Here is a 57,061-nt window from a genome sequence, read left to right as displayed (position 1 = left end):
GGGGGCAGGCGCTGCTGCCGGGGAGCCGGGTGCGGCGGCGGGGGCCGCGGCACCGGTCGAGTTGGCGGAGGCCTGTCGAGCCACGGGACCCGCGTCGGACCGGATCGGGGCGCCGGTCGGGTCCAGCCGGACGGGGGATTCCCCGGTCGTCGGGCTCACGACGCCGTCGACGACCGGAAGGACGGTTCCGTTCGGTGCGACCGTGGTGGTGACGCTGTGGCCGCTGGTCGTGGCACCCCGGCTGGTGTCCGCGTTGGACGGCGTCAGCGCGCCGGTGCCGAGCGAGAGCCCGCCCGCGGCCAGCAGGGCGATCGCGGCGGCCGCGGCCGCGACGATGGCGGCCTTCTTGGGGGTCGAGAGCGATGCGCCCCGCGAGGCGGGCCGGATGCCGGGACGGGGACCCGTGGGCCCGGGCAGCACCGGTGCGACCTCCATGACGGTGGTCGCGGCGGCCGCGGCGGCAGGGACGACCGCAAGCGGCGCGGTGTTGGCGCCCTCCGCGGCGGCGATGATCGCGGCGCCTTGTGCGGCGGTTCGCTCGGGATGGGCGTCGGCGATGACGGGCAGCCGCAGCTCGGCGGAGAGCAGCTCGGCAACCAGCGGCATCGCCGAGCTACCACCGATCAGCAGCACCTGACTGACGTCCGACAGGTCGACGCCTGCGTTGCGCAGCGTCTCCCTGACCAGTTCGAGGGAGTCCGCCAGCGGCTCCCGGATCAGGTCCTCCAGCTCGGCCCGTACCAGCCGGACGTCGCTGTGCATGCCGGGCAGATCGATCCCGATCACCGTTTCGGTATCCGAGGACAGCGCCTCCTTGGCGGCGCCGCAGCGTGACCTCAGCTGCGCGAGTGCGTTCATCGTGTCGGGATCGAAGGGGTCGAGAGCGCCTGCCTCGCCGGCGACACCGTCGAGCACGTAGCGCAGCGTCAGGTGATCGAACTCGGATCCGCCGAAGTCCTCGGACCGCATCGGCTTCCCGATGATCCGGGGAGTCTCGCCCGCGCTGACCAGCGTCACGTCGAGGCTGGTGCCGCCCAGGTCGTAGACGAGCACCAGGTCGTCGGAGGTGCCTGTGACGTTGCGGGACCCGTTGCGCTGCAACCATGCGACCGCGGCCTCCGGCTCGGGGACGAGCGTGACCGCGGCGAGGCCGGCGCGGTCGAGCGCGGAGCGCAGCGCGTCGACCGTGTGGCTCGGCCAGACGGCCGGATACGCCGCCGCAACGGCAGGCGACTCGTCGAGTCCGGCCGAGGACGCCTCGATCAGGCACTGCATCGCGGTTACGACGAGGTCCTCGCCGGTGTGGGTCGAGCCGTCGTCCGCGACGAGTGCGACGGGATCGCCTACGCGGGTGGCGAAACCGGAGATGACGGTTCCACGTGGAACGTCCCCCTCGTACCGGTTGGGCACGCCGAGAACCGCGGGGGTGTCCCCGCCGAGCGCCAGGGTCGAACTCGCCGTGATCGACGGTCCCTGCGCGTCGGCGGTGTGCTCGAGGGCGGCGACCGCCACCGAGTTCACGGCACCGACGGTGAGTCCGAGTCCAACAGTCATCGAAGTGTTCTCCCGTGCTCGCCCCGGGGCTTCCGCCGCCGGGGTGGCTGACAATTCTCCCCGTGGCCTGTGCCAGGGGCGGGTGGCGATTTCCCGGGTTCTTGGTCCGGGGGTGGGGGCCGAACCTGGCCCCCGCTGTTGCCCACTGTGTCGGGTCACGCGCGTGTTCCGTTACCGATTCGGCGACAAACGCGCAGATGGGGGAGGTATCCCCTAACGGGGGGTGATCCCCTATCGGCCCCACCCCCCACGCGGCCTGCGAGGCAGGGGAGTTCACCCCGTTGGGGCGGGCTGTCCGCGTACCTAGCGTTGAGGGCAATCGTTTCGCGTCGTCTATCGCGATCCGTTCGACCAGACCTCAGGAGATCGACATGACCACCAACGCTCTTCTCGACTTCATCCTCAGCCTCCTGCGTGATGACGAGGCGAGGGCGCTGTACTGCCAGAACCCGGATGCGGCGTTGGCCGCCGCCGGGCTGGGCAGCGTGTGCGCCGCGGACATCTCCGCGGTGGCCCCGCTGGTCGCCGAGTCGGGTCTGTTCGCGGGCGCGGCGGGTGAGCTGACGAGCATCGTGAACGCCGGGCTCGGCACCGCCGCCGGCGGCGCACTGGGCGGCGCACTGGGCGGTGGTCTCGGCGGTGGCCTCGGACTGGGGGGTGGCCTCGGTCTGGGCGGCGGCCTCGGTCTAGGCGCAGGCGCGGGCCTCGGGCTCGGTGGTGGCCTCGGTCTCGGCGGCGGCATCGACCTCGGAGCGGATCTGGGCGCGGCTCTGAGCGCAGCGCTGGGGGCTGCCCTGCAGATCGGTGGTCAGATCGGTGCCGATCTCGGTGCGGCCATCGGTGCGGCCCTCGAGGCCTCGCTCGGTCTGGGTGGCGTCGTGGACGTGAACGCCGCCCTGGGGCTGGGTGGGGCGCTCAGCGGTGCGCTCGGCGGTGCGCTCGGAGTCAGCGGTGACCTGGTGGCCGAGCTCGGTGGCGCGCTGAACGCCGCGCTGAGCGGGGTGACCGACCTGGACCTGGGTGGGGCGCTCGACCTCGGTGCGGTGCTGGGCAGCGCCCTCGAGGTCGGCGGCGACATCGGCGCCGACCTGGGTGTCGCGCTCGGAGGGGTGCTCGGCGCCGCGTTCGGTGCGGGCGGCGACCTCGGTGGCGCGTTGTCCGCCGCGTTGGAGGGTGGCCTCGATCTCGGCACCGCGCTTGGCGGCACTCTCGGCGGCGCGCTCGGCCTCGGCGGCGAGCTGACCTCCGGTCTGACCGGTGCGCTCGACGCGGCGCTGGGTCTGGGTGGTGGCCTCGACCTCGACGGTGTGCTCGGCCTCGGTGGCGGCCTGACCTCGGGCCTGACGGGCGCCCTCGATGCGGTGCTCGGCTTGGGCGGTGGCCTCGGCGGCGGACTGGACCTGGGCGGTGACCTCGGTGCGGCGCTGAGCGCGGCACTGGGCGGCGCGCTCGGTGCGGGTGGCGATGTCGCCGCCGATCTCGGTGGCGCGCTCGGCGGCACGCTCGGCGCCCTGGTCGATGCGGGCGCTGGCCTGGATCTGGGCGGGGACCTCGGTGCCACTCTCGCGGGTGCGCTGGGCGGTGCGCTCGGGGTGGACGGCGGCCTCACGGCCGGGCTCGGTGCCGCGCTGGACGCGGCGCTTGGTGCCGCGGGCGGACTCGACCTGGGCGCGGAGGGTGGTCTCGGCGGATCGCTGAGCACCGCGCTCGAGGGCGTGCTCGGCGCGGGCGGGGAGATCGGCACGGATCTGGGGGCTTCGCTCGGAGGGGTGCTCGGGGCGGCGCTCGGTGCCGGCGGCGGCCTCGGTGGCGCGTTGTCCACCGCACTGGAGGGAGGCCTCGATCTCGGCACCGCGCTTGGCGGCACTCTCGGCGGCGCGCTCGGTCTGGGCGGCGAGCTGGGCGGCACTCTCGGCGGTGCGCTCGACGCGGCGCTCGGTGCGGGCGGTGGCTTGGACCTCGACGGTCTGCTCGGCCTCGGTGGCGGCCTGACCTCCGGCCTGACGGGTGCGGTGGATGCGGCGCTGGGTCTGGGCGGTGGCCTCGGCGGCGGACTGGACCTTGGTGGTGACCTCGGCGCCACGCTGAGCGCGGCACTGGGTGGCGCGCTCGGTGCGGGTGGCGATGTCGCCGCCGAACTCGGTGGCGCGCTCGGCGGCGCGCTCGGCGCCCTGGTCGATGCGGGCGCGGGCCTGGATCTGGGCGGTGTGCTCGGCGCGGGCGGCGAGATCGGTGGTGACCTCGGCGCAACGCTGGCGGGTGCGCTCGGTGGCGCGCTCGGGGTGGACGGCGGTCTCACGGCCGGGCTCGGTGCCGCGCTGGACGCGGCGCTTGGTGCCGCGGGCGGACTCGACCTGGGCGCGGAGGGTGGTCTCGGCGGATCGCTGAGCACCGCGCTCGAGGGCGTGCTCGGCGCGGGCGGGGAGATCGGCACGGATCTGGGCGCCTCGCTCGGCGGGGTGCTCGGTGCGGCGCTCGGTGCGGGTGGCGACCTCGGTGGGGAACTGGAAGCGGCGCTGGGCGGCGCGGCGGGCGGCACCGGCGAGATCGACCTCGGCGGCGCGCTCGGCACGGTCCTCGGCGGCGCTCTCGATCTCGACGGCGGCCTCGCGGGCGGGCTGGGCACGGCCCTCGAGGGCGCGCTCGGTGCGGGCGGCGCGCTCGACCTCGGCGGAGACCTCGACCTCGGCGGGGCCCTCGGTGGCGGCCTGGACCTGGGCGGCGCGGTCGACGGTCTGCTCGGCGCGGGCGGCGGCTTGGACCTGGGCGGCACGCTCGGCGGCCTCCTCGGTGCGGGTGGTGGGCTCGGCGTCGGTGGCGGCGCCGGCCTCGACGCGGATATCGACGCAGGCCTCGACGCGGCGGCGGGCCTCGGCGGTGGCCTGGACGCGGTCGCGGGCCTCGGTGGGGGCCTGACCAGCGGCCTGGCAGGCGGTCTCGGTGGCTTGTTCGACGCGGGCGCTGGCCTCGGCGGCGGCCTGACCGGTGCGCTGGGCGGAGCCGCGAACGCGGGTGCGGACCTGGGTGGCGCGCTGTCGGGTGTGGCGAACGCGGGTGCGGAGCTCGGTGGTGGCCTGACCGGTGCGCTGGACGGCGCGGCGAGTGCGGGCGCGGAGCTGGGTGGCGGTCTGACCGGTGCGCTGGACGGCGCGCTGGGCGGCGCGGCGAATGCGGGTGCGGAGCTCGGCGGCGGTCTGACCGGTGCGCTGGACGGCGCGGCCGACGCGGGTGCGGACCTGGGCGGCTCCCTGTCGGGTGTGGCGAACGCCGGTGCGGACCTGGGCGGCTCCCTGTCGGGCGTCGCGAACGCCGGTGCGGAGCTCGGCGGCGCCCTCTCGGGTGCCGCGGACGCGGCCACGGACCTGACGACCGGCCTCGACGCCGTCGCGGGCCTCGGCGGCGCGGTCAGCGGTGCGGTCGATGCGGGCATCGGGGCGGGCGCGAGCGGCGCGGCCTCGGCGGGCGGCGAGCTCGGCGGCGCCTCCGACCTGGTCGGCGGGATCAGCTCCGGCCTCGGCGGTGCCACCGCGGCCACCGGGAACGCGTGGTCGTCGCTGGACGCCTCGAACGCCTTCGGAAGCGAGGTCAGCACCACCAACGAGGCGGACGCCGGGTTGTTCGGCGAGGGGCTCGGCGGCATCGGCGGCGGCCTCTTCGGAGACGCCGACGCGAGCGGCGCCGCCGAGATCGGCGGCGAGGCGGCTTCGCACGCGGATCCGCTGCTGCCCTGATCGACCTGTAACGGAGCCGGCCCCGTACGCGTTATTGCGTGTGGGGCCGGCTCCGTGCTGGATACCGTGAAAATCGCTCGCCGCGAGCGTCCGTTCGGGCGCCCGCGGCGCAGAGGGGATTGTGGGTCGGGTTCATGGACAACGCAGCTGCTTCGGCAGTCGAACGCACCGCCGCGGCACAGGCGACGGCCGCGGAGATGGTGGCGCTCCTCGAGCGGACCGGGGGCATCGCCCGGACCGCCGGGCGAGCCGATCTGGTGGACCGCCTGGAGCTGGCCAAGAGTCGCGTGCTGGACCCGCGGATGCGGATCGTCGTGGTCGGCCCGCTCAAACAGGGCAAGAGCCAGTTGGTGAACTCGCTGCTCGGCCTGACCGTGTGCACGGTCGGTGACGACGAGACCACCGCGGTGCCGACGGTCGTGCAGAACGCGCAGACCGCGAGCGCGGAACTGGTCCTCGCCGAGCCGGGAGCCGACGCCGTCCGGGTGGCGCTGCCGCTGGAGGAACTGAGCGCCGTCACGCCGTCGACCCCGCTGGCCGGGGGACGTGAGGTGTTGCGGGTCGAGGTGAACGTGCCGAGCCCGCTCCTCGCCGACGGTCTGGTGCTGGTGGACACCCCCGGCGTCGGTGGGCACGGAAACCCTCATGCGGCAAGCACTCTCGGCCTCCTGCCCGCCGCCGACGCGGTCCTGGTGCTCTCGGATGCCAGTCAGGAGTTCACCGAGCCGGAGGTCGCGTTCCTTAGGCAGGTGCTGGGCCTGTGCCCGGCGGTGGCCTGCCTGATCAGCAAGACCGACCTGTACCCGCACTGGCGGGAGATCGTCGAGGCGGACCGCGGCCACCTCGGCCGCGCCGGGCTCAGCGTGCCGTTGATCCCGGTGTCGTCGGCGCTGCGCTCGCACGCGGTGCGGCTGCAGGACGAGGAGCTGAACGTCGAGTCGGGGTTCGCCGACCTCTACGCGTTCCTGCGCGAGCAGGTGGTGGCCAGGGGGGACGTGACCACCCGACGGGCGGTGGCGCTGGACGTGCACTCGGTCACCGAGCACCTGACCCTCGCGCTCGGCAGCGAGCTCGCCGCGCTGCGCGACCCGGCCAAGGGTGCGGCGGCCGTCGCGGAGCTGCAGAAGGCCAAGGTCGCGGCGGAGGAACTGCACAAGCGCACCTCGCTGTGGCAACAGACGCTCTCCGACGGCGTCACCGACCTGGCCGCCGACATCGACCACGACCTGCGGGACCGGCTGCGCCGCGTCACCCGTCAGGCCGAGGAGTCCGTTGACGAGGGCGATCCGGGCAAGGACTGGGCTGAGCTCGGCGAGTGGCTCGAGCAGCAGGTCGCGACCTCGATCGGCGACAACTTCGTCTGGGCGCACGATCGCGCGATCTGGCTGGCCGAGGTGGTGGCCGGGCACTTCGCGGAGTCCGGGTCGGTGGACCTGCCGCACCTCGACGTCGCGGACCTGGGCGGGGTACTCGAGCCGGTCAGCTCGCTCGCCGACCTCGAGTCGGGGAGCATCGGCATCACCCAGAAGATGCTCGTCGGCATGCGCGGCTCGTACGGCGGCGTGCTGATGTTCGGGCTGATCACCACGCTGATGGGGATGGCCCTGGTGAACCCGATCTCGGTGGGGGCCGGGCTGGTGCTGGGCACCAAGGCCTATCGGGACGACCGGGAACAGCGAATCCTCAAGCGCCGCAGCGAGGCGAAGGCCGCGATCCGGCGGTTCGTCGACGACGTCAGCTTCCAGGTGAACAAGGAGTCGAAGGACCGGCTGCGGCTGATCCAGCGACTGTTGCGCGACCACTTCACCGCCATCGCCGAGCAGACCCTGCGCTCACTCAACGACTCGCTGCGCGCCGCGCAGGAGGCCGCGAACCTGGCCACCACCGAACGGACCCAGCGGGCCGCCCAGATCGAGCAGGACATACGCGCGCTGAACGAGCTCAAGGAGCTTGCGGCACAGATCCTCCCGGTGGAGATCGGTCGGTGAGCGGGGGCGCGCTGGCACAGGCGCGGGCGCTGATCGGTGCGGCACGCGAGGCGTATGTGGGCGATCCCGCGGTGCGCGGGCAATTAGACGAGTGCGCCGAGCGGATCGATCAGCCGCTCCGGGTCGCGCTCGCCGGCTCGTTGAAGGCCGGCAAGTCGACGCTGCTCAATGCGCTTGTGGGGCAGGACATCGCGCCGACCGATGCCACCGAGTGCACCCGCGTCGTCACCTGGTACCGGCAGGGCCCGACGCCGACGGTCACGGCGTGGTACCACGGCGACCGGTCCTTCAACGTGCCCGTCCAGCGGCGCGAGGGCAGCAGCCTCACCTTCGACCTCGGCGCGATGACGGCCGCGGAGGTGGACCGGCTGGACGTGGAGTGGCCCGCGCGGGCGCTCACCAACACCACGATCATCGACACGCCAGGCACGTCCTCGCTCTCGCGCGACGTCTCGGCCCGCACGCTGGAGATGCTCACCCCGGAGGACTCGGCCTCGGGCGCGGATGCCGTGGTGTACCTGCTGCGCACCCTCGCCGCCACCGACGTCGCCTTCCTCGGCCAGATCGGCTCGCACGTCGGCGGCGAGTCCGGCCCCCTCGGGGTGGTCGGGGTGGTCTCGCGCGCGGACGAGGTGGGGGCGGGCCGTCTCGACGCGATGATGTCGGCCAAGGAGGTCGCGTCCCGCTTCGCCACCGAGTTGGAGCTGACGGGGCTGTGTCAGGCGGTGGTCCCGGTGGCCGGGCTGCTGGCCCTTGGCGCGCGGACGCTGCGGCAGCGCGAGTACGAGGCCTTCCGTGCGCTGGCCGAGGTGCCGCCCGAGGACCTGCAGCTGGCGATGCTGTCCGCGGACCGGTTCGCCCGCCCGGACAGCCCGCTGCCGGTGGACGCGCACACCCGCGCCCAGTTGGCGCACCGTTTCGGTCTCTTCGGAATCCGGTTGGCGGTCACGCTGATCAAGCTCGGCACGCCCGATTCGCCCAGTCTCGCGACGCAGCTCGTCGAGCGCAGCGGCCTCCACGAGCTGCGACAGGTGATCGACGTGCAGTTCGGTCAACGGGCCGATCAGCTCAAGACGCACTCGGCCCTGCTCGCGCTCACGCGTGTGCTCTCGGCCAACCCCCGCGCCGAGTCCGCGCCGATCCGCGCGGCGGCGCAGCGTCTGCTCGCCGATGTGCACGGCTTCCAGGAGTTGCGGCTGCTGGGCCGGTTGCGCTCGACCCGGCCGAACCTGTCCGACGAGGACGTCGCGCAGCTGCAGCGGCTGGTCGGGGGGTTCGGCATCGGGCGCAGCGAACGGCTCGGGCTACACCCCGATGACGGTGTCGCCGCGGAGCGGGCCGCGGCCCTCGCGGCGGTGCGCAAGTGGCGGACGTGGGCCGAGCATCCGCTGCTGGACCAGTTCACCGCGCGCGCCTGCGGGATCGCCGCGCGCAGCGCAGAGGGTGTGCTGGCCGAGCTGGCCGGGTAGTGCCGCGTCCCGGTGTCGTGCGCACACACCTCGTGACGCCATCACACAGGGTTTGGGCGCTCAGGCGCTGTGCGATCCCGGCAAAACCTGTGTGAACGTGGGGGATTCGCGGTGGCCTCGGCGGTCAGTGCCGGAGCCAGCGGCTCACTCCGGGGGCGAAAAGCGCCGCGACGCCGACGGCCACCAGTCCGGCGTAGACGAGCGGGGCCCACTCCAGCACGCCACCGGAGGCCTCGCCCGCCTCGACCATGAGCGACCAGAACACGATCGCGGCGGCGACGGAGACGACGCCGACCACCGCGAGGGCGAGCCGGGCCGCGTTGCGTCGCCCGCCGAGCAGGTGCAGACAGATCAGTCCGGCGACCAGCAGCAGCGCGGCGGCCGATGCGCAGCCCAGCAGGGTGACCGAGACGGTGTCGGCGATGTCGCGGTTGGAGGTGCCCGGCCGTTCGGCGGACAACGCGGACTCGAGCGCGTCGCGGACCGCGGTGAGCTTGAGCGCGGTCGCGGCGCCGATGCCGATCAGGACGGCGAACGAGCCGATCCAGGCGGACCGGGCGACGGTGATCGCGCGCGGCGTGGTGTCGGTCGGCGCCGGGCGCAGCGGGGTTGCGGAGAACTCCGGGCGCGGCGGCTGCGGGCGGTGCGGCGGCTGCGGGGGTGCGGCCTGGGGCGGGACTCCGAACTCCTGCTCGCCTGCGTTGTCCATGCTTGGGATCGTAGGCCGAGCCTCGCTAGGCGCCGTACTCCCACACGTTTTCGCCCGGGGTGCACGTGATCACCCTGCCGTCTCGCGTCTGTGACCTGTCTTCGACCGAGGAGTCGCAGGGCGACCCGAAGTCGTGGACGCCGTTGATAGCTCCGTTGGTGCCGGTCCAGACGCCCCCGTCGGGGCTGTGGACACAGGCGAGCTGGTTGCCGGTGTCCCCGTCGACGCCGACCCGATTCTCCGAACACGGTCCGCCCTCGGACCCGACGATCGGATCGACGGCGGGCGGGTGCACGCCACCGGGATGCGCGACGGCGGCGCCGGCGAACCCGAGCGCGGGCAGGCCGATCAGGGCGGTGACGGCAGCGGCGCGGACGGCCGCGGTGATTCGGTTGGTGGACATGACGACAGACCATTTCGTGTGTGGTGGTGCGGCCGAGGGTCGCCGGACACTTCCAACGCTATGGCGGTCGTCGGCCGCACACCATCACCAGAAGGGGTGGAAGCGCTCATCCCGCTTCCGTGACCGATTGTGGCGGGCGACACACCCGTGTCCCGGGAACAAAACCCGAACCGTCCCCGTTGACCATTTCGACAACCTTGAGTGAACCAGACTCAAGTTCGAGCTTGACTCCCACGCTGATGGGTTGCAAACTTGAGCGTGTAGCACTCACTTAGGGTGAGATGGCCAAGAAATGCCAGCACAACCAGCCCCGGCGCCTTCGTCGCCGGGGGTGCTGCGACAAGTAGGAGGAACACTATGGCTCGTGCGGTCGGAATCGACCTCGGGACCACCAACTCGGTCGTGTCTGTACTCGAAGGCGGCGAGCCCGTAGTGGTCGCCAACTCCGAGGGCTCGCGCACGACCCCGTCGATCGTCGCCTTCGCCAAGAACGGTGAGGTGCTGGTCGGCCAGCCCGCGAAGAACCAGGCGGTCACGAACGTCGACCGCACCATCCGCTCGGTCAAGCGCCACGTCGGTACCGACTGGAATGTCGAGATCGACGGCAAGAAGTACACGTCGCAGGAGATCAGCGCGCGCACGCTCATGAAGCTCAAGCGTGACGCGGAGGCGTACCTCGGTGAGGAGATCACCGACGCCGTCATCACCGTGCCCGCGTACTTCGAGGACGCGCAGCGTCAGGCCACCAAGGAAGCCGGCCAGATCGCCGGCCTCAACGTGCTCCGCATCGTCAACGAGCCCACCGCGGCCGCGCTCGCGTACGGCCTGGACAAGGGCGAGAAGGAACAGACCATCCTGGTCTTCGACCTCGGCGGCGGCACCTTCGACGTGTCCCTGCTCGAGATCGGCGACGGCGTCGTCGAGGTCCGCGCGACCTCCGGCGACAACCACCTCGGTGGCGACGACTGGGACGAGCGCATCGTCTCCTGGCTCGTCGACAAGTTCAAGGCCACCTCGGGCATCGACCTGACCAAGGACAAGATGGCCCTGCAGCGTCTGCGCGAGGCTGCCGAGAAGGCGAAGATCGAGCTGTCCTCCTCGCAGAGCACCTCGATCAACCTGCCCTACATCACCGTTGACGCGGACAAGAACCCGCTGTTCCTCGACGAGCAGCTGACCCGCGCCGAGTTCCAGAAGATCACCTCCGACCTGCTCGACCGCACCCGTGCGCCGTTCCAGGCCGTGATCAAGGACAGCGGTATCTCGGTCAAGGACATCGACAACGTCGTGCTCGTCGGTGGCTCCACCCGCATGCCCGCCGTCTCGGACCTGGTCCGCGAGCTGACCGGCGGCCGTGAGCCCAACAAGGGCGTGAACCCGGACGAGGTCGTCGCCATCGGCGCCGCCCTGCAGGCCGGCGTCCTCAAGGGCGAGGTCAAGGACGTGCTGCTCCTCGACGTCACCCCGCTCTCCCTCGGCATCGAGACCAAGGGTGGCGTGATGACCAAGCTCATCGAGCGCAACACCACCATCCCGACCAAGCGCTCGGAGACCTTCACCACGGCGGACGACAACCAGCCGTCGGTGCAGATCCAGGTGTTCCAGGGTGAGCGCGAGATCGCCTCGCACAACAAGCTCCTGGGATCCTTCGAGCTCGCGGGCATCCCGCCGGCCCCGCGCGGCGTGCCGCAGATCGAGGTCACCTTCGACATCGATGCCAACGGCATCGTGCACGTGACCGCGAAGGACAAGGGCACCGGCAAGGAGAACACGATCAAGATCCAGGACGGCTCCGGCCTGTCCAAGGAGGAGATCGAGCGGATGGTCAAGGACGCCGAGGCGCACGCCGAGGAGGACAAGGCCCGCCGCGAGGAGGCCGAGGTCCGCAACCAGGCCGAGTCGCTGGTGCACCAGACCGAGAAGTTCATCAAGGACAACGAGGACAAGGTGCCCGCGGACGTCAAGGAGAAGGTCGAGGCCGCTATCACGGAGGCCAACACCGCCCTTGCCGGCAGCGACATCTCCGCGGTGAAGTCCGCGGTGGAGAAGCTCGCCACCGAGTCCCAGGCCCTTGGCGAGGCGATCTACAAGGCACAGGCCGACGAGGCCGCGGCAGGCACCGATGGCGCAGGCCCGAGCCAGGGCGACGACGTCGTCGACGCCGAGGTCGTGGACGAGCCGTCCGATCAGGACAAGAAGTGACCGAACGCGACGCCGACCGCGAACCAGTAGTCGACACCGAGACCCCGGCCGCCGCTGATGCGGCGGCCGGGGCCGCGGCTGACACCGAGGACACCGTGGACGAGCTGCTCACGCTGTCCTCGGAGCTAGAGAAGGCCAGCACCGAACTGGGCTACGCGAAGGCGGAGATCGCCAACATTCGCCGTAACGCGCTCGTCCGGATCGACCAGGCCGTCGCGGCCGAGCGGGCCTCCGTGGTCGGCAAGTTCCTCGACGTGGTGGACGACCTGGACCGGGCGCGTGCGCACGGTGACCTGGAGTCGGGCCCGCTGAAGGCACTGTCCGACAAGCTCGCCGGGGTGCTCGACGGTCTCGGCCTCGCGGCCTTCGGCGAGGAGGGTGACACCTTCTCCCCGGAGCTGCACGAGGCCGTGCAGGTCGAGGGCGACGGCGACAATCCGGTGCTCGGGACGGTCCTCCGCAAGGGCTACCGCCTCGGCGAGCGGATCCTGCGGACGGCGATGGTGACGGTCACGGACGGCGCGCCTGCGCCGAACGAGGCCGCGGAGTAGTTACACAGGAAGCAACGAGAGGAGGAGACGCCCGGTGAGTGAGCGGGAGTGGATCGAGAAGGACTTCTACAAGGAGCTGGGCGTCTCCTCTGATGCTTCGGCGGACGAGATCAAGAAGTCCTACCGGAAGCTGGCACGGGACCTGCATCCCGACGCCAACCCCGGTGACACGGCGGCCGAGGAGCGGTTCAAGGCCGTGAGCGAGGCGTACGCCGTGCTCTCCGATACGGCCAAGCGCAAGGAGTACGACGAGGCCCGCAGGCTGTTCGCCAGCGGCGGCTTCGGCCGCGGCGGTTACCGCCCCGGCGCCGAGTACACCACGGCGGGCGGCGGTTTCGGCGGCAGCGAGTTCAACATCGGCGACCTGTTCGGCGGTGGCACCAGCTACACCGCGGGCGACGGCGGCATCGGCGACATCTTCGGCGGCCTGTTCGGCGGTCGCGGTGGCGCGGGCACTCGGACCGGAGCAGGCACCCGCCCGCAGCGGGGCAGCGACGTCGAGGCCGAGACCACCCTGCCCTTCCGCGAGGCCGCGACGGGCGTGACGGTGCCGTTGCGCCTGACCAGCCCGGCCTCATGCACCACCTGCCACGGCAGTGGGGCGAAGCCCGGCACCAGCCCGCGGGTCTGCCCGCGCTGCAACGGTTCCGGAATCGTCAGCAGGAACCAGGGCGCGTTCGGGTTCAGTGAGCCGTGCGACGACTGCCGCGGCACCGGCTCGATCATCGACGACCCGTGCACCGACTGCCACGGCACCGGTGTGCAGAACCGCACCCGCAGCCTCACCGTCCGGATTCCGCAGGGCGTGAGCGACGGGCAGCGGATCAGGCTGGCAGGACAGGGCGAGGCGGGCCTGCGCGGCGCGCCGTCGGGCGACCTGTACGTCACCGTGCACGTCAAGCCGGACAAGGTGTTCGGCCGCAACGGCGACGACCTCACCGTCACCGTGCCGGTCAGTTACGGCGAACTGGTGCTCGGCACCACGGTCTCCGTCCCCACCCTCGAAGGCCGGGTCGGCGTCAAGATCCCTGCGGGGACCGTCGACGGCCGGATCCTCCGGGTGCGCGGACGCGGGGTGCCCAAGCGCAGCGGCGGTGCGGGCGATCTGCTCGTGACCGTCAAGGTCGCGGTGCCGCAGGATCTCGACGAGACCGCCACCGAGGCGCTGCAGACCTATCTGTCGGCCGAGAAGGCCAGCGGATTCGATCCGCGTGCGGGCTGGGCGGGTGCGTGATGACCGCGCCCCGGGGGCCTGAGGTGCCCGCGGACCCGGACGCCCAGGTCTTCGTGATCTCGGTGGCCGCGGAACTGGCGGGCATGCACGCCCAGACGCTGCGAAACTACGACCGGCTCGGCCTGGTGACCCCGCACCGCACCACCGGTGGGGGACGCCGCTACTCGCCGAGGGACGTGGCCCTGCTGCGCGAGGTGCAGCGGCTGTCCCAGGACGAGGGTGTCAACCTGGCGGGCATCAAGCGGATCATCGAGCTGACCAACCAGGTGGAGGCGCTGCAACGGCGGGTCACCGAGATGGCGACCGAGATCGCCCAGGTGCACGCCAGCTACCGGCGCGACCTGGTGCCGATTCCGCGCAACAACGCGCTGGTCGTCTGGAAGCCCCGGCACGAGCGCTGAACAGCGACTCTGCGAGAGTTGTTACGTATCTTCAGATGGTGTCGATCAGCACCACGAACGACCTGTCCGCCGTCAACGTAGCAGTGCCTCGGTTTGACGGAGATTCACGTGCAGAATCAGTGATGCTCCCATTCTTTCGATTCCAGCGGGGAATCCGTTTGGGCATCGGATGTCACGAACACGAAACGCTTCATGGCCCACCAGCGGAATGCTGTGGCTATCAATGTCCCCAAGATTGCCCCGCTGATGAAATCGGCGATGTTCTCCGCGAGGAAGGAGACATCTGGAGTTCTGTAATCGAGTGCGTAGCGTGAAATCCACAAAGGTATCTGATTGAGGACTATCCCCACCCCCGCGACTCCGAAGAACAAGGCCGCTTCGTGATGCTTGGGTCGGCCTCCCCGTTCGGCAAAAGACCATTCGCTGTTCAGAATGTACGACAGGATCGTTGATACCAGGACTGCGACGATATTCGCCGTGACTGGATTGGCCGGAAGGACCGTCCATTTGAGTCCGAAGAAGATCGCCACCGTGGTAACGAAGGTGATCGCCCCCACGATCAGAAATTTTAGTAGCTCTGAGTGCTTCAAAAGGCGTCCAAGCCATCGATCCGGCACGCAACGCACGACATGTTCGTTGATTCTCAATTCGATACCCCCTGGTTGTGGCCGGAACGCCCCCGCGGCCGTGTAAGCAGACTCCAATCTGCGCACATCTGCACTGTAGGACGGCCACCCGGCATCAGGTTCTCGTTCGCCCGACTAATTAGCAGTGGCTTGTAGTCAATTCATCTCCAGATCCGGTGAATGCTCAAATCGCCTGGTCGCGGAGGAGGACCCGTGAGACAGTTGGCCATGACCGTTCTCGGGTCGTGGTGAGCGATGGTCGAGAAGGTGCGCGTCGTGGTGGCCGACGATCATCCGCTCTTTCGGGACGGCGTCGTCCGGGCGCTCGTCGGGAGCGGCGATGTCGAGGTGGTGGGGGAAGCCGAGGACGGGGCCGCGGCGCTGGCGCTGATCAGGGAACACCGACCGCACGTCGCGCTGCTCGATTACCGGATGCCTCGGCTCGACGGGAGCCAGGTCGCGGCCGCCGTGCGCCGCGACGAGCTGGGCACCCGGGTGCTGCTGCTCTCCGCGCACGACGAGTCCGCGATCGTGTACCACGCCGTGCAGGAGGGCGCTGCCGGGTTCCTGCCCAAGGAGTCGACGCGGGCGGAGATCGTGGCCGCGGTCCTCGACTGCGCGAAGGGGCGCGACGTGCTCCCCGCCGGCCTGGCCGCGGGCCTGCTCGGCGAGGTCAGGCGGCACGCCGAGCCCACCGGCCCGGCGCTCAGCGCCCGCGAGCGGGAGGTGCTGGCGGCGATCGCCCGCGGGCTGACGATCCCGGCCATCGCGGGCGAGCTGTTCCTGGCGCCGTCCACCGTCAAGACCCACGTGCAGCGGCTGTACGAGAAGCTGGGGGTGAGCGACCGCGCGGCGGCGGTGGCCGAGGCCATGCGCCGGGGATTGCTGGAGTGACGTGGCGGGCCGCGACCGGGACCGCGTCGTCGAGCGGTACGCGACGGAGGCCGTGCGGGTCACCGCCTTCCTGCGGCTCCCGCTGATCGCGCTGATCGCGCTGCTCGGCCCCGTCGTCCGCATCGAGCACTGGATGCCGACCGTGTTCCGGCTGGTCCTGCTCGGATACGCCGTCGCGGCCGCGGTGTGGCTCGTGGTGGTGCTGCGCAGGCAGGTGCGGCCGTGGGCGGGCTGGGCGTCCACCGGCGTCGACATCGCGGCGCTGCTCGCGCTCTGCCTGGCGTCCGGCGGCGCGACCTCCTCGCTGCTGCCGGTGTTCTTCCTGCTGCCGGTGGCGGTGGCGTTCCAGTACCGGCCCGCGCTGACGGCGTGCCTCGGCACCTGCACGGCCGTCGGCTACCTGCTGGTGTGGATCTTCTACGCGGTCCGCGACGACCTCGTCGACCTGCCGGGAGTCGTGTTCCTGTACTTCGGTTTCCTGCTGTGGCTCACCGCCGCGACCACCGCGCTGTCCTTCGTCCTCGTGCGCCGGTCGGGGACGGTGATCGCGTTGCTGGACGTGCGGCGCCAGCTGGTCGCCGAGTCGATGGGGGCGGAGGAGCGCGAGCGCAGGCGACTGGCCGAGCACCTGCACGACGGCCCGCTGCAGAACGTCCTCGCGGCCCGGATGGATCTCGAGGAGGCGATCGAGCGCGACCGGGACCCCGCCCTTGTGGCCGCGGAGGCCGCGCTGCGCGAGACCGCGACGCAGCTCCGCTCGACGGTCACCACGCTGCACCCGCAGGTGCTCGAGCAGTTGGGCCTGACGGCGGCGCTGCGCGAGCTGGCCGAGGGGTATGGGCGCCGCGGCTACGAGATGCGGGTGCGGTTGGCGGAGGTGGGCAGGCCGGAATGCCAGTCGCTGCTCTATCGGGTGGCCAGGGAGGCGCTCGGCAACATCGACAGGCATGCGCACGCCACCCGGGTCGAGCTGCAGTTGGCCCGGACCGCAACGGCCATCACCCTCGAGGTGGCCGACGACGGTGTCGGGTTCGACCCGGGCGATCTGCCCGCGCGCGTCGCCGAGGGGCACATCGGGCTGGCCTCGCAGTTCCTCCGGATCGAGAATCTGGGCGGGACCCTCGAGCTGACGTCGGCGCCGGGGGAGGGCACCCGCGTGCTGGCGACGATCCCGTCGCCGTGACGGATCAGATCGGGCAGCCGGAAGCCTGTGTCCGGCTGACGAAGTTCGGCCGGACATCGAGATCGGGGGCGTCGTAGAGCCGGTGGAAGGTCGGCGTCAACGCCGCCGACATCGGCGGGTTGATCCACGACCAGTCCGTCGGGCAGGTGCGCCCGGCCTTCTCCTCGCGGCCGACGAAGTCGAGGAACTGCTTGGCCACCGTGTGGTGGTCGACCATGATCACCCCCGCCTCCCGGTAGCTGTGGATGACGGCCCGGTTCAGCTCGACCAGTGCCCGGTCCTTCCACAGCGTGCGATCCGAGCTCATGTCGAGCCGCAGCTTCTTGGCGATGGTGGGCAGCATGTCGTACCTGTCCTCGTCGCTGAAGTTGCGGGCACCGACCTCGGTGCTCACGTACCAGCCGTTGAAGGGCGCGCAGGGGTAGGTGAGCCCGCCGATCTCCAGGTCCATGTTCGACACCGCGGGCACCGCGTGCCACTTGAGGCCCAGCTTGGCGAACCACTTGTAGTTCGGGTGCTCGAGCGGGACCTCGAGAACCAGGTCCTCGGGCACCTCGAACCACTGCAGCGGCTCGTTGGGGACCGAGATCAGCAGCGGCAGGACGTCGAACCGGGTGCCCTCGCCCTTCCAGCCCATCTTCGTCACCTGCTCGGTGAGCGCGACGTGCCACGGGTCGCCGGTGATGCTGCCGTCCTCGTTGCGGTACCCCGCGTAGCGGATGAGCTGGGGGCTGAGGATGCGGAACTCCCTGCCGTCCGGCAGCGGTCGCGGGCCGATGGTGATCACCGACTGCAGCGCGCCGCCGTTGGTGGCGACCCGCAGGTGTTCCCAGCACGCCTCCGCCAGTGCCGCCGCGGTCACCGCGTTGCGGGCGTCGATCAGCTTGAGGGTGCGCCAGTGATTGCGTCCGACGCAGCGCGCGTGGTTCCGCCAGGCGAGCTTCGCCCCGACCAGGAGTTCCTCGGTGGTGTGCGCGTAGCGCCCGGTCAGCGCGAACTCGTCCAGCGCCGCCGTGTGCCGTTCCGCTGGCAGGTGCGCCAGCTCCGGCTGCGCGAAGAACTCGGTGCATTCTCGCAACCGTCGATCCAGGTCCTCGGTTGTCGACGTCCTGGCGCTCGCGGCCGAGATGTCGCGGAGCCCTTCCTCTCCCGAGGCGATGACCACGATGACGGAACTCCATTCTGTCGCCCCCGCGGCGACCTCACAGCGATCAAGATCGTAGTGTGAGACGGCTCCGCGGTCGACTTGAACGGTCGTTCTACTGGTACGTGTTTCGGTCGCGACGATTCCTCGCTAGACTCGCCCACACCCAACGGCAACCCGCCGTGAGGGGCCACGCGACCTGCAGAGGACACCGCAGGCCGCGTTTGTATGCGGAACGGGGACTCTGCAGTGGATTCAACGGCTATTTCGCTTGTCCGGACGACCTTCAAGGCCGTGGCGGCAATCGAGGACGGACCAGCTCGACTGACCCAGTCGTTCTACTCCGTCTTGTTCGCGAACAACCCGGACGTCCGCGAGTTCTTCCCCGCCGCGATGGAGGCCCAGCGAGAGCGGCTCGTCCACGCGATCGCGTACGTGATCGACCAGCTCGACGACCCGGAGCCGGTGCTCCTGTTCCTCGCCCAGCTCGGCCGCGACCACCGCAAGTACGGCGTCGTCGACGCGCACTACACCGCGGTCGGCAACGCGCTCATCTTCGCGCTCAAGAACTTCGCAGGCAACGAGATGTGGACCGACGAGGTCGACAACGCCTGGCGCGAGGCCATCGCCCTGATCGCCTCGGTGATGATGGAGGCCGCGAACGCCGAGGACGGGCCTGCCACCTGGACCGGCACCGTCGTCGAGCACAAGCAGGTGCTCCAGGATGTCGCTGTGGTCCGGCTGCAGCTGGACCGGCCGATGGAGTACGGCGCCGGCCAGTACGTCAGTGTCACCGTCCCGGGCCGCCCTCGGATGTGGCGCTACCTCTCGCCCGCCATCCCGGCGAACCCCGAGGGGCAGATCGAGTTCCACGTCCGCCGCGTGTCCGGTGGTTGGGTGAGCCCGGCGATGGTCGGCCAGACCAACCTCGGCGACACCTGGCTGATGGGTTCCCCGCTCGGCGCGCTCGGCGTCGACCGCACCAGGAACCGCGACATGCTGATGATCGGGTCCGGCACCGGCATCGCCCCGCTGCGCGCGCAGCTGATGGAGATGGCGATGCGCGCCAACAACCCGAACGTGCACGTGTTCGTCGGCGGCAACTACCCGTGCGACCTGTACGACATCGAGACCCTGTGGCAGCTGTCGCTGACCAACCCGTGGCTCACCGTCGTCCCGGTCTCCGAGGAGGACACCAACCCGTGGTGGCACCTCGACCCGATCCCGACGCCGCCCGCGGGCATGTACAAGCGGATCACCGGCAAGGTCAGCGCCGTCGCAGCCGAGTTCGGTGACTGGTCGAACCACGACGTGCAGATCGTCGGGTCCGCCTCGACCATCCAGACCGCCAAGTTCCGGCTGCAGGCCAAGGGCGTTCCGGTCGAGAACATGCGGCACGACCCGCTGTACTGATCCGCGCGCAGGCAACGCACCGCCCAGTCAGCGGGAGGGGCGGTATGCCTCGGTGACGCCGCCGAAATAGCGTCGCTGGAGAGAGAGTCTCCAGCGAAAGGCAGTCACCGTGAGCGCCCAGTCAGCTTCGTCCGCAGGGACCCCTTCCCCTCAGGCCGACACAGCCGCCGATGTCGATGTGGTCGTCGTCGGCGCCGGCTTCGCGGGTCTCTACGCGCTCCACAAGCTCCGCGGCGACGGGCTGTCGGTGCGGGTGTTCGAGGCGGGCGACGGGGTCGGCGGCGTCTGGTACTGGAACCGCTACCCGGGCGCGCGCTGCGACGTCGAGAGCGTCGACTACTCCTACTCCTTCGACCCCGAGCTCCAGCAGGAGTGGAACTGGAGCGAGAAGTACGCCACCCAGCCCGAGATCCTGGAGTACGTCAACCACGTCGCGGACCGGTACGACCTCCGTCGCGACATCACGTTCGGCACCCGGGTCACCGACATCGCGCTCGACGAGCAGACGCTGCGGTGGGAGATCCGCACCGACGCGGGCGACGCCGTGTCCGCGCGCTTCGTCATCCTCGCGGTCGGTCCGCTGTCGAACGCGAACATCCCCGCGATCGAGGGCCTCGATTCCTTCGACGGCGGCGTCTATCACACCGCACACTGGCCGCACGAGGGCGTCGACTTCACCGGCAAGCGGGTCGGCGTGATCGGCACCGGCTCCTCCGGCATCCAGACCATCCCCGAGGTCGCCAAGCAGGCCGAGCAGCTCTACGTGTTCCAGCGCAGCGCCAACTACAGCGTGCCCGCAGGCAACGTGCCGCTCAGCGACGAGGACCGCGCCGCGCAGAAGGCGAACTACCCCGAGCGTCGCCGGCTCTCGTTCCTCAGCGGCGGCGGCTCGCCGCACCAGGCGCATCCGAAGTCGGCGCTGGAGGCGTCGGAGGAGGAGCGGCGCGAGGCCTACGAGAAGCGCTGGCAGCTCGGCGGCGTGCTGTACAGCAAGACCTTCCCGGATCAGGTGACCAACGCCGAGTCCAACGACACTGCCCGCTCCTTCTGGGAGGAGAAGGTCCGCGCGGTGATCGACGATCCGGAGATCGCGGAGCTGCTCATCCCGAAGGATCACGCGATCGGCACCAAGCGGATCTGCACGGACGCCAACTACTACCAGACCTACAACCGTGACAACGTCACGCTGGTGAACCTCAAGGCGACGCCGATCGAGAGCATCGACGCGGCGGGCGTGCGCACCGCCGACGAGCACTACGAGATCGATGCGCTGATCCTCGCGACCGGGTTCGACGCGATGACCGGGTCGATGGAGAAGCTGAACATCGTCGGCCGCGACGGCCAGACCCTCAAGCAGGCGTGGGCCGAGGGCCCGAAGACCTACCTCGGCCTCGGCGTGGCCGGCTTCCCGAACCTGTTCAACATGACCGGCCCCGGCAGCGTGTCCGTGCTGGCGAACATGGTGCTGCATTCCGAGCTGCACGTGAACTGGGTGGCGGATGCCATCGCCCACCTCGACGAGCGGGGCGCGGTGGCGATCGAGGCCACCCCCGAGGCGGCCGCCGCCTGGGTGCAGGAGTGCTCCGATCGGGCCGCGCAGACGCTGCTGCCGACCGCGAACTCGTGGTACATGGGCGCGAACATCCCAGGGAAGCCGCGCGTGTTCATGCCGTTCATCGGCGGATTCGGCGCCTATGGCGAGATCATTGCCGAGGTCGCGGCCGCCGGCTACAAGGGGTTCGAGGTCATCGAGGCGAGTGCCTGACGGCAAGTAGGGACGGTACGACCCGGCCATTCGGCCGACGGAAAGCGCTGGGTGTCGTGGGGATGACATCCAGCGCTATGCCGTGTCCGCAGCACGACATATCAAAACCGTTGCATATCAATATCTTTCAGGTCCCGGCTAGCGGGAAAGTGATTGACGTCACCCGGTTGGATCCATAGCGTTGCTTGCCAAGCAAATGCTTGCTTATTCAACTTGAGGAGATCTGCATGAAGAATCGGCACTCCGCTCTCGTGGCAGCGCTGGCCGTGTCCGCGGTCGCGCTCGCGGGTTGTTCCGGATCGAGCTCCGGCTCCGAGAGCGGATCGGACGGCCCCTACCGGGTGCTCGTCACCGGCGCGGTCAGCGGCCAGGGCGCCCTCGCGGCGAACTCCCAGACCTCGATTCTCGCGGCGAAGGCCGGGGTCGAGGCAGTCAACGGCAACGGCGGAATCGGTGGTCGGCAGGTCGAACTCACCGTCGTCGACGACGGCGGCGACGCCACCAAGGCCGTCTCGAACCTGCGCGAGGCGATCGCCTCCGGCAACAAGCCGGACCTCTACCTCAACTCGGGCCCGTCCACGCTCTCGGCCGCGACCCTGCCGATCCTCAAGCAGAACAAGATCCTCTCGTTCAACGTCGGACCCACCGAGAACTCCTCCGACCCCGAGGAATTCCCGCTCAACTTCGACCTGTCGCCGTCGCCCTCCGACTACGCGGCCTCGATCGCGCGGCACGCGAAGAGCAAGGGGTACCAGCAGGTCGGCGTCATCCACGGCAGCAGCGCCTACGGCGAGGCCTTCGGCAAGGCGATGGAATCCTCCCTCGCCGCGGAGGGCGTGAGCGCGGCAGGCTCCGAGGAATACGACATCGCGGCCCTCGACATGACCGCCCAGCTCCAGTCGCTCAAGAACAAGGGCGCGCAGGCGCTGGTCGTCGACGCCTACGGGGCGCCGCTGGGCTACCTGCTGACGAGCCTGCAGCGCCTGGACTGGAACATCCCGCTGATCGGCAACACCTCGGTCTCGGGCACCGCGCTGGTCGCCAAGCCCGCGCCGGAGGGGATCCTCGGCACTCCCGCCACCGCGAACCTCGTCATGCAGGTGTTCCCGAGCACCGTCTACGACGCGAACGACGCGGCGGTCAACGCCATGGTCACCACCATGGCCGGGATGGGGCAGATCCCGTCGACGCTGATCCTCGCCGACAACTACGACCCGTTCGGCCTCGTCGCTGCGGCCGCGGCCAAGGTCGGATCCACCACGGACGCAACGGCGCTCGCCGAGGCGCTGGAGAACCAGGAGGTCCTCGACAACGCCAAGACGGCCTTCCTGCCGCGGTACCACTACTCGGCGGAATCGCACGCGCCCAACCTGGAGGACGACGGCTACCGGTTCGTGCCGCCGAGCAAGCTGCTCAACGGCCAGTACGGCAACCCGGCCGCCTGACCCGTCCATCCCTGAACGATGACGGTGGTGCGGCCGCCCGCGGCCGCACCACCGAGAGGAGCTCGCGGTGACCATTGTCTGGTCGGGTCTCGCACTCGGCGCTGTCTACACGCTCGTGGCGATCGGCTACAACATCGTCTTCATCTCGTCCAACACCTTCAACTTCGCGCAGGCGCAGCTGATGATGGTCGGCACCTTCGTCGCGTACACCGGCCTGGTGACGCTGAAGCTGCCGGTTCTCGTCGTCGCCGTGATGGCGACCGTGACGGTGATGATCCTCGCCGGACTCGAGGAGATCATCGCCGTCCGGCCGGTACACGACCACCAGAACCAACTGGTCACGACATTGGGAGCCGCGACCCTCATAGGCGGTGCGACACAGCTCATCTGGGGCAGCGAACCGTTGACGGTGCCGTTCTTCGGCTCCAACGACGCGATCACCTTGCTCGGCGGGCGCACCTACCCGGTCGAGATCGCGCTGCTGGTGCTCGCGATCGTGCTCGTGGTGCTGCTCAGCCAGGTCAGCAAGAAGACCGTCACCGGTCTCGCGCTGCTCGGCATCTCCGAGGACCGGGAGGCCGCCATGCTGCGCGGGGTGAACGTCCGCGCGCTCGCGCTCGGGGCCTTCGCCGCATCGGGTGCGCTCGCCGGTTTCCTGGGACTCTTCGTGGGACCCAAGACATTCGCGGTGGCCACGCTCGGTTCCGCGCTGGCGATCAAGGGCTTCGTGGCGCTGGCCATCGGCGGCTTCGGCTCCCTGCCGGGCGCACTGGTCGGTGGTCTCACGGTCGGTCTGGTCGAGTCCTTCGCGGCGCTCGAACTGGGCAGCCAGTACAGCAACATCGCGGTGTTCGTGGTGCTGATCGCGATCCTCATGGTTCGGCCGGCCGGGCTGTTCGGCCGGGTACGGGAACGGGTGGTGTGACATGCAGATCTGGCGTTCCCTTCGGGCGGTACCGAGTTGGAGCTATCCGCTCGCCCTCGCCGTCCTCGTGCTGCTCCTGCCCGCGCTCGGGCTCGACTTCGCGATGACCAGGCAGGTGCAGCTCGCCTGCATCCTCGCCCTTGTGGTCAGCGGGTTGAGCCTGAGCCTCGGCTACGCAGGCGAACTCGCGCTCGGCCAGGCCGCGATGTACGCGGCAGGCGCCTACACGGCAGGCCTGATGTCCATCGCGGGCTACACCGACATCGTGCTGCAGCTCGTCGCGGCTGGCCTGGTCGCGCTGGCGGTCGGTATCGTGACCGGCATCCCCGGTCTGCGACTCGGCAGTTGGTCGCTGGCCATGACCTCGTTCTTCCTGGTCCTGCTCGTGCCCGACATCATCGCGGTGTTCGGCGAGACCACCGGCGGGCGCAATGGCCTGAGCGGGCTCGAGCCCGCCACCCTGTTCGGCCACGTCCTCGACCCCGAGAACAACGAGTACTACCTGGTGGTCGTGGTCGTCACGATCGCCTGGTTCGCGGTGATGCGCAACCTCGTGGTGTCCCGCCACGGCATCGCCTTCCGCACCCTCAAGCAAAGCCCGGTGCTGGCCTCGTCGGTCGGCGTCTCGGTGTTCCGGATGAAGCTGCTCGGCTACGCGATCGGCGCGTTCCCGGCCGGACTCGCAGGCGCCCTGTTCGCGAACATCGACATGTACATCTCGCCGGAGGCGTTCGGGTTCACCTTCGCCACAGCGGTTCTCGCGGCGTGCATCCTCGGTGGCGCGGCGAGCGTCTACGGCGCGGTGGTCGGCGCGGCGATCATGCAGCTCGGCCCCAATCAGTCCGCGGACTTCCAGGAGTACGCCCTGGTCTTCTACGGCGGGTTCCTCATCGTCGGTGGTGTGCTGCTCAGCGGCGGCCTGGCGAAACTCGGGAAGGCGGCGATGGCGCGGCTGGACCGGGCAGCGGGACTGACCGGTGCACACGCGGCCGCTCCCGCGGCCGAAGGAACGCGACCGGTCGTCGACCCGATCGTGGGCGAGCGCCTTGTCGTGGAGGGCATCGCCAAGGCGTTCGGCGGTAACCAGGCCCTCGACGGCGCCTCGCTGACCGCCGAGCCCGGTCAGGTGACCGCGCTGATCGGCCCGAACGGGTCGGGCAAGACCACCATGCTGAACATGATCTGTGGGTTCTACAAGCCGGACTCCGGCCGGATCCTGGTCGGCGACAACGAGGTACAGGGGCAGTCTCCCGATCGGGTGGCCAGGGTCGGGGTCGCCCGGACCTTCCAGACCCCGAACATCCCGGAGCACGTGACCGTGTTGGAGGCGGTGGCCTCGGGCCGGTACAGCACGGACCGGGTGTCGATGTTCGCCACCGTGCTGCGGCTGCCTCGGTACCGCAGGGTGCGCGCCGCCGACCTCGCCGAGGCGGAGCGCGCGCTCGAGATGGTCGGGATGTCGCACCTGCGTGACGAGACGGCCACCGCGCTGCCGCTCGGCATGCGCAGGTTGCTCGAGGTGGCGCGCTCCGTGGTCGCGGGGCCCCGGGTGCTGTTGCTCGACGAGGTGGCCTCCGGCCTGGACGAGGACGAGGTCGAGCGGCTCGCGGACCTGATCCGCGACCTGCGCGACGCCGGCGCCACGGTGGTGTTGGTGGAGCACAACTTCCGGCTCGTCCTCGAGCTCGCGAACCGCATCGTGGTGCTCGCCCAGGGGGCCGTCATCGCGGACGGGAGCCCGGCCGAGATCGAGCAGAACCCGAGGGTGCTCAGCGAGTACCTCGGTGTCAGTGTCGAGGCGGGTGGTGCGCGCACCATCGCCGACGAGGAGGCCGCGATGTCCACGGAGGTGAAGTCATGACCGCAGCCACCACGAAACCGCTACTGAGCGTGCGGAACCTGGAGTCCGGATACGGCGACCTGCGGGTGGTCTGGGATGTCTCGATCGATGTGTGGCCCGGCAAGGTGACGGCGCTGCTCGGTCGCAACGGGGCGGGTAAGACCAGCACCCTGCGCGCCATCTCCGGGCTGAACAAGGTCTCGGCGGGTTCCGTCGAGTTCGACGGCCAGGACATCTCCCGGCTGCCCGCACACCAGCGGGTCCGGCGGGGCATCGCCTACGTCCAGGAGGGCAAGCGGGTCTTCCACCGGCAGACCGTCGAGCAGAACCTGATCCTCGGCGGTTACGTCCGCAAGATGCGGCGGTCCGCGCTCAAGCAGGAGGTCGCGCGGATCTACGACCTGTTCCCGATCCTCGGCGAGAAGCGCGGGCTGCTCGCGGGCTCGATGTCCGGTGGCCAGCAACAGATGCTGGCCATCGGACAGGCGCTGATGGCCGAGCCGACGCTGCTGCTGCTCGACGAGCCGTCCGGCGGTCTGGCGCCGGTGATCGTCAACGAGGTGATGGAGCGGGTGAACGTGCTCAAGGAGGCCGGGCTGGCGGTGCTGCTCGTCGAGCAGGCGGTCGAGGCGGCGATGAGCGTGGCCGACCACGTCACCGTGCTCGACATCGGGCGGGTGGTGATGGACGCCGATGCCGGTGACATCGACGACCTCGCGGTCCTGCGGGACGCGTACTTCGGGCGGGTCGGCGGGTAGCGCCAACGCCGACCGCGGCCCCACGGGCGGGGACGCGGTCGGCGCGGGTGTCAGGCCAACGCGCTGGCGTGGTTGGACTCCCAGCGCTCGATCACCGGTCCGAACTCGGCGAGGAACGCGGTGACGTGCGGTGTGGAGCCGTGGTCGTCGAGCGCCTCACGCGACTGCCAGTGTTCGAAACACAGGAACAGCGACGGATCGTCGTGATCGCGGTAGAACTCGTATGTGACGCAACCGGGTTCGGCGAGCGTCGGCTCGACCAGCGCGAGCATGGCGAGCGCCGCCCGGTCGGCCGCGGCAGGGGCGACCTTCACGCGGATGAAAGCGGTGTGCACGGTGTGCCTTCCTAGTCGTCGGATTCGGTCGAATACTGCCCCGAAACCGACCGCGGCAGGCGGAGTTCGCCAGGACCTCCCGCTGCGCGGGAGAGCGTGTGTCAGCCCCGCGGCCTGCCCCTTAGCGTCGGCTGTAGACGTGGAAGGGGACACCGATGTCTCGTATGGCGGGCAAGGTCGCGCTCATCACCGGCGCCGGCAACGGAATGGGACGCATCCATGCGGTCCGTCTGGCCGAGGAGGGCGCGGACATCATCGCGATGGACCTCCCCGGCGCGGCGGCCGACCTGGCGGAGACCGCCCGGCTGGTGGCCGCGACGGGCAGGCGGACGGCGGTGGCCGGGGCGGACGTGCGTGACCTCGCCGCGGTGCAGGCGGGGGTGGACGCGGGCGTGGCCGAACTGGGCCGGCTCGACGTCGTGGTCGCGAACGCGGGCGTCTGCGACAACCCGGGCCCGGCCTGGACCATCGACGCCCCGGTGTGGCAGCGCTCCCTTGACATCAACCTGACCGGGGTCTGGCACACGATCAAGGCCGCGGCCCCGTCGATCGGCGCCGAGGGCGGGTCGGTGGTCATCGTCAGCTCGACGGCCGGCATCAAGGCCGTCGCGGGCGCCGCCCACTACTCGGCGAGTAAGCACGCCGTCATCGGGCTGATGCGGACACTCGCGAATGAGCTGGGGCCGAAGTCGATCCGCGTCAATGCCCTGCTGCCCGGCGCGGTCGGCACCGCGATGACGCTGAACCCCGCGACCTTCGCCCGGCTGCGGCCGGACCTGGCTGAGCCCACCGTGGAGGACGTGATGGAGGTGCTGGCCCGCAACCACCTGCTGCCGGTGCCGTGGGTGGAATCCGTCGACGTCAGCAACGCCCTGCTCTTCCTGGTATCCGACGAAGCCCGGTACATCACCGGAACCGAGCTGGTGGTCGACGCCGGCCTGACGCAGAAGGTGTGACGATGACGCGAGCGGGGACTACTCCGAGTGGACGGGTGGCCGGCAAGGTCGCGCTGGTGACCGGCGCGGCCCGCGGCATCGGCCGGGCGCAGGCACTGCGGTTCGCGCAGGAGGGCGCCGACGTGATCGCCGTCGACCTGTGCGGGCCGGTCGACACGGTGGTCACGCCGCCGTCGAGCGCGGCTGACCTCGCCGAGACCGCGGCGCTCGTCCGCGAAACAGGCGGGCGGATAGAGGCTTTCGAGGTCGACGTGCGCGACCGGGCGGCGCTGTCCGCTGCGGTGGACGCGGGGGCCTCGGCGTTCGGCGGTCTCGACATCGTCTGTGCCACCGCGGGCATCACCTCCTCGGCCCCGGCGCTCGACCTCGACGAGCAGACCTGGAACACCATGCTCGACGTGAACCTGACCGGGGTGTGGCAGACGTGCGCGGTGTCGGCCCCGCACCTGATCGAGCGGGGCGGCGGCTCGATGATCCTCACCAGCTCGATCGCCGGGCTGCGCGGCCTGGTCGGCGTCGCCCACTACACCGCCGCCAAGCACGGCGTGGTCGGGCTGATGCGTTCGATGGCAAAGGAATTGGCGCCGCACAAGGTCCGCGTCAACACCGTGCACCCCACCAACGTCGACACCCCGATGATCCAGAACGACGCGGTGCGGACGAAGTTCCGACCCGATCTGGACCGGCCGCCGACGCGCGAGGAGTTCGCCGAGTCGGCCGCGACGATGAACCTGCTCGAGATCCCGTGGGTCGAGCCGGTGGACGTCGCGAACGCCGCGCTGTTCCTGGCCTCCGACGAGGCGCGCTACATCACCTCGGTGTCGCTCCCGGTCGACGCAGGCAGCACGAGGCGCTGACGCGCCCGTGCGCGGTTGAGGGGTCCCTGGACTCGTCAACCGCGCACAGGCGCGGAGCGCCTATTCGAACTGGATCGCGCCCGCGGGGGTTCCGCTGTCGATGAGGGCGCGCAGGGTGAAGCGGACCATGGCGGGGGAGCCGCAGACCAATACCTGGTGGTCGGTGTAGGCGCCGTACGAGCTGACGACCTCGGCGAGCGTGCCCGCGATGATGTCGTCGGGGCCGTAGCCGATGTCCACCCGGGTGTGCTCGTGCCATTCGTCGGCCCACTCGGGGTCCTGCACGCTCTCCACGACAGGCACCACAGTCAGCCAGTCCAGCTGCTGGGCCAGGATCCACAGCATGTCGGAGCCGTAGAGGTCGCGCGGGTGACGGCCGCCGACGAACAGGTACACCCGGGGCGGCCGCGGGCGCCGCGCGAGCTCGAGGATGATCGAGCGGAACGGGGCGAGCCCGGTGCCGCCCGCGACCATCACCACGTCCCGACCCGAATCGTCCACCGACAGGCGTCCGCTCGGCTCGCTGATCTGCCACTGGTCGCCGGGGGCGGTGTCGCCGACGATCGCGCCGCTGATCCAGCCTGCGGGCACGGTCCTGACGTGGAACTCGAGCTTGCCGTCGAGCGAGGGCGGCAGGGCGGGGGAGTAGCGCCGCGAGACCCGGGGGTTCTGCGGCACGGTCACCGCGACCGACTGCCCCGCGGTGAACGGGACGAACTCGCCCTCCAACCGCACGACCGCGAGGTCGGTGCGCAGCCGATGGTGCTCCACCACCGTCGCGGTCCACACCTGCTCTTCGACACCCGTGTTCTGCATGCCCAGAGGGTATCGCGACGGGGTTGGCACCTGCACAAATGCGATTGCCACTAGAACATGTGTCAGTTTGCGTTCTAATGTGAGGCGTGCCACGCGCACGGCCGCGGCCGCCAGCCGTGCCCCCCAGCCAGAGCGGAGAAGAAATGACCACCGACGAGCTCGCCGACCTGCACCGCCCGCAATACACCGCGGACCTGCTGATCACTGCGCTGGAGCGCAACGCGGACCGCCCCGCCCTCTACCTCGGGGACGTGGTGCTCACCGGTGGGCAGATGCGCGACCAGATCAGCTGCTTCGTGCAGGCGCTGCAGTCCCTCGGCATCGGCACGGGCTCCACGGTCGCGATGCTCTCGAAGAACCGTCCCGAGGTGCTCATCAGCGTCGGGTCCACGATGATCCTCGGCTGCCGCAACACCGCGCTGGCGCCGATGGGCTCGCTCGACGATCACCGCTACATCCTCGAGGACTCCGAGATCGAGACGCTGATCTTCGACCCCACCGCGTTCGAGGGGCGCGCGGCGGAGCTCAAGGCCTCGGTGCCGTCGCTGAAGAACTTCTTCTCGCTCGGCCCGTCCGAGGTCGGGGTCGACCTGCTGGCCCTGGTGGGCGATTTCGTCCCCGAGCGGCTCGTCGCCGCGAAGGTGGCCGGTACCGACCCGAGCAGCATCGTCTACACCGGCGGCACCACCGGCAAGCCGAAGGGCGTGATCAACACGTTCCAGTCGGGCGTGACGCTGCCGCAGATCCAGATGGCCGAGTGGCAGTGGCCGGACGAGATGCGCTTCCTCGCCTGCACCCCGCTCTCGCACGCGGGCATGGCGTTCTTCGTGCCCACGCTGATGCGCGGCGGTGCGCTTGTGGTGCTGCCCGCCTTCGAGCCGGGCGCCGTCCTCGAGGCGATCGAGAAGCACAAGATCACCGTGACGATGCTCGTGCCGACGATGATCTACATGCTGCTCGACCACCCGGACCTGGCCAAGCGCGACCTCTCCAGCCTGCAGACGCTGTACTACGGCGCTGCGGCGATGTCGCCCGCGCGTCTGGTCGAGGGCATCGAGAAGCTGGGCCCGATCTTCTTCCAGTACTTCGGTCAGTCCGAGTGCGGCATGACCATCACGGTGATGCGCAAGGAGGAGCACGACCCCGCCAACCTCGAGCGGCTGGCCTCCTGTGGGCGTCCGGTGCCCTGGCTGGACGTGCGCCTGCTCGACGACGACCTGAACGAGGTGCCCCGCGGCGAGCTCGGCGAGATCTGCGTGCGCGGCCCGCTGGTCATGCAGGGCTACTGGAAGAAGCCGGCCGAGACGGCAGAGGCGCTGCGCGGCGGCTGGCTGCACACCGGCGATGTCGCCCGCGCGGACAAGGACGGCTTCCTGTACATCGTCGACCGTAAGAAGGACATGATCATCACCGGCGGCTTCAATGTCTTCCCCCGGGAGATCGAGGACGTCATCTCCGGTCACCCCGCGGTCGCGTCGGTCGCCGTTGTCGGTGTGCCGGACGAGAAGTGGGGCGAGGCCGTCAAGGCCTGCGTGGTCCTGCGCGCGGGCGCGACGGTGGAGGTCGCCGAGCTGGTCGAGCGGGTGAAGGCCGCGAAGGGTGCGGTGCACGCGCCGAAGACGGTCGACTTCGTCGACGCGCTCCCGCTGACCCCGCTCGGCAAGCTGGACAAGAAGGCGCTGCGGGCGAAGTACTGGGAGGGCGCGGCACGCGCGGTGTAGCGCGATCGCGGGCGTAGCGTCGGCCCATGGCCACCTACGTGCTGATCCCCGGAGCCGGGTCCGACTCGTCGTATTGGCAGTTCGTGGCGCCCCCGCTGCGCGCTGCCGGGCACGACGTGGTGACGCCGGACCTGCCGTGCGACGACGACTCGGCCGGGCTCACGGAGTACACCGATGCGGTGGTCGACGCGATCGGCCACCGCACCGGGTTGATCCTGGTGGCGCAGTCGATGGCCGGGTTCACCGCGCCGCTGGTCTGTGAGCGGGTGCCGGTGTCGTTGATGGTGCTGGTCGCGGCGATGGTCCCGGCTCCGGGCGAGGCGCCGGGCGACTGGTGGGCGAACACGGGACAGAAGGCCGCTCGCCGCGCGCAGGACGTGGCGGACGGACGCGACCCCGACGCCGAGTTCGACCCGATCACGATGTTCCTGCACGACGTGGCGCCGGAGCTGATCCCGGCGGTGATGGCGGGCGGGGCGCGGGAACAGTCCGAGACGCCGTTCCGCAAGCCGTGGCCGCTGCCCGCGTGGCCGGACGTGCCGACGCGGTTCCTGCTGTGTCGGCAGGACCGCCTGTTCCCCGCCGAGTTCCAGCGTCGGGTCGTGCGCGAACGGCTCGGGATCACGCCCGACGAGATGGACAGCGGCCACCTGCCCGCCCTGGCGCACCCCGCGGAGCTCGTGGACCGGCTCGAGAGGTATCGCGTCGGCCTCGGGCTGTGACCAGCGACACCGCATCAGCCCCGAGATTCTCAAACTTGAGCGGAACAGACTCAACCTTTGGCGCGTTGGAACATGTGACAACGCCGAGTGGCCCTGCATAGGCTCGACGGCGACGACCGACGTCTTCCGAAGGGGTGACCAGTGGACTCGTTCTCTCCGACCACCAAGACTCAGGCGGCACTGACCGCCGCCTTGCAGTCTGCTTCCGCCGCGGGCAACCCGGACATCCGTCCGGCGCACCTGCTCGCCGCGCTGCTAGACCAGACCGACGGCATCGCCGCCCCGCTGCTCAAGGCGGTTGGCGTCGACCCGACCGCCGTGCACCGCGAGGCCCAGGCGATCGTGGACCGGCTGCCGCAGACCACCGGGGCCACCACCACGCCTCAGCTCGGCCGCGAGGCGCTTGCCGCGCTCACCGCCGCCCAGCACCTGGCCACCGAGCTCGACGACGAGTACGTCTCCACCGAGCACGTTCTTGTCGGGTTGGCCTCCGGGGACTCCGACGTCGCGAAACTCCTTGTCGGCCACGGGGCAACCCCGCAGGCGCTGCGTGAGGCCTTCACCGCCGTGCGCGGCAGCGCGCGCGTGACCAGCCCCGACCCCGAGGGCACCTATCAGGCACTGGAGAAGTACAGCACCGATCTCACCGAGGCCGCCAGGGCGGGCAAGCTCGACCCCGTCATCGGCCGCGACACCGAGATCCGGCGGGTCGTGCAGGTGCTCAGCCGCCGCACCAAGAACAACCCGGTGCTCATCGGTGAGCCCGGCGTCGGCAAGACCGCCATCGTGGAGGGTCTCGCCCAGCGCATCGTGGCGGGCGACGTCCCGGAATCGTTGCGCGGCAAGACCGTCGTCTCCCTCGACCTCGGTTCGATGGTCGCGGGCGCCAAGTTCCGCGGCGAGTTCGAGGAGCGGCTCAAGGCCGTCCTGGAAGACATCAAGAACTCGGCCGGCCAGGTGATCACCTTCATCGACGAGCTGCACACGATCGTCGGTGCCGGCGCGACCGGCGAGTCGGCGATGGACGCGGGCAACATGATCAAGCCGATGCTCGCCCGCGGTGAGCTGCGGATGGTCGGCGCCACCACCCTCGAGGAGTACCGCAAGTACATCGAGAAGGACGCCGCCCTTGAGCGCCGCTTCCAGCAGGTGCTGGTCGGGGAGCCGTCGGTGGAGGACACCGTCGGCATCCTGCGCGGCCTGAAGGAGCGCTACGAGGTGCACCACGGCGTGCGCATCACCGACTCGGCTCTCGTTGCGGCCGCGACACTCTCGGACCGCTACATCACCTCCCGGTTCCTGCCGGACAAGGCGATCGACCTGGTCGACGAGGCGGCGTCGCGGCTGCGCATGGAGATCGACTCCCGGCCCGTCGAGATCGACGAGGTCGAGCGCACGGTGCGGCGGCTCGAGATCGAGGAGATGGCGCTCGAGAAGGAGACCGACGAGGCGTCCAAGGCCCGGCTGGTCAAGCTGCGCCAGGAACTCGCCGACGACCGCGAGAAGCTGGGTCAGCTGAGCACCAGGTGGCAGAACGAGAAGCAGGCCATCGATTCCGTCCGCGAGATCAAGGAACAGCTGGAAGCGCTTCGCGGCGAGTCGGATCGGGCCGAGCGGGACGGCGACCTGGGCAAGGCGGCCGAGCTGCGGTACGGCCGGATCCCCGAGCTGGAGCGCAAGCTCGACGCCGCGGTCGAGGCGTCCGGCGGCGCCAGCGACGGTGACGTGATGCTCAAGGAGGAGGTCGGGCCCGACGACGTCGCCGATGTCGTGTCGGCGTGGACCGGCATCCCCGCGGGCCGGATGATGGAGGGCGAGACCGCCAAGCTGCTCCGGATGGAATCGGAGCTGGGCAAGCGGGTCGTCGGCCAGGACGAAGCGGTGATCGCGGTGTCCGATGCGGTCCGTCGTGCGCGGGCAGGGGTCGCCGACCCGAACCGGCCGACCGGATCATTCCTGTTCCTCGGCCCGACGGGTGTCGGCAAGACCGAGCTGGCGAAGGCGTTGGCGGACTTCCTGTTCGACGACGAGCGGGCGATGGTCCGGATCGACATGAGCGAGTACAGCGAGAAGCACTCCGTGGCCCGGCTGGTCGGTGCTCCTCCGGGATACGTCGGCTACGACCAGGGCGGTCAGCTCACCGAGGCGGTCCGCAGGCGGCCGTACACGGTGGTGCTGTTCGACGAGGTCGAGAAGGCGCACCCGGACGTCTTCGACATCCTGCTGGCGGTGCTCGACGAGGGGCGCCTGACGGACGGTCAGGGCCGAACGGTCGACTTCCGCAACACCATCCTGATCCTCACCTCGAACCTGGGCGCCGGTGGCACCCGGGAGCAGGTGATGGACGCGGTGCGGCACGCGTTCAAGCCGGAGTTCATCAACCGGCTCGACGACGTGGTGATTTTCGATCCGCTCTCGGAGCAGCAGCTGGAGTCGATCGTCGACATCCAGCTCGGGCAGCTGGCGAAGCGGCTCGCGGCCCGCAGGTTGAGCCTGGAGGTGTCGGGGCCGGCGAAGGAGTGGCTGGCGCACCGCGGGTACGACCCGCTGTACGGCGCCCGACCGCTGCGCCGACTGATCCAGCAGGCGATCGGCGACCAGCTCGCGAAGCTGTTGCTGGCCGGGGAGATTCACGACGGCGACACGGTGCCGGTGAACGTCTCGGTCGACGGTGATTCGCTGGTGCTCGGGTAGCGGTGTGAGACACGACTGTGCGCGAGGTTCGTGGAGAACCTCGCGCACAGTCGCGTTGTGGCCGGGTCGTGGTGCCGCGATTCATGGGCCGGGGGGCAGACCAGGAGCCGCGGCGCCGACGAGCGCGGCGCCCACCCGGGTTCGGTCGCGTGAGGGGCGCGGCCGAGGGGACCGGGTGCGTTGGGGGTGGCGTCAGCCGATGCTGAAGGGCTGGCCCCAGAGGGTGACGTTGCCGGTGACGTTGGCGGTGTTGACGGTGACCTTCACGTAGGAGCGGGCCTGGGCGTAGCCGGCGCAGCCGCTGACCCCGAGGGTGGAGTCGGCCCAGGTGACGCTGCCCTTGCCCTTGTAGGGGTTGGCGGCGCGGTGCTGCTCGGCGCCGAAGGGGTCGGCGAGTTCGAGGTCGAGGATCTTGTAGTCCACGGCCTGGCCGGGTCCGATGGACAGGTTGCCCGCGGTCTTGGCGGTCTGCTTGGCGGCGCCGTCGGGGTCGGCCCAGGTGGTGGACATGCCGCCGTCGGTGCCGGACTTGCCGCCGAGGGTGAGCTGGCAGGCGACGATGTAGCCGGGCTGGATGGTGCCGCTGCCGCCGTTGGAGACCTCGACCTTGGTCGAGCCGGAGACCCAGACGTTGCGGTGCAGCGGGGTCGAGCCCATCGACGGGGAGATGTTGGCGGTCTCGCCGGTGCGGGTGATGGTGACGACGGTGCCGTCGACGAGGGTCTCGGTGATCGAGCCGTCGGGCAGCGGGACGAGGGTGTCGGCGTTCGCCGCGCCTGCGGAGAAGAAGCCGAGGGCGATGGCGGCGGCGCTGCCGACGGCGGCGGTCTGCAGCCCGCGGCGCAGGCCGGTGGTGCTGGCGTTCATGAATTCACCTTTGAGGGTTCGGGTTTCAAGAAAGTCTGGTGGACTGTGCGGCGCAGCCGCCCTTTAGCCGATGCTGAAGGGCTGGCCGTACAGGGTGGTCTTGGAGTAGTCGTTGCCGACGATCTCGACCACGGTGTAGGAGCGGGCCTGGGCGAAGCCGCCGCAGTTCTGGATCTCGAGCTGGGTGTCCTGGTACTGGACGGAGTACTTGCCGTTCTTCTTGATGTCCTTGCCCGCGACGTTCACGAACTTGACCTGGCCCGCGGAGACCGGGACGGTCAGCGAACCGGAGATCGAGGGGCCGGAGAGGTCGATGCCGGCGCCGATGGATCCGCCGAGGCCGGTGATGTCGACCTGGCAGCCGACGATGTAGCCGGTGCTGATCCGGGAGATCCCGTGCGTGGAGGAGTTGTTGGTGCCGGAGGTGTTGGCGGCGCCGTTGAACGGTCCGGCCTCGCCTTCCTTGGTGATGCCGGTGACGTCGGCGGTGACGGTGCCCGAGACCCAGGCGGTGCGGCCGGCGCCGTTGGCGGCCAGCGACGGGGAGATCAGGGCGCTCTCGCCGGTGCGGGAGACGACCGCTCCCGGTCCGGCCTTCTGCCCGTCGGGCAGCGGCACGAAGGTGTCGGCGTGGGCCGCACCGGTGGACATCAGGCCGATCGCCATCGCGGCGGCGGCGCCTACGCCTGCGATGCGGGCGCCACGGCGTAGGCCTGACTTGCTGATCTCGCTCATTCGTTCCCCTCTAGAGGTGGTCAGTGGTGGTCGGAAGCGGTGCATCGGACCGGAGGGCTGGTCAGATCGTGAGCCATGCTTCCGAACGCTGCGCCAAGAAACTATCCGCATCATTCGATTGAATGCAATGGACCACACCCTGACAGAAATGAGACTCATCTCACACAACGCCGTCCCGCTCGGCGGGACTCGTACAGTGCAGGTCGACTGTCCAGATTGCCCCCCAACCCTGCGAATCATCTGTAGGATTCGGCCCCTGGGGGGTCGTACGAATGTGTCGTCATGCAGGGGGCGGAGCGAAGGTGATGGACAGGGCGGATCGTCCGCAGAAGACGGCGATGATCATCGCCAGGCGGATCATTTCGGACATCGAACGCGAGGGCTTGCGGCCCGGTGACCGGTTGCCGCCGGAGCGGGTGATGCTCGAGCAGTATCAGGTCGGCAGGGGCACGCTCCGCGAATCGCTCCGGTATCTCGAGCTGTCCGGTGCGCTCTCGATCAAGCCGGGGCCGGGCGGGGGTCCGACCGTGCAGAAGCCGGACGGCTCCCACCTGATGACCGGCCTCGGCCTGTTGCTGCAGTTCGAGGAGTCGCCGTTCGGCACGATCGTCGAGGCGCGGGTCGGCCTCGAGCCGTTGATGGCCCGGATGGCCGCCGAGCATCGAACCGAGGAACACCGCCGGGTCCTCGCCGAGTCGGTACAGCAGATGGAGAAGCACCTCGACGATCTCGAGGCGTTCCTCGCGGCGAACCGCCGATTCCACAACACCATCGCCTGGGCGTCGGGCAACGCGCTGTTCGGTTATCTCGTCGACGCCATGGACGGAGTCTTCGTCGGGGCGGGGGTCGGCGTCGCCTATTCGGAGCGGCTGAGGTCAAGGGTGCTCGCGGACGACGTCGCGATTCTCACGGCGATCGCGGACGGCGATCCCGCCGCCGCCGAGGGGGCGATGCGCGCGCACGTCGCGCAGTGGACGGCCTACCTGCGGGAGAACTTTCCCGGTGAGCTGTCCCGGCCGATCGCGTGGAACGTGATGCGGTAGCCACCGGCGTCTTCAGCGCGGTCTCAGGTTCCGCCTCTATTCTGGCGGGTCGGACTGAATTGACCAGCGGCGGGACCACACGATCACCCGCGCAGAGAGCAGGCCCGAGACATGAACAACACGGACGATCCGCGCACACCGCAGGAGCGCAGCGCCGACGGCACCGAGCCGTTCGACGCAGGCTCCGACCCCACCGCGGAGTGGGCTCCTGCGGCCGAGGACGCTGCGACGGACCAGGCGACCGAGGTCTGGGCCCGCGGCGCCGATCAGCCGACGCAGCAGTTCGACCGGCCGGCCGAACCGGCGACCGTGCAATACACCTCGGACCCGAACCGGGCCTACGGTCAGGTTCCGCCGAACGCGACGCAGGCGTACCCGACGTACCAGGGGTACGACCCGAATCAGCCGCCGAACGCGACGCAGGCGTATCCGACGTACCAGGGGTACGACCCGAATCAGCTGCCGAACGCGACGCAGGCGTATCCGACGTACCAGGGGTACGACCCGAATCAGCTGCCGAACGCGACGCAGGCGTACCCGACTTACCAGGGATACGACCCGAATCAGCCGCCGACACCACCGCCAACCGGTGCGTCGCCCTACCTCGACGGCGACCAGAAGAAGGGGCCAGGCAAGGGCGTGCTGGCGGTCGCCCTTGTCGTGGCGGGGCTGCTCCTCGCGGCGGTCGTCGGTCTCGGCGTCATGCTGATCAGCGGCGGCGGCGCCGACTCCCCGAGCAGCGCCTCGGGGCCGGTGACGAGCACCCTGCCCCGGGCCAGCACCCCGCCGCCCCGTACCTCCGAACCGCCCGCCACCAGCGCCCCTGACCTCTCGCAGATCCCGGGCGGTGTGGGTGAGGCGATCGGCGCGGCCGGTGCGGCCGTCGGGACGATCACGTCCAACGACGGATCCACGCTGATCCTCGACGGGATCGGCGGCTCCGCGGTCACGGTCGTCACCAACGGGTCCACCAAGGTCATCTCGCTCAGCGGCGCGAAGGTCGGCGACCTCAAACCCGGTGACACCGTCGTGGTCCAGGGCGACAAGGGCGATGACGGGTCCGTCGTCGCCAAGGTGATCGTGAACACCACGCTCCCGGATCTCGGGAACTTCGGGAACTGACGGCGGATAGATGTAGATGATTTCGGTCCCCGTGCGAGCCGAGTGCCGCGCGGGGACCGTTCAGTCGATATTGTGACTGGCGATGACGCTTATCTGGTTCGGACTCTCAGCGATCGCGCTCGTGGGCGCGATCGTGCTCCTGTCCATCGATCGCAGCAGGCGTGACCAGTTCGGTCGCGTCCGGCAGATCTGGGCGAAGGCGCAGGGCTACACCTACAACGAGTCGGATGAGCACCTGCCGTCGCGTTGGCACCGGGCCGCGCTGGCCAAGCAGGAATATCTCGGGGCCGTCGACGTGGTGCACGGCATCCGCCGCGGCGAGAACTTCGTGCTGTTCGACCTCGAGGAGACGACGACGATCGTCGCGGTCCAGCGTACGGTCGGCTCCGATGTCGACATCGATCTCCGGCTCCGGTCGACGCCGCCGCCGAAGGATGCGGACATGAACCTGCTCGGCTCGATCGGGCCGCGCGTGGTGTTCGCCACCGACCTGGAGATCGCCCGGCGGGTCTGCGATCAGCGCATGGTGCATTTCACGGAGTCGGTTCCCCCGCATGTTCAGATGCTGTGGAGTGAGGGGGAGTGGACGCTCGGTTCGCTGCCGGTCACCAGCAACGGCCGTGAGTGGGACGCCGCGATCGATGCGGTGGCCCGGCTCTCCGGCATCCTGCACGTGCTGCCCCCCGTTCTCGACGCGGCACAGGAGGCGCCGCCGAGCGCCGCCCCCGCCCCCCGCGAGATGCCGGACTGGGAGCGCTCGCCGTACCCGGCGCCGGGCGCGGACCAATCCGCGCCGCCGAACGTTGTTCCGCTGGCGCGCACCGTAAATCACGATCCGGGACGCCCGTACCCGCACGAGGGTGACCTCGACCAGGACCCGCGCGGCTGAATCAGGCCCGGCGTACGGCCAGTGGGCGGACCCGGTGTGCGAGCGCCCCGGGGTGTGAGTAGATTGCACGCCTGTGACTCTTGTGACGGTTGTGGCGGTCGTTGCTGTTGTTCTTCTTGTGACGTGGGCGGTGTCCGTGGTTCGACGCTTGCGTCGATTCGAGGGAAACCTCACCGCGAGCCGGGCCCTGCTCGATGTGGAACTCGAACGACGGTGCGATCAGGCACCTGAGCTGATCGCCGCCGCCCGGGCCGCGGCGATGCCGTCCGAGATCCTGGCCCCGTTGGTCGGCGCTCGATCGCTGGCCGTCGCTCTGCGCCAGCAGGGCATGAGCCTCGGCGAGCAGGCCGGCTCCGAGAACGCGCTGTCGGTCGCGCTGCACCGCCTGATGTTCGAGGTGGAGTGCAACCCGAATGTCAAGCACGACTGGGCGATTCAGCGTCCCGCGCTCGAGCTCAAGGTGACCGAGCAGCGGATCATCGGAGCGGCACGGGTGTACAACGACAGTGCAACCGCGGTGAACCGGCTGGTGCGCTCGGTTCCCGCCGGGGTCGTCGCGCGGCTGGCGGGCGGGCACCAGGTGCCGCTGTTCGAGGCGACTGTCGTCGAGTTGCCGATCGGTGCAGACGAGGCCGAGAGGGCCGAGTCGCCCGCCCTGGCCGAGGTCGCTCCGCAGGCCCCACTCCATGACGACACGGTCGTCCCGGCGGACCGGGACGCGGGCGTTCCCGGGGCCCTCCTCTAGACGACTACGCTGGGGCGTCGAAACTGGACGCGAAGAGGAGCGGTCGAATGACGGAGAAGGCGGAGCTCGCAGGGCTCGTACGCGAGCTGGCTGTGGTGCACGGGAAGGTGACCCTGTCCTCGGGCAAGGAAGCCGACTACTACGTCGACCTGCGTCGCGCGACGCTGCACCACCGTGCCGCACCGCTGATCGGGAAGCTGCTGCGCGAGCTCGTCGCGGACTGGGACTTCGATTCCGTCGGCGGCCTGACCATGGGCGCGGACCCGGTGGCCATGGCCGTCATGCACGCCGAGGGCCGGCCGATCGACGCCTTCGTGGTGCGCAAGGCGGCCAAGGCGCACGGCATGCAGCGCCAGATCGAGGGCCCCGATGTGGTGGGGAAGCGCGTGTTGGTCGTCGAGGACACCACCACGACCGGTAACTCGCCGCTCACCGCCGTGCGCGCGCTGCGCGAGGCAGGCGCGATCGTCGTCGGCGTGGCGACCGTGGTGGACCGCGCGACCGGAGCCGACGCCGTCATCGCCGCGGAGGGCGTGGAGTACCGATCGCTGCTCGGCCTCGAGGACCTCGGCCTGTAGGCGTTCGCCTCACGACGCCTGGCGCAGCACCATCCCGCCCATCGTGATGACGTACTCGTCCGCGTCGTCGTCGAAGGTGACGGCGACGGTGGTGGGGTAGTAGCCGCTGCGCTGATAGGCCTGCGGCTGCTTGATGGTCCGCACGGTGTTCGGCTTGGTCAGCAGCCACTCGCGGGTCACCATCGGTTCCATGAAGGTGTAGTCGCCGTCCCAGGTCCCGTTGAGGAATGCCTGCGTGAACTGGTAGGGGCCCGGGATCACCCCGTCGGTGACATCGAACCAATGCACCCCCATGGCTGGGGACGCCTGCGGGACCAGCTTCGGCCCCAGCATCGGGATGTAGTCGGGCGGGAGGTATCGCAGTTCCGGAAGCCGCGTGCCCTTGGCCTCGAAATCCGGACTCGCCGGGTCGATCTCGGCCACCGCGGCCTCGTCGACCATGTAGAAGTGCGTGTCGAAATGCGGCTTGTCGAACATGCCGCTCGGTCCGTGACCGTGGTCGTTCCAGTCGAGAGTGGTGTGGTCGAAGATCGTCGCCGCGGCCTCCTCGGGCAGGTCGAGCTCGTAGGTCGCCGCGACATCGTGGGTCGCGGGCAGGCCGTACATCGCACCCTCGGACAGCCGCATGCCCACCTCGGTGGGATTGCCCGCGGCGTCGAGGGTGACGAAGCTGTGGGCGGTCCCCTCGCCGACCTCGACAGTCGGACCGTCGAACACCGTCTGGCCGCCGGCGGGGGGCTGGTCGATCGGTGCGTGGGTACCCCCAGCCATGGTCAGCGTCGCACACACGACGATCAGTCCGGCGGACAGGAACTGGCGGCGTGGACGCATCGTGCACCTCGGCTTCCGTGGTGATTCGCGTACCCGTCGATGCTAGTGCCGATGCCCCCTGCGTGATGGCCCTTTCCGGTGCCGCCTAGTCGGAGCCGGCGGTGATGGCCGCGGCCTCGTCGACGCTGTGCGGGGCCGGGTCGTGGTCGTCGACGTGCGCGAGCACCCTGCGTCCGGTGGAGAGCACCACGATGGCGGCGGCCGTGCAGAGCGCACCGACCCAGAACGGCAGGTGGACGTTGCTCTCGCCTAGCTTGCCCGCCACCCACGGCGCGGCGGCGCCGCCGACGAACCGGACGAAGCTGTACGCGGCGGACGCGGTGGAGCGCTCGACCGGCGCGGAGATCATCACGGTCTCGGTGATCAGGGTGTTGTTCACGCCGAGGAACAGGCCGGCCAGGACGACGCACACGATCAGGACCGACTTGTTCTCGGTGAACAGCGCCATCACCGCGAGGTCGATCGCGAACAGGGCCAGCGCGAGCATCATCATCGGCAGCGTGCCGAACGCCCGCTGCAGCCGCGGTGCCAGGAACACCGACGAGACCGCGAGCATCAGGCCCCAGCCGAAGAAGATGAAACCGATTGCGTAGGTACCCATGTCGAGCGGGAACGGGGTGTACGCGAGCAGGGTGAAGAAGCCGTAGTTGTACAGCAGCGAGGTGATCGCGACGGTGAGCAGGCCGCGGTGCCGCAGCGCGAGGAACGGGGCGGACAGTGACGTCCGGCCCGACTTCGGGGCGGGCGTGGCGGGCAGCATCACCACGATCAGGATGAAGGCGACCGCCATCAGCGCGGCGACGCCGAAGAAGGGGGCGCGCCAGCTGACGCTGCCGAGGACGCCGCCGACCAACGGTCCCACCGCGATACCGATGCCGAGCGCGGCCTCGTACAGGATGATCGCCTTCGCGACGCCGCCGCTGGCGGCGCCGACGATGGTCGCCAGCGCGGTCGCGATGAACAACGCGTTGCCCAGGCCCCAGCCGGCGCGGAATCCGACGATCTGTCCGACCGAGCCCGACATCCCGGCCAGTGCGGCGAACACCACGATGATCGTCAGGCCAAGGAGCAACGTCTTCTTCGGGCCGATCCGGCTCGACACCGCACCGGTGATCAGCATGGCGACACCGGTCACGAGCATGTACGAGGTGAACAGCAGTGACACCTGCGAGGGGGTCGCGTCGAGTTGCTCGCCGATCGGCTTCAGGATCGGGTCGACAAGTCCGATGCCCATGAAGGCGATGACACTCGCGAACGCGACCGCCCAGACCGCCTTCGGTTGGTGCAGGATGCCCTTGTTCTCGGTGCCGGCGCTGGTGGCCGTGTCGATGACTGTCACGGACTCCTCCTCGGTGTCGCTGGGTCTTCTCATCGCTGTGTTGACGCCTTGATGGCCGCCCGAAGGTCGGCCAGGCTCTGCGAAAGTCGTTCGATCTGTTCGGGTTCGAGGTCGCCGAGGTGGGCGGCGAGCGCGGTGCCGATCTCGGCGCGGGCCTCGCCGAGCCAGTGGCGTCCGGCCTCCGTCATCTCGACCACCACCGCGCGCGAGTCCGCGGGGTCGCGGTGCCTGCCGGCCAGGCCGGCATCGGTGATCTGCTTGAGCAGGGCGGTGGCCGTCGGCTGCGAGCATCGATCGATCCGGGCGAACTCGCTGATGCGGAGCGCGCCGTACTCGTCGAGGTGCGACAGCGCCCGCATCCAGGCGCGTGGCCGGTCGTCGGTCGCGATCGATGAGGCGAGTCGGGTGAATCGGGAGGTGTTGGTCACCAGCTCCGCGAGAACCTCGCGCAGGTGGCGCTCCGTCAGGTGTTCGGATGCCATGGGTTCATATTATTGCATAGGCAAACTATGTAATTGAACCCTGTGGTCGGGCTGGCCGGTGCGGCGCGTGGGGCACAATCTCTTCGGCGACGAACACTGCTGAAGGGCGGGAACGAGATCCGATGACGATCCGGAGGACGGCGACGGCGCTCGCCGACGGCCGAGAGCTGATCTACTTCGACGACTCCGAGCCGTACGTGAGCGGGGCGGCGACCCGGCAGCTGCAGGACACCAGGGACCTGTCGCCGATTCGGGTGGAGTCCACGATGCGCTACGACGTGCTCTCCGGGGAGTGGGTGACGATGGCCGCGCATCGGATGGATCGGACCTTCCTGCCCGCGGCCGATGCGTGTCCGCTGTGCCCGAGCGGCCCCGGCCGCGCGCCGACGGAGATCCCCGCCGACGACTACGACGTCGCCGTCTTCGAGAACAGATTCCCGTCGCTGGCGACCGGCGCGGTGGCCCCGCCGACCGACAACGTCGACGGCGAGCTCCTGTGGCCGCAGCGGGCCGCAGCCGGCCGTTGCGAGGTCGTGTGCTTCACCAGCGACCACGGTCGCAGCTTCGCGGAGCTGCCGGTGGGCCGGGTGCGCACGGTGCTCGGCGCGCTGGCCGACCGGACCAGGGAGCTGTCGGCGTTGCCCGGCATCGAGCAGGTCTACTGCTTCGAGAACCGGGGCGAGGAGATCGGCGTGACGTTGGCGCACCCGCACGGCCAGATCTACGCGTACCCGATGCTGCCTGCGCACACCGGCGCGCTGCTGCGACAGTCCGAGCGGCACCTGGCGCGGACGGGGCGATCGCTGCTGCGTGACGTGCTGGACGCCGAGCGGCGCGCGGGCAGCCGGGTCGTGCTCGAGGGCGAGCACTGGACGGCCTACGTGCCCGCCGCCGCGAGGTGGCCGGTGGAGCTGCACCTGGCGCCGCACCGGGACGTCCCCGATCTGGCCGCATTGGATGCCGCCGAGCTGGACGAGCTGGCGCGCGTCTATCTCGACATCCTGGGCCGCCTGGACCGGTTCTTCGAAGGGGTGGAACGGCTTCCGTACATCGCGGGGTGGCATCAGGCGCCGGTCGGGGAGCAGCGCCCGCTGGGCAGGCTGCACCTGCAGCTGTTCTCGCTGATGCGGTCCCCGCATCGGATGAAGTTCCTCGCGGGTTCCGAGTCCGGGATGGGCGCCTGGGTCAGCGACACCACGCCGGAGCGGATCGCGGCCCGTTTCCGGGAGATCGCGCCGTGAGCGAATGGGTGGAGTCCCTGTCGGATTCGGCCTTGGCCGCCGCAGTCGTCGACCGGTTCCTTGGCCAGTTCGGCACGGACCCGGAGGGCGTGTGGGCCGCGCCGGGGCGGGTCAACCTCATCGGCGAGCACGTCGACTATGCGCAGGGCCTGTCGCTGCCGATCGCGCTGCCGCACAGCACCGTCGTCGCGGTCGGGCGTCGGCGCGACGGGATGCTGCGGTGCCGGTCCGGCCTGGGTTCCTGGACCGGCCGGGTCGACGAGATCGCACCGGGTAACCCGCCGGACTGGGCGGCGTACCTCGCGGGTGTGGTGTGGGCGATGCGGCGAGACGGACTGCTGGACAGTGATTTCGGCGGTGTTGACGTGGCGGTCGAGTCCTCGGTGCCGATCGGCGCCGGCCTCTCCAGTTCGGCCGCACTCGAATGCGCGCTGGCGCTCGCGCTGGCGGACCTGTCCGGGGCGCCGACCGACGACGCAGGCCGCGCCGCGCTGGCAGGCTGCTGCGTGCGTGCGGAGAACGACATCGCGCTCGCCCCCACCGGCGGCATGGACCAGGCGATCTCGCTGCGCGCCGAGGTCGGTCATGCGCTGCTCGTCGATTCGCGGGACGGCGGCGTCGCCCCGGTGCCGTTCGACCTGGCAGGGGAGGGGCTGGCGCTGCTGGTGATCGACACCCGCGCCCCGCACCGGTTGGTCGACGGCCAGTACGCGCAGCGCCGGGCATCGGTGGAGGCGGCGGCCGCCACACTGGGTGCGTCGCTGCGTGAGGTGACCGACGTGTCCGCGCTGACCGACCCGGTGTTGCGGAGCCGCGCCCGGCACGTCGTCTCGGAGATCGGCCGGGTGCGGGAGGTGTTGTCCCTCATGGAATCCGGTCGCCACCGCGAGCTCGGCCCACTGCTGACGGCGTCGCACGTCTCGTTGCGCGACGACTACGAGGTGTCGTGCCCGGAGCTGGACTGCGCGGTGGACTCGGCGCTCGCGGCGGGCGCGCACGGGGCCCGGATGACCGGTGGTGGCTTCGGCGGATCGGCCATCGCACTTATCGATGCCGGTGCCGCGGAGCGGGTGGCGGCCGAGGTGCTGGCTGCCGCGCGGTCCCGCGGGCTCACCGACCCGCGTTTCCTGCGGCTGACGGCCTGCTCCGGTCCGGCCCGTCGGGTGCCCCTCACGTGCTGAACGGGGGTTCGGCGGCCGGTTTCGCGTGAAACCGGCCGCCCGAACCCCCGCTCAGCGGGTGTTCAGTGGGTGCCGCGGATCAGGGGATGATCGCGTAGCCCATGACTCCCATCGACACCTGCGGCCGGAGCTCGTTGTAGTAGGGGTTCACGTAGAGTGCCTGGATGCTGATCGCGGCGACGCCGGGTCCCGGGTTGATCTCCGCCCGGACCGACTCGCCGGGGCGTTCGCCGAAGTTGAGCTCGACGGTTTTGACCTGGTTCGCCAGCACGCCGAGGTTCCACACGATATCGGCCTTGATGCGGCAGACCGGATTGGTGGCCCACTCCGGGCCGACCCCGTGCATGCCGCGCGAGGTGAACACCACGGTGGCGAGCCCAGATCGGGCCGGATCGGTCTCGACGAAGGTGTCGACGACCCCGTTGCAGAAGGCATTCTGCCCGAGGACCGGCATGGCCGGTCCGTTGAAGCCCAGGTGCACGATGGGCGCCGGTGCCGGCGCGGCGGCGGCCGGACCGGCCAGGCTGATCAGGGCGGCCGCGGCGACGGTGCCCGCACCGATCGCGCGCACGGCAAAGCTACGAATACTCATGTGAATCCCCCGTTGTGTGATGTGACTTTCCCCCGGCCGTGTCCCTGCCGTCGAAGCGCCAGGGGTCGGCCGAGGCCATGCTCTCACAGTCCGTGGCCCCGAAACCAACCGCACAGTCTGCGCGTGGCAAACGTGGTGGCCTCGTCGCGGGGCGGTTCTCAGAGGTCGCGGTCGGTGACCACGCCGCTCTGCAACGCGCGTTTGGCGAGCTGCGCCCGCTTCTGATTCTGCGGCAGATCCTCCACGCCGAACTTCGAGAACAGCGTGCGCAGATGGGTTTTCACCGTCTCGACACTGACGAACAGGCGTTCCGCGATCTGCTGGTTGGAGGAGGGGTTCGCGAATGCGGCCTTGTTCTTGTAAGGCCGGCAGAGTTCGACCACGATCGCCTGCTGGGCCGGTGTCAACGCGGCGCGAGTGGGCATGGCGTCGGCGATCCCGGTCAGGTCACCGCTCGGCGGCGTGTAGTGGAAGGTCAGGGTCGAGGATCCGATCCGGATGTTGTCGCCCGCCTGCAGGCGCCTGCGCCCGGTCAGCCGCTCGCCGTTGACGAAGGTGCCGTTCCGAGAGAGCCCGTCGTCGACGATGGTCCAGTGGGTGCCCATCCACTCGATCGCCGCATGCAGGCGGGAGACGTTGTGATCCGACGCGAAGGCGATATCGGCCTGCCGAGACCGTCCCACGGTGAGGCGCGGCGAGTCCTCGACCAGTGCGAGTTCGCGTTGGTTCCCGTCGTCGTCGGTGTAGCTCAGACGGGGCCCATCCAGTTGGCTCACGGCCGCCCCAATGCGCGCCTCGGTGGGCATGACGCAAATGCCCCTGCTGGCTCAGTCTAGTTCCGATTGCCGGTCGTTGGGCCGTAGGAGTGAGCACCTTCCGACCTTGTGGTGACGTTTTATGGCCGTCTACCAGCAAGAATAGTGGATAGCCCAGCGGGATCTATTGTCCCGCCCTCGCACCGAGGGGAGACTGGGATGCAACGCGCGTGGAGCTGAGGAAGTGGTCCGGATGCCCCGACCAACACGCAAACGTCGGGCGGTGTTCGCGGTCCTGAGCATACCGATCGCGGTCGGGTGGATGGGGTTGTTGGGCCCGGGGTCGCTCGTCGCGCCGGCTGGGGCCGCTGGACAGGCAGTCGCTGTTTATGGGCCCGCGCATGCGCAGCTTCCCGTCCCGCCGGTGCCGATCCAGCCGCAGCAGCCCCAGTACGAAGCCCCGGTCGAACCGCCGGTCGAGCCACCGCAGTACGAGCCGCCGGTGGAGGTCCCGCCGGTTGAGCCGCCGGTCGAGCCACCGCAGTACGAGCCGCCGGTGGAGGTCCCGCCGGTCGAGCCGCCGGTCGAGCCGCCGCAGTACGAGCCGCCGGTGGAGGTCCCGCCGGTCGAGCCGCCGGTCGAGCCGCCGCAGTACGAGCCGCCGGTGGAGGTCCCGCCGGTTGAGCCGCCGGTCGAGCCTCCGATCGAGCCGCCGCGGTACGAGCCGCCGGTGGAGGTCCCGCCGGTTGAGCCGCCAGTCGAGCCGCCGCCGTTCGAGCAACCACCGGAACAACAACTCCCGCAACAACCGCCGCAGCCGCAGGAACAACAGCAGCCGCAGCAACAGCAACCACAGCCGCAGGAACAACAGCAACAGCAACAGCAACAGCAACAGCAACAGCAACAGCAACAGCAACAGCAGCAGGAGAAGAGCTACGAGCAACGGCTCCAAGAGTGCAAGGAAACCGGGGAGGAGTTCTGCGAGGACATCGTCAAGCGGGACGAGCCGAGCGAGGGGACGCACGATGGGCCGAGCGGAGGGACCCACGATGAGCCGGGCGGAGGGACGCACGATGAGCCGAGCGGAGGGACGCGCGACGAGCCGAGCGGAGGGACGCACGACGAGCCGGCAGGAGGGACACAGGATGAGCCGAGGGGCGGCGTGATCCTGCGGCCGCTACCCACCCCGAACGGGGGCTGTGTCGCGCCATCGGTTCAGTGTCTGGGGAACCCGAAGCCGATGCCGAAGCCCGACCCGGTGTGTCCGAATGCTCCGGGGTGTCCGACGGGCCCCGGCACATCGACACCCCCTGTCGTCGGCCTGCTGCCGATGGAGTGCCCGCTGGTCCCGTCGAAGTGCCAGCCAGGTGCGGCGATTCCCCGCGCCGACGCCGGTCGAGGTCTCGCGATCCCGGCCCTTCCCGGTGTCCCGGGACTGCCTGTGCCCGCCCCCGGGCAGCTCACCACGATGCCCGGCGACCCGCGGCAACCGCAGACTCCTGGCGCCCCCGAACAGCCATTGCCGCCGGGCCTGTGGTTCAGCGTCCCCGCTGCGGCACCCGGCGAGCCGGTGACATTGACGGGGGCGGGATGTCCGCCCGACTCCGCGGTTCGGGTTTCCGTCGGGGGCGCCCCGGCCGGTGAGGCCGTGTCCGACCCAGCCGGGGAGTTCCGGGTTCCACTGACATCCGGAACCGAGGTCGGGCGTTACGAGGTCGCCGCCGACTGCGGACCGGTGCTGACCGCGCCGCTCGAGGTTGTGCTCGTCAGCGCGGCCGGCGGGTCCACCTCCAGCGTGGTGATCATCGTGTTCTTCCTTGCGATGGGCCTGCTGATCTACCGGCGACGACTGCTTCCCGTATCCAACTGAGTTGAGGAGCACTGATGAAGACCTGGCTGATCGCGGTGCCGATCGCGATTCTCGGCATCGTCGGACTCTCGGTGACCTCCGCCGTCGCACAGACGGAATCGGCGGTGGGGGTTGCGGCGAGCGTGAACGGGCAGGACGTCGCGTTCGTAGACCAGGACCACCCCGTCTATCTCGACCCGTCAGGCGCGGCGCAGGTCGAGATCGTGCTGATGAACAACTCGGCGGAGGTCGTGAGCGTCAGCTCGGTCGACCTCTCTGGTCATGTGCTCGGGCTGAGCTTCTTCGACTATCACAGCTCGATGGCGGCCACCGTCGAGCCAGGGGAGACCCAGACGATCGCGTACGCGGTCGACCTGTCCGGTCTGGACGGCCAGGCCACCGGACTCATCAACGGCTCGCTGACCCTGCTCGACGGCAGCGGCCAGGTGATCGTCGACATCCCGATCGTCACCGATGTGCGCGGTTCGCTGATATCCGTCTACGGCCTGTTCGGGCTCGCCTTGGCAATGCTCACCGTCCTCGCGCTGCTCGACACAGTGCTGGCCATCGCCCGAAATCGGATGCCGCAGAACCGGTGGCGTCGCGGGCTGCGGTTCCTCACCCCGGGGATCGGCATCGGACTGGTGCTCGTGTTCACCCTGTCCGCGTTGCGGGTGTGGGTCCCGACGACGGAGCGGTGGCTGGTCGTCGCGGCCGCCTTCGCGGTGGGGTTCTTCTTCCTCGGCTATCTCACCCCGACGCCCCTGGACGAGGACGAGTTGGGTGAGGACGAGGAGGACTACGAGGGCGAGTTGGACGAGGCGGAGTGGCGCGAGGGCGCCGAGCGCACCCGCCGGGATCGGCCCACGGTGCCGACACAATCGGCGCAGGCCACGCTCCCCGACATCGACCGGAAATGAGCCAGGACCATGGACCGCGACACCGACCGGGTCAGCGAATCCCTGCCCGCGTACGACATCGGCGGAGAACTCGGGCGGGGCGGCTGGGGCGTCGTGCTGTCGGGGCGTCATCGTGCGCTCGGGCGGCCGGTGGCGATCAAGCAACTACCGCCGGCGTTCGCCTCCGATCCGGCTGTCCGGCACCGCTTCACGGCTGAGGGGCGACTACTCGCCTCGCTGGATCATCCGCACGTCGTGCCGGTCTACGACTATGTCGAGCACGACGGACTCTGCCTGCTGGTGATGGAGCTGCTGCCGGGCGGGACGGTCTGGAACCGGTTCGCCGGGACCGGGCTCAATTCGCACTCGGCCGTCGCCGTGGTGCTCGCCTGCGCGGCCGGCCTCAAGGCAGCGCACGAACGGGGGATCCTGCACCGGGACGTCAAGCCCGAGAACCTGATGTTCGCCGCGTCGGGGGCGGTCAAGGTGACGGATTTCGGGATCGCGAAGGTCGTCGGCGGCGACGAGACGCTCGCGACGAGGGAGGGCGATGTCATCGGGACCCCGTCATACATCGCTCCCGAGCAGGCCCGCGGCGGTGAATTGTCCCCGGCGACGGACGTTTACGCGATGGCGACGATGCTGTACGAGCTGCTCTCCGGTTCGCTGCCCTTCCCGCCCGCGGACGAGCCGATGGCGATCCTGTTCATGCACGCCTTCGATCAGCCGACGCCACTGAGCGAGACCGCGCCGACCGTTCCAGAGCAGATCGCCGAGGTGGTGATGCGCGGACTGGCGACGGATCCGCAGCAGCGCTACGCGACGGCCGAGGAGTTCGGGGTCGCACTCGCCGCGGCCTCCGCTGGACGGTGGGGACCGGGTTGGCTTGCCGCCGAGGGGATTCCGGTCATGGGTGCGGACACGATCGTGACCGCCGCCGGGATGGGTACCGCGCCGCCGCCACCGGTGGACGGGGAGCATCCGACGCTTCCGGTGACGCGGCCGCTGGCCAGGCCGGTGACCGGGACATCGACCGTGGCGGAGGCAGGCGGGCCGACGGTTGCCGGGGTGGGCGAGGCGACGGTTGCCGGTGGCGGCGAGTCGACGGCACCGGGGTCGGTTCCTCCTGGGAGCGCGCCGTTGCCGGGCACGCCCCTGCCGCCGCCGACGCCGCCCACGATGCGCCCGACGACATCCGTGCACGCTCGGGGCGTGCGGCTGATCGACGTCGCGGACGCGGATCTGGTGCCGGTGCGGTCGGTGGTGGACATTCCGTCTCCGCGCGTGCCCTATCGCATCGCGGCCGCACTCGCGGCGGTCACGATCGCTGTGGCGCTGCTTGGCCTCGGATCGGCGGTCGGCGGGGAGACCCCGCCGCCGGGGACCGTGACCGTCGCGGGGGTGGACCCAGGGACCGTCGATCCGGTCCGCGTCGATCTGGTGCAGCCGGTGCCGGTGTCCGCGGCCGGCCCGGTCCCCGCCGACTCGGTGAGCATGACCCTCAAGGCGCTCGGACAGCCGGTGAAGCAGGTGCGGACCGCGCCTTTGGCGCCCGTGGACGGCGGCGTCGCGGCCACCCTGCCCTCGCTCGGCGGTCAGTACCTCGTCGCGGGGGAACTCACCGGTGAGCTGTCCTTCCTGCAGGCGGGCCGGGTGACGCAGACCTGGCAGTTCCCCGTCCGTACCGAGCAATCGGCGCTCACGACGGCCGCCGCCGTCGGCGTGGCGGCGTTGTTCCTGTTCGGGATCGCCTATGTGGAATCGTTTGTCCGCGCGTTACGCAGGGGGCGCCGCCGGATCTCCGCGAGCATCGGTCTCCCGTTGAGCGTGGGTGTCCTCGCGGTGGCCGTCGTCGGTGCGGTCTGGGTGCTCTTGGGTCGGCAGCCCACCGTCGCCACCGTCGTGGTGTGTGCGGTGCTCGGGGTTCTCGCCGGGGTGGCCGCGGCGATCGGAGCCGCGCGGGTCGGACGGCGTCGCCGCTACCGCCGGGCGCGCTGGGAGGACGATCGTGGGCCCGATCAACGCAGAGCCCGGCGTGCCGCGGTCCGCTGACGGGTGCGGGATCCGACGAGCCGTTCGCTATCCGCGTCGGCGCACCGCGGTCACGAAGGCCGCCATCAGTTCCTGGTCCTTGACGCCGCGGCTCGACTCGATGCCGCTGCTGACGTCGACGCCCCAGGCCCCGCTGGCGTCCAGCGCCTGCGCGACGTTGAGGGGGTCGAGCCCGCCCGCGAGGATCCACCGACCGCCCGGCAGCAGAGACCGGTCCTGCCAGTCCCAGGTGACGCCCGCTCCTGCGACGGCGCCGTCGACGAGCAGGAGGTCCTCGCCGAAGCTCGCCGAGGGGTCGCCCACGCCGCCGGTGTTCACCGCCCGGACGACGCGGAGCCCGGCATCGTGGAGAGCCGTGACCTCGTCGGCCGACCGCAGATCGTGCACCTGCACGACATCGATTCCCGATGTCGTCGCGGCGGAGACGATGTCGGCGATCCCTATTCCGGTGAACACCCCGACCGCGAGGATGCCCTCGGGGACTCGCTGCCGCAGCTGCGCGGCCACCTCGGGGGTCACCTGGCGAGGGCTCCGCGCGAAGACGAATCCCACGGCGTCGACGCCGAGCTGCACGGCGCGGTCAACCGTGGCCTCGTCCCGCAGGCCACACATCTTGATGAATGTCATTGAGATCGCCGATCCTCCGTGTGCTCGTCCCTCGAGGATAGGGGCAGGCCGAGGGATCCCGGCCATCGCTCATGGGTCAGCGATAGAGCTGGTCCACGATCCAGCCCGCCGTCTCCTGGCTCGATCGAAGGCTCGAGTGGTCCACGGCGGGGCTGCCGGGGAAGACGTCTTCATAGAAGATGTTGGCCACACCGGGCTCGGTGATGAAGGAGCACGTGCCGGGCGGCGTCGCGACCTGATCGTTCTTCGTCGCCATCACGGCGTAGCTGACGCCGGGTTGGGCGATGGGCCCGTCCATGAGGGTCCGATAGAACTCGGACACCGGCGACAGTTGGAGTGCCGATGCCATCTCGGGTGACAGCGCGGCCAGCGCCGGTGCCAGGAAGGGCAGCGCCTCCAGCACCTGCACCGGGGTGACCGGCAAGTCCTTGATTCCGTACTGGGCCAGGAAACCGGCGCCGTCGCAGCCGCGGGCCTCCGGCGTGAGCAGCACCATGTCGTGCACGTCCTGCGCGCCGCCGAGCACCTTGACGAAGTAGTTCGCGACGACGGAGCCGGCAGAGTGGGCCACGATGTCGACCTGGGGTGCCCCGGTGGTGTCCTTGACCTTCGCGACGAAGTCCGCCAGCTGGCGGGCCGCGCCGGTCATGTCTCCCGCCCACCGTCGGCCGTCGATGACCCCGCCCTGGAAGACCAGGGTGCAGGCGCCCTGTTGCCGCAGCGCCGTGACGACCACCTCCCACTGGGACGCGGTGTCCGAGGTGGCGCCGTCCGCTCCTGGCAGAACCAGCACGGGACGGGGCCGGGCGCTGCTCGGTTGGCAATCGATCGCGGGCTCGACCACCGTTCCTGCCGGGAGGGCCTGCGCCGCCGAGCCGCTGTCGGGCGCAGCGATGGCAGGCGTCGCCGATATCGCGAGCACCCCCGCGAGCGCGACGCCGAGTACGCCCAGCCGCATCGACACCGATCGGGCACCATGTCTGATTCCCATACGTGTAACGCCCCCCTGTGAGCCGAGCCGACCGGCGAAATCCGATCGCAATCAAGGCCTTCGCTCACATGGCAACAGACCCCGGGATCGCCGTCAAGGCGAACCGCCGGTGCCGGGCGGCCTCGTGCGCTGGACCGATGTCGCCCTGGCGCCGCCGCCGCTAGGACCCCGACCGGTCACCCGATACGCTCGGGCCACACGTCAATCGTCACCGAAAGAGGTAGAGATGCGGCTCGAGCATGCGGTGTTCCTCGGCGCGACCGGAGCCACCGTGCTGGGTGCGGTCATCGGGAACGAACGGCTGCAGCAGGTCGCCAAGCCGCTGATCGCGCCCGCACTCGCGGTCCGGGTTCTGCGCGAGCGCTCCGAGACGGACGCCGCCGACACCGCCTTGCTGGTCGGCGGGCTCGCCGCCGCGACCGTCGGCGACGTCTTCATGATCGACCCCGACAACGATGCCAGGCTGGTGCGCGGCGCCTCGTCGTTCGCCGTCATGCAGGCCGCCTACACGACGCTGTTGCTGCGACGCGGTGCGCGCCCCACCGCGCAGGCCCTGATCCCGCGGAAGCTGGGCTGGCTCGGTGCGGCCGGTCTGCTGCGGGCAAGGGCGCGCACGGTCTCCACCCCGCTCACCGCGTACGGTGCGGCGCTGGCCACGACGTCCACGCTCTCGGCCGACCCGGCGCTGGCCCCCGGCGCCGAGACCACGGCGGGCCTTGCGCTGCCGAACGCGGACCGGAGGAGCTGGCTCGGACTGGGCGGGCTGCTGTTCACCGGCTCGGATGGCCTGATCGTGGTGCGGCGACTGTTCATCCGCAAGGAGTCGGGCCGTCGGGCCGCCGAGGGCGTGATCCTCGCGAGCTATGCGGCCGCGCAGTTCCTCCTGGTCGAAGGCATGCTCGCGCTCGGCAGGAAGAACCGCACCAGCTAGCTCCCGGGCCGCTGAACCCCGAACCCCTGTACCCCTGAACTGATTAGGGGCAGAGCACGATTCGGTCCCGATTGTGGGGGTCGACCCGGATCGGCACCGTCTTGCCCGGCACGAATTGCTCACGCATCGACGCGGGCACCTCGTAGACCACCCGGCCCGAGTAGGACTCTTCCCCGGGGACGGTGAGTTCGAGCCGCAGCTCGGTGAGTTGACCGTGATCGGCGGTCTCGGCGAGCCGCTGCGTGCTCTCGATCCTGGCCCAGCCCTCCAGCCCGCGGCGCTCCAGCTTCCGGTCCGCCCTTGGCGGCCGGTCGGCCCAGATCATCCCGAGCCCGAGCGCCGAGCCGTACGCGGCCAGCAACCCGCCGATCTGGTACGGGACGGTGCCCGGCGGCGTGTGTTGGACGAGCCAGCCCAGCCAGATCGCCAGGACGATCAGGTAGCCGACGGTGATGGTCAGCACCGTGCGGACGATGCGCTCGTGAAACATCGATTCCTCCACCCCCCAGGGTAGGCGCACGGCATACGCTGGCCGACATGGCGAAGCAGACAGTGGTCATCACCGGTGCGGCGGCCGGGATCGGCAGGGCGACCGCGCTGGAGTTCGCGCGGGCCGGATACCTCGTCGGTGCCTTCGACATCGACGAGACCGGCCTCGCGGACCTGGCACGGGAGATCCGTGCGGGTGGCGGGGAGGTCTCCACCGGTCTGCTGGACGTCACCGATGCCGAGCAGTGGGATGCGCGGCTCGCCGAGTTCGCGGAGGTGGCCTCGCACCGCCTCGACATCCTGGTGAACAACGCGGGGGTGCTCTACTCGGGCAGGTTCGAGGAGATTCCGCTCGCCGAGCATCAGCGGATGCTCGACATCAATGTCGGCGGCGTCGTGATCGGCAGCCGGGCCGCCTTCCCCTACCTGCAGGCGACGCCCGGTTCGCAGCTGGTCAACCTGTGTTCGGCCTCGGCGATCTACGGCCAGCCCGAGCTCGCCACCTACGGCGCCACCAAGTTCGCCGTCCGGGGCCTCACCGAGGCGCTGGAGCTGGAGTGGCGGCGGCACCGTATCAGGGTGCTCGCGGTCTGGCCGCTGTTCGTGAACACCGCGATGACCGGGAACCTGGACATGCGCAGCGCCGACTCGCTCGGCATCAAGCTGACCGCGGCCGACGTCGCGAAGGTCGTCGTCAAGGCGACCAGGCGCTCGCACCGGATGCTGGCGAAGGTGCACTATCCGGTGGGTCGGCAGGCCGGCGCGATGATGGTGGCGTCGCGGTTCTCCCCGACCTGGCTGATCAGGGAGATCAACCGGCGGATCAGCCACACCTAGGAGTCGTCCGCCCGGGACCCCCGCACCCGATCCCTTGCCCACGGCGACCTCGGCCCGTCGGCCACTAGAGTTCTTGGCGACCGTCGAGGAAGGGTGTGCGTGTGCGTTCAGGTCGGGTTGTAGCAGCGGTGTTCGGTGTCGCGGTGGTGTTCGGTGCCGCCGCCTGCGGCAGCTCCGAGGCCGGTCAGGCGCCGCCGACCAGTCAGGCGGTGCCCACGACCACGGCCTCGGTGCCCACCACCACGTTCGCGCCGACGACCACCACCAGCGCGCCGCCCACGACGACCACCACCACCAGCAGCGCGCCGCCCTCGACGACCGCCGTCGAGTACGCACGCAACGAGGCGGTCTACTTCAGCTCTCCGACGGGCGGCTTCGAGTGCGGCATCATCTCGCTGCCCACCAGGACCGAGGCCGGCTGTCAGGGCTCCACCACCCCGATCCCGCCAAGGCCGGAGAACTGCATGGTGAACTGGGGCAACGGGATCAGGGTGACGGGCAAGGGTCCCGGGGAGTTCCTGTGCTCCGGCGGTCCGGTCTACACCTCCGGCGTCTCGGCGGCGGACTCCGTGCTCTCGCTCGGGGACAAGGTGAGCTCGTTCGGGTTCACCTGCAAGTCCGAGGCGAAGGGCGTGACCTGTGTGAAGGACGACACCGGGCACGGGTTCCGAATCGCGACCGACTCCAACGAGACGTTCTGAGCGCGACGGAGCCGGGGAGGTGTCCCTCCCCGGCTCCGTCGCGTTCGGCCGAGCTCAGTGCGCGGCGTTGCCCAATGCGAGAGCGATGTCCTCGGCCGTCCGCAGCCCCATCCGGATCGCGCCGTCCACGTGCTGGTATCCGGCGCCCGCGATGTCGGAACACGAGAAGTGGATCGGTCCAACGGGGGTGCGCTGGTCGCGCCCGTAGCGGTGTAGGCCACCCAGATCGAAGCTGGCGGCGTAGGCGCCGCGGGTCCACTCCTCCGAGCCCCAATCCGATTCGTAGTACACCACCGGCTCCGCGGCCAGGGGGCCGAGGAAACGCGCGATGGACTCGAGGATCCTGCCCTTGCGCTCGGCCGTCGACAGCTCGAACATCGCATCGGCCTTCTCGTCGGAGACGAACGCGACCAGGGTGCCGCGGGTGTCGCCGTAGTTGGTGTTGTCGTACACCTCCTGCACCAATTCTGCTGCGCTGAAACCGGTTCCGGACAAACCGTCCTCGCGCCAGAACGGGGTGTCGTACACGGCGTGCACCTTGATGACGAGGCCGAGGGACTGGTGCTGGTGCATCTGGTGCTGTCGACGCGGCAGTGGCGGATCGAACGACATCCGCGGGTACAGGTTGGGCGGCACCGCCAGCACGACGCGGCGGGCGTCCACCCGGAGGTCCCCGTCCGCGAGGACGGTGACCCCGTCGTTGCCCCATTGGACGGTGCGGACCGGCGAGTTCAGGAAGACGTTGTCGCCCAACGACTCCGCGAGTCCGAGCGAGACCTGCTGCAGGCCGCCGATGACACGGCGGTCGAGGATGAAGTCCTCGTTCACCAGGTTGCTGAACGAGCCGGCGGACGCCGCCATCAGCACCGCCTGCAGCGCGGAGAACGCGTGGGCGGGCTTGGTCAGCATGCCGCCTGCGACGAACAGGCTGATGTTGTTGCGGGCCTCC

Annotated in this window: 52 protein-coding genes (1 of these 52 cut by a window edge); 33 read left to right on the top strand and 19 right to left on the bottom strand. The window is 70.1% G+C overall.

Going from position 1 to position 57,061, the window contains the following annotated elements; translation table 11 throughout:
* Positions 1-1,554 (bottom strand): Hsp70 family protein (locus tag RM1_RS15775; protein ID WP_072752619.1); only part of this gene is annotated, 1,554 nt, incomplete at its 3' end.
* Between the two features lie 371 nt (positions 1,555-1,925).
* Here RM1_RS15775 and RM1_RS27060 point away from each other — a divergent pair.
* The 3 genes from RM1_RS27060 (at position 1,926) to RM1_RS15760 (ending at position 8,742) form a co-directional block, all read left to right on the top strand.
* Positions 1,926-5,285 carry an IniB N-terminal domain-containing protein gene (locus RM1_RS27060; protein ID WP_072752618.1) on the top strand — a complete coding sequence of 1,120 codons (3,360 nt, stop codon included), beginning with the start codon at positions 1,926-1,928 and terminating at the stop codon, positions 5,283-5,285.
* Positions 5,286-5,419: 134 nt separating this feature from the next.
* Positions 5,420-7,273: a dynamin family protein gene (locus RM1_RS15765; protein ID WP_072752616.1), complete on the top strand. Its 1,854-nt coding sequence runs from the start codon at positions 5,420-5,422 to the stop codon at positions 7,271-7,273.
* Complete coding sequence (locus RM1_RS15760) at positions 7,270-8,742, top strand: dynamin family protein (RefSeq protein WP_072752614.1); 1,473 nt, start codon at positions 7,270-7,272, stop codon at positions 8,740-8,742. Before RM1_RS15765 ends, RM1_RS15760 begins: the two co-directional genes overlap by 4 nt.
* Positions 8,743-8,866: 124 nt before the next feature.
* Here the strand turns inward: RM1_RS15760 and RM1_RS15755 are convergent, their stop codons facing one another.
* The gene (locus tag RM1_RS15755; protein ID WP_072752612.1) at positions 8,867-9,451 is read right to left on the bottom strand and encodes a hypothetical protein; all 585 of its coding nucleotides are present in this window, start codon (positions 9,449-9,451) and stop codon (positions 8,867-8,869) included.
* 25 nt (positions 9,452-9,476) lie between these two features.
* Positions 9,477-9,854 (bottom strand): hypothetical protein, encoded by a 378-nt coding sequence (locus RM1_RS15750; protein WP_072752610.1) that lies wholly within the window; start codon positions 9,852-9,854, stop codon positions 9,477-9,479.
* A gap of 357 nt (positions 9,855-10,211) precedes the next feature.
* Between RM1_RS15750 and dnaK the strand changes: the two genes are divergently transcribed.
* From dnaK to RM1_RS15730, 4 genes are read left to right on the top strand one after another with little or no spacing between them, the layout of a single operon-like run.
* Positions 10,212-12,056 carry a molecular chaperone DnaK gene (gene dnaK, locus RM1_RS15745; RefSeq protein ID WP_072752608.1) on the top strand — a complete coding sequence of 615 codons (1,845 nt, stop codon included), beginning with the start codon at positions 10,212-10,214 and terminating at the stop codon, positions 12,054-12,056.
* Positions 12,053-12,607 carry a nucleotide exchange factor GrpE gene (gene grpE, locus RM1_RS15740; RefSeq protein WP_072752606.1) on the top strand — a complete coding sequence of 185 codons (555 nt, stop codon included), beginning with the start codon at positions 12,053-12,055 and terminating at the stop codon, positions 12,605-12,607. Before dnaK ends, grpE begins: the two co-directional genes overlap by 4 nt.
* Before the next feature lie 34 nt (positions 12,608-12,641).
* Positions 12,642-13,841, top strand: coding sequence for a molecular chaperone DnaJ (gene dnaJ, locus RM1_RS15735; RefSeq protein ID WP_027501624.1), 1,200 nt, complete (start codon positions 12,642-12,644; stop codon positions 13,839-13,841).
* Positions 13,841-14,242 (top strand): heat shock protein transcriptional repressor HspR, encoded by a 402-nt coding sequence (locus RM1_RS15730; RefSeq protein WP_072752604.1) that lies wholly within the window; start codon positions 13,841-13,843, stop codon positions 14,240-14,242. Before dnaJ ends, RM1_RS15730 begins: the two co-directional genes overlap by 1 nt.
* Before the next feature lie 116 nt (positions 14,243-14,358).
* Here RM1_RS15730 and RM1_RS15725 read toward each other — a convergent pair whose 3' ends face one another.
* Positions 14,359-14,955, bottom strand: coding sequence for a GtrA family protein (locus RM1_RS15725; RefSeq protein WP_343286932.1), 597 nt, complete (start codon positions 14,953-14,955; stop codon positions 14,359-14,361).
* 168 nt (positions 14,956-15,123) lie between these two features.
* On the opposite strand from RM1_RS15725, the gene RM1_RS15720 reads away from it, so the two are divergent.
* Positions 15,124-15,762, top strand: a complete 639-nt coding sequence (locus RM1_RS15720; RefSeq protein ID WP_072752600.1) for a response regulator transcription factor — start codon at positions 15,124-15,126, stop codon at positions 15,760-15,762.
* 1 nt (position 15,763) lies between these two features.
* Positions 15,764-16,945 (top strand): sensor histidine kinase, encoded by a 1,182-nt coding sequence (locus RM1_RS15715; protein WP_072752598.1) that lies wholly within the window; start codon positions 15,764-15,766, stop codon positions 16,943-16,945.
* A 4-nt stretch (positions 16,946-16,949) separates the two neighbouring features.
* On the opposite strand, the gene RM1_RS15710 is transcribed toward RM1_RS15715, so the two are convergent.
* Complete coding sequence (locus RM1_RS15710; protein WP_072752646.1) at positions 16,950-18,074, bottom strand: nitric oxide synthase oxygenase; 1,125 nt, start codon at positions 18,072-18,074, stop codon at positions 16,950-16,952.
* 264 nt (positions 18,075-18,338) lie between these two features.
* Between RM1_RS15710 and RM1_RS15705 the strand changes: the two genes are divergently transcribed.
* The 6 genes from RM1_RS15705 to RM1_RS15680 all read left to right on the top strand — a co-directional run bounded on the left by RM1_RS15705 (position 18,339) and on the right by RM1_RS15680 (position 26,235).
* Positions 18,339-19,502, top strand: a complete 1,164-nt coding sequence (locus tag RM1_RS15705) for a globin domain-containing protein (RefSeq protein ID WP_072752596.1) — start codon at positions 18,339-18,341, stop codon at positions 19,500-19,502.
* Positions 19,503-19,680: 178 nt separating this feature from the next.
* On the top strand, positions 19,681-21,267 hold the full coding sequence (locus tag RM1_RS15700; protein WP_072752594.1) for a flavin-containing monooxygenase: 1,587 nt from the start codon (positions 19,681-19,683) through the stop codon (positions 21,265-21,267).
* Positions 21,268-21,494: 227 nt separating this feature from the next.
* Positions 21,495-22,712 carry an ABC transporter substrate-binding protein gene (locus RM1_RS15695; protein WP_072752592.1) on the top strand — a complete coding sequence of 406 codons (1,218 nt, stop codon included), beginning with the start codon at positions 21,495-21,497 and terminating at the stop codon, positions 22,710-22,712.
* Between the two features lie 67 nt (positions 22,713-22,779).
* Positions 22,780-23,637 carry a branched-chain amino acid ABC transporter permease gene (locus RM1_RS15690; RefSeq protein ID WP_072752590.1) on the top strand — a complete coding sequence of 286 codons (858 nt, stop codon included), beginning with the start codon at positions 22,780-22,782 and terminating at the stop codon, positions 23,635-23,637.
* Position 23,638: 1 nt separating this feature from the next.
* Complete coding sequence (locus tag RM1_RS15685; protein WP_072752588.1) at positions 23,639-25,498, top strand: branched-chain amino acid ABC transporter ATP-binding protein/permease; 1,860 nt, start codon at positions 23,639-23,641, stop codon at positions 25,496-25,498.
* A complete protein-coding gene (locus RM1_RS15680) occupies positions 25,495-26,235 on the top strand; it encodes an ABC transporter ATP-binding protein (RefSeq protein WP_072752586.1) in 741 nt (246 codons plus the stop codon). Before RM1_RS15685 ends, RM1_RS15680 begins: the two co-directional genes overlap by 4 nt.
* A gap of 50 nt (positions 26,236-26,285) precedes the next feature.
* Here RM1_RS15680 and RM1_RS15675 read toward each other — a convergent pair whose 3' ends face one another.
* A complete protein-coding gene (locus RM1_RS15675; RefSeq protein WP_072752584.1) occupies positions 26,286-26,570 on the bottom strand; it encodes a putative quinol monooxygenase in 285 nt (94 codons plus the stop codon).
* Positions 26,571-26,725: 155 nt separating this feature from the next.
* Here RM1_RS15675 and RM1_RS15670 point away from each other — a divergent pair, with 155 nt between their 5' ends.
* Positions 26,726-27,526, top strand: a complete 801-nt coding sequence (locus RM1_RS15670; RefSeq protein ID WP_072752582.1) for a mycofactocin-coupled SDR family oxidoreductase — start codon at positions 26,726-26,728, stop codon at positions 27,524-27,526.
* 2 nt (positions 27,527-27,528) lie between these two features.
* Positions 27,529-28,383, top strand: coding sequence for a mycofactocin-coupled SDR family oxidoreductase (locus RM1_RS15665; RefSeq protein ID WP_072752580.1), 855 nt, complete (start codon positions 27,529-27,531; stop codon positions 28,381-28,383).
* A gap of 60 nt (positions 28,384-28,443) precedes the next feature.
* Here RM1_RS15665 and RM1_RS15660 read toward each other — a convergent pair whose 3' ends face one another.
* A complete protein-coding gene (locus RM1_RS15660) occupies positions 28,444-29,199 on the bottom strand; it encodes an FAD-binding oxidoreductase (protein WP_072752578.1) in 756 nt (251 codons plus the stop codon).
* 143 nt (positions 29,200-29,342) lie between these two features.
* Between RM1_RS15660 and RM1_RS15655 the strand changes: the two genes are divergently transcribed.
* From RM1_RS15655 to clpB, 3 genes are all read left to right on the top strand, one after another.
* Positions 29,343-30,920, top strand: coding sequence for an AMP-binding protein (locus tag RM1_RS15655; protein ID WP_027501639.1), 1,578 nt, complete (start codon positions 29,343-29,345; stop codon positions 30,918-30,920).
* 26 nt (positions 30,921-30,946) lie between these two features.
* Positions 30,947-31,642, top strand: a complete 696-nt coding sequence (locus RM1_RS15650; RefSeq protein ID WP_072752576.1) for an alpha/beta fold hydrolase — start codon at positions 30,947-30,949, stop codon at positions 31,640-31,642.
* A gap of 141 nt (positions 31,643-31,783) precedes the next feature.
* Entirely contained in the window at positions 31,784-34,336 is a 2,553-nt protein-coding gene (gene clpB / locus RM1_RS15645) for an ATP-dependent chaperone ClpB (RefSeq protein WP_072752574.1), read from the top strand.
* A 192-nt stretch (positions 34,337-34,528) separates the two neighbouring features.
* Here clpB and RM1_RS15640 read toward each other — a convergent pair whose 3' ends face one another.
* Both RM1_RS15640 and RM1_RS15635 read right to left on the bottom strand, forming a co-directional pair.
* The gene (locus RM1_RS15640; protein ID WP_037176737.1) at positions 34,529-35,203 is read right to left on the bottom strand and encodes an MspA family porin; all 675 of its coding nucleotides are present in this window, start codon (positions 35,201-35,203) and stop codon (positions 34,529-34,531) included.
* A 63-nt stretch (positions 35,204-35,266) separates the two neighbouring features.
* On the bottom strand, positions 35,267-35,938 hold the full coding sequence (locus RM1_RS15635; protein WP_072752572.1) for an MspA family porin: 672 nt from the start codon (positions 35,936-35,938) through the stop codon (positions 35,267-35,269).
* Between the two features lie 305 nt (positions 35,939-36,243).
* On the opposite strand from RM1_RS15635, the gene RM1_RS15630 reads away from it, so the two are divergent.
* The 5 genes from RM1_RS15630 to pyrE all read left to right on the top strand — a co-directional run bounded on the left by RM1_RS15630 (position 36,244) and on the right by pyrE (position 40,315).
* A complete protein-coding gene (locus tag RM1_RS15630) occupies positions 36,244-36,981 on the top strand; it encodes a FadR/GntR family transcriptional regulator (RefSeq protein ID WP_072752570.1) in 738 nt (245 codons plus the stop codon).
* Positions 36,982-37,092: 111 nt separating this feature from the next.
* Positions 37,093-38,103 carry a DUF5666 domain-containing protein gene (locus RM1_RS15625; RefSeq protein WP_072752568.1) on the top strand — a complete coding sequence of 337 codons (1,011 nt, stop codon included), beginning with the start codon at positions 37,093-37,095 and terminating at the stop codon, positions 38,101-38,103.
* A gap of 82 nt (positions 38,104-38,185) precedes the next feature.
* Complete coding sequence (locus RM1_RS15620; protein ID WP_245816371.1) at positions 38,186-38,992, top strand: TtfA family protein; 807 nt, start codon at positions 38,186-38,188, stop codon at positions 38,990-38,992.
* A 148-nt stretch (positions 38,993-39,140) separates the two neighbouring features.
* Positions 39,141-39,737, top strand: coding sequence for a LemA family protein (locus RM1_RS15615; protein WP_169922329.1), 597 nt, complete (start codon positions 39,141-39,143; stop codon positions 39,735-39,737).
* A gap of 47 nt (positions 39,738-39,784) precedes the next feature.
* On the top strand, positions 39,785-40,315 hold the full coding sequence (pyrE, locus tag RM1_RS15610) for an orotate phosphoribosyltransferase (RefSeq protein ID WP_072752564.1): 531 nt from the start codon (positions 39,785-39,787) through the stop codon (positions 40,313-40,315).
* 9 nt (positions 40,316-40,324) lie between these two features.
* Here the strand turns inward: pyrE and RM1_RS15605 are convergent, their stop codons facing one another.
* From RM1_RS15605 to RM1_RS15595, 3 genes are all read right to left on the bottom strand, one after another.
* Positions 40,325-41,146, bottom strand: a complete 822-nt coding sequence (locus tag RM1_RS15605) for a DUF5602 domain-containing protein (protein ID WP_072752562.1) — start codon at positions 41,144-41,146, stop codon at positions 40,325-40,327.
* An 85-nt stretch (positions 41,147-41,231) separates the two neighbouring features.
* Positions 41,232-42,476: an MFS transporter gene (locus tag RM1_RS15600; RefSeq protein WP_425528700.1), complete on the bottom strand. Its 1,245-nt coding sequence runs from the start codon at positions 42,474-42,476 to the stop codon at positions 41,232-41,234.
* Positions 42,477-42,514: 38 nt separating this feature from the next.
* Positions 42,515-42,967, bottom strand: coding sequence for a MarR family winged helix-turn-helix transcriptional regulator (locus RM1_RS15595; protein ID WP_072752560.1), 453 nt, complete (start codon positions 42,965-42,967; stop codon positions 42,515-42,517).
* A 122-nt stretch (positions 42,968-43,089) separates the two neighbouring features.
* On the opposite strand from RM1_RS15595, the gene galT reads away from it, so the two are divergent.
* Together galT and galK are read left to right on the top strand one after the other, a co-directional pair.
* A complete protein-coding gene (galT, locus tag RM1_RS15590) occupies positions 43,090-44,208 on the top strand; it encodes a galactose-1-phosphate uridylyltransferase (RefSeq protein WP_083576747.1) in 1,119 nt (372 codons plus the stop codon).
* Positions 44,205-45,389, top strand: a complete 1,185-nt coding sequence (gene galK, locus RM1_RS15585) for a galactokinase (RefSeq protein ID WP_083576746.1) — start codon at positions 44,205-44,207, stop codon at positions 45,387-45,389. Before galT ends, galK begins: the two co-directional genes overlap by 4 nt.
* Positions 45,390-45,468: 79 nt before the next feature.
* On the opposite strand, the gene RM1_RS15580 is transcribed toward galK, so the two are convergent.
* From RM1_RS15580 to RM1_RS26440, 3 genes are all read right to left on the bottom strand, one after another.
* Positions 45,469-45,981, bottom strand: coding sequence for a hypothetical protein (locus tag RM1_RS15580; RefSeq protein ID WP_072752559.1), 513 nt, complete (start codon positions 45,979-45,981; stop codon positions 45,469-45,471).
* 158 nt (positions 45,982-46,139) lie between these two features.
* Positions 46,140-46,757, bottom strand: a complete 618-nt coding sequence (locus RM1_RS15575) for an FHA domain-containing protein (RefSeq protein WP_072752638.1) — start codon at positions 46,755-46,757, stop codon at positions 46,140-46,142.
* Between the two features lie 163 nt (positions 46,758-46,920).
* Positions 46,921-47,760: a hypothetical protein gene (locus RM1_RS26440; protein ID WP_169922328.1), complete on the bottom strand. Its 840-nt coding sequence runs from the start codon at positions 47,758-47,760 to the stop codon at positions 46,921-46,923.
* A gap of 624 nt (positions 47,761-48,384) precedes the next feature.
* Here RM1_RS26440 and RM1_RS26855 point away from each other — a divergent pair.
* From RM1_RS26855 to RM1_RS15555, 3 genes are read left to right on the top strand one after another with little or no spacing between them, the layout of a single operon-like run.
* Positions 48,385-48,606 carry a hypothetical protein gene (locus RM1_RS26855; protein WP_245816369.1) on the top strand — a complete coding sequence of 74 codons (222 nt, stop codon included), beginning with the start codon at positions 48,385-48,387 and terminating at the stop codon, positions 48,604-48,606.
* Between the two features lie 14 nt (positions 48,607-48,620).
* Positions 48,621-49,505, top strand: a complete 885-nt coding sequence (locus RM1_RS15560; RefSeq protein ID WP_092667837.1) for a hypothetical protein — start codon at positions 48,621-48,623, stop codon at positions 49,503-49,505.
* Between the two features lie 9 nt (positions 49,506-49,514).
* Positions 49,515-51,536, top strand: coding sequence for a serine/threonine-protein kinase (locus RM1_RS15555; RefSeq protein ID WP_072752556.1), 2,022 nt, complete (start codon positions 49,515-49,517; stop codon positions 51,534-51,536).
* 27 nt (positions 51,537-51,563) lie between these two features.
* Here the strand turns inward: RM1_RS15555 and RM1_RS15550 are convergent, their stop codons facing one another.
* Together RM1_RS15550 and RM1_RS15545 are read right to left on the bottom strand one after the other, a co-directional pair.
* Positions 51,564-52,163 carry a phosphoribosylanthranilate isomerase gene (locus tag RM1_RS15550; RefSeq protein WP_072752554.1) on the bottom strand — a complete coding sequence of 200 codons (600 nt, stop codon included), beginning with the start codon at positions 52,161-52,163 and terminating at the stop codon, positions 51,564-51,566.
* Between the two features lie 76 nt (positions 52,164-52,239).
* The gene (locus tag RM1_RS15545) at positions 52,240-53,121 is read right to left on the bottom strand and encodes an esterase/lipase family protein (RefSeq protein WP_245816374.1); all 882 of its coding nucleotides are present in this window, start codon (positions 53,119-53,121) and stop codon (positions 52,240-52,242) included.
* A gap of 259 nt (positions 53,122-53,380) precedes the next feature.
* Here RM1_RS15545 and RM1_RS15540 point away from each other — a divergent pair, with 259 nt between their 5' ends.
* Complete coding sequence (locus tag RM1_RS15540) at positions 53,381-54,085, top strand: lysoplasmalogenase (protein WP_072752551.1); 705 nt, start codon at positions 53,381-53,383, stop codon at positions 54,083-54,085.
* Positions 54,086-54,128: 43 nt separating this feature from the next.
* Here RM1_RS15540 and RM1_RS15535 read toward each other — a convergent pair whose 3' ends face one another.
* Positions 54,129-54,575: a hypothetical protein gene (locus RM1_RS15535; protein ID WP_072752632.1), complete on the bottom strand. Its 447-nt coding sequence runs from the start codon at positions 54,573-54,575 to the stop codon at positions 54,129-54,131.
* A gap of 47 nt (positions 54,576-54,622) precedes the next feature.
* Between RM1_RS15535 and RM1_RS15530 the strand changes: the two genes are divergently transcribed.
* Together RM1_RS15530 and RM1_RS15525 are read left to right on the top strand one after the other, a co-directional pair.
* The gene (locus RM1_RS15530) at positions 54,623-55,411 is read left to right on the top strand and encodes an SDR family oxidoreductase (RefSeq protein ID WP_072752550.1); all 789 of its coding nucleotides are present in this window, start codon (positions 54,623-54,625) and stop codon (positions 55,409-55,411) included.
* Between the two features lie 101 nt (positions 55,412-55,512).
* The gene (locus tag RM1_RS15525; RefSeq protein WP_072752549.1) at positions 55,513-56,112 is read left to right on the top strand and encodes a hypothetical protein; all 600 of its coding nucleotides are present in this window, start codon (positions 55,513-55,515) and stop codon (positions 56,110-56,112) included.
* A gap of 54 nt (positions 56,113-56,166) precedes the next feature.
* Here RM1_RS15525 and RM1_RS15520 read toward each other — a convergent pair whose 3' ends face one another.
* On the bottom strand, positions 56,167-57,061 hold the 3' portion of the coding sequence (locus RM1_RS15520; protein ID WP_072752548.1) for a flavin monoamine oxidase family protein. 476 nt of this gene lie beyond the right edge of the window; only the last 895 of its 1,371 coding nucleotides appear in the window; the start codon falls outside the window, past its right edge; it ends in the stop codon at positions 56,167-56,169.

The sequence above is a fragment of the Rhodococcus maanshanensis NBRC 100610 genome (genome assembly GCF_001894865.1).
Lineage (GTDB): Bacteria > Actinomycetota > Actinomycetes > Mycobacteriales > Mycobacteriaceae > Rhodococcus_G > Rhodococcus_G maanshanensis.
This window is presented reverse-complemented; position numbering and strand designations above follow the sequence as displayed.

Coding starts and splice junctions, on each gene's coding strand:
- RM1_RS27060 (WP_072752618.1), top strand. CDS start 1,926: ATGACCACCAACGCTCTTCTCGACTTCATCCTCAGCCTCCTGCGTGAT.
- RM1_RS15765 (WP_072752616.1), top strand. CDS start 5,420: ATGGACAACGCAGCTGCTTCGGCAGTCGAACGCACCGCCGCGGCACAG.
- RM1_RS15755 (WP_072752612.1), bottom strand. CDS start 9,451: ATGGACAACGCAGGCGAGCAGGAGTTCGGAGTCCCGCCCCAGGCCGCA.
- RM1_RS15750 (WP_072752610.1), bottom strand. CDS start 9,854: ATGTCCACCAACCGAATCACCGCGGCCGTCCGCGCCGCTGCCGTCACC.
- dnaK (WP_072752608.1), top strand. CDS start 10,212: ATGGCTCGTGCGGTCGGAATCGACCTCGGGACCACCAACTCGGTCGTG.
- RM1_RS15730 (WP_072752604.1), top strand. CDS start 13,841: ATGACCGCGCCCCGGGGGCCTGAGGTGCCCGCGGACCCGGACGCCCAG.
- RM1_RS15720 (WP_072752600.1), top strand. CDS start 15,124: ATGGTCGAGAAGGTGCGCGTCGTGGTGGCCGACGATCATCCGCTCTTT.
- RM1_RS15695 (WP_072752592.1), top strand. CDS start 21,495: ATGAAGAATCGGCACTCCGCTCTCGTGGCAGCGCTGGCCGTGTCCGCG.
- RM1_RS15685 (WP_072752588.1), top strand. CDS start 23,639: ATGCAGATCTGGCGTTCCCTTCGGGCGGTACCGAGTTGGAGCTATCCG.
- RM1_RS15680 (WP_072752586.1), top strand. CDS start 25,495: ATGACCGCAGCCACCACGAAACCGCTACTGAGCGTGCGGAACCTGGAG.
- RM1_RS15670 (WP_072752582.1), top strand. CDS start 26,726: ATGTCTCGTATGGCGGGCAAGGTCGCGCTCATCACCGGCGCCGGCAAC.
- RM1_RS15665 (WP_072752580.1), top strand. CDS start 27,529: ATGACGCGAGCGGGGACTACTCCGAGTGGACGGGTGGCCGGCAAGGTC.
- RM1_RS15660 (WP_072752578.1), bottom strand. CDS start 29,199: ATGCAGAACACGGGTGTCGAAGAGCAGGTGTGGACCGCGACGGTGGTG.
- RM1_RS15655 (WP_027501639.1), top strand. CDS start 29,343: ATGACCACCGACGAGCTCGCCGACCTGCACCGCCCGCAATACACCGCG.
- RM1_RS15650 (WP_072752576.1), top strand. CDS start 30,947: ATGGCCACCTACGTGCTGATCCCCGGAGCCGGGTCCGACTCGTCGTAT.
- RM1_RS15640 (WP_037176737.1), bottom strand. CDS start 35,203: ATGAACGCCAGCACCACCGGCCTGCGCCGCGGGCTGCAGACCGCCGCC.
- RM1_RS15635 (WP_072752572.1), bottom strand. CDS start 35,938: ATGAGCGAGATCAGCAAGTCAGGCCTACGCCGTGGCGCCCGCATCGCA.
- RM1_RS15630 (WP_072752570.1), top strand. CDS start 36,244: ATGGACAGGGCGGATCGTCCGCAGAAGACGGCGATGATCATCGCCAGG.
- RM1_RS15625 (WP_072752568.1), top strand. CDS start 37,093: ATGAACAACACGGACGATCCGCGCACACCGCAGGAGCGCAGCGCCGAC.
- RM1_RS15620 (WP_245816371.1), top strand. CDS start 38,186: ATGACGCTTATCTGGTTCGGACTCTCAGCGATCGCGCTCGTGGGCGCG.
- pyrE (WP_072752564.1), top strand. CDS start 39,785: ATGACGGAGAAGGCGGAGCTCGCAGGGCTCGTACGCGAGCTGGCTGTG.
- RM1_RS15605 (WP_072752562.1), bottom strand. CDS start 41,146: ATGCGTCCACGCCGCCAGTTCCTGTCCGCCGGACTGATCGTCGTGTGT.
- RM1_RS15595 (WP_072752560.1), bottom strand. CDS start 42,967: ATGGCATCCGAACACCTGACGGAGCGCCACCTGCGCGAGGTTCTCGCG.
- galT (WP_083576747.1), top strand. CDS start 43,090: ATGACGATCCGGAGGACGGCGACGGCGCTCGCCGACGGCCGAGAGCTG.
- RM1_RS15580 (WP_072752559.1), bottom strand. CDS start 45,981: ATGAGTATTCGTAGCTTTGCCGTGCGCGCGATCGGTGCGGGCACCGTC.
- RM1_RS15560 (WP_092667837.1), top strand. CDS start 48,621: ATGAAGACCTGGCTGATCGCGGTGCCGATCGCGATTCTCGGCATCGTC.
- RM1_RS15555 (WP_072752556.1), top strand. CDS start 49,515: ATGGACCGCGACACCGACCGGGTCAGCGAATCCCTGCCCGCGTACGAC.
- RM1_RS15550 (WP_072752554.1), bottom strand. CDS start 52,163: ATGACATTCATCAAGATGTGTGGCCTGCGGGACGAGGCCACGGTTGAC.
- RM1_RS15545 (WP_245816374.1), bottom strand. CDS start 53,121: ATGCGGCTGGGCGTACTCGGCGTCGCGCTCGCGGGGGTGCTCGCGATA.
- RM1_RS15540 (WP_072752551.1), top strand. CDS start 53,381: ATGCGGCTCGAGCATGCGGTGTTCCTCGGCGCGACCGGAGCCACCGTG.
- RM1_RS15535 (WP_072752632.1), bottom strand. CDS start 54,575: ATGTTTCACGAGCGCATCGTCCGCACGGTGCTGACCATCACCGTCGGC.
- RM1_RS15530 (WP_072752550.1), top strand. CDS start 54,623: ATGGCGAAGCAGACAGTGGTCATCACCGGTGCGGCGGCCGGGATCGGC.